Source organism: Pseudoalteromonas sp. A757 (genome assembly GCF_004103285.1).
In the GTDB taxonomy this organism is placed as follows: Bacteria; Pseudomonadota; Gammaproteobacteria; order Enterobacterales; family Alteromonadaceae; genus Pseudoalteromonas; species Pseudoalteromonas galatheae.
The window spans coordinates 1-56,947 of sequence record NZ_QNQN01000072.1 but is presented as its reverse complement, the minus strand read 5'-3'; the positions used below and the strand labels follow the sequence as shown (position 1 = coordinate 56,947).

Below are 56,947 nucleotides of genomic sequence, written 5' to 3'. Positions count from 1 at the left end.
GAGTGCAGGGGCAACAAAACAAGACAATGTGGCAGTAGTACAGGCGCCACCAATAAAACCTTGCCATGTTTTGTTGGGGCTCACTTTTGGGATGATTTTATGCTTACCAAACAGCTTTCCCCAAACGTATTGGCAAACGTCGTTAAATTGAGTAGTAAACAGTAAATACAATACCAGACCAATGGCACCCGCCTCACTGTTTTTGACCGGCAAAACTAACAAGTAGCCAAGGTGACTAATAGAGAAAACACACAACATGACGGCCCAGTTAAGGATCCCAGCTGACTTTATGAATCCTTTTGTATCACCGATGAGCACCATTCTAATAGGGATAAATAGAAAGATATAAACAGGAATAAAGATAATAAACATGCCATACCACTGAGTTGCAACCCAATAATATTGCAGTGGGATACTCAAATATAGCCAAAAAATAGCGCGCCTATCGGTTTGCCGTCCTGGCACTATGGACAAAAACTCTTTTAATGCGAGAAAACTTAAAAAGCCAATAAAAGCAAGTGCGAAATGTATGTTGGAGGCTAATACGACAAAAAAAGCGCCAATTATCCACCACCAAGATTGGATCCTGAGTTTTAATTCTTGATGATCCGTATCTCGTTGTATTCGGCTAATAACTAAATAAGCAAGCGTTGCGGTGATTAAGATGAGTCCTACCAACGCCATGGCATACAAAGAATGATCAGGGACGTTAAACATCGCGTTTGCCCTCAAGGTATTGATAGGCAAGGATAGCTCGTTTAAATAACGTGATGAATGAACCGACGCTAATGATAAGTAATGACGTATATAACACAGCCCCTTGTTGCCAGAATAGAGGCTCTATAGTTGTAAAAAGGCATGCAAATGTAAGTAAAGCCATTCGGTGTTGTTTCGCCATAGGCCCACAAAAATTGGCAGGAGCCCCTGTACTCGTTGCTAAGGTTCTGACGTAAGCGGTCATAATTGCAAGCGTTGCCGCACACCAAGCAATATCGATTGCGTAACTAAATTGAGGGACTGCATAGCCCACAGCAACAATGATGAAAGCATCAGCAAACCTGTCTGGCATATCGTTAAAAAGTTCACCAGATGCGGTACTTTTCCCACCTTCCACAGCGACCATACCATCGAACAAATTACACAGTAAGCGAAATTGAATGCATATGGCGGCAAGTAGAGGCAAAAGCCAAATGAGTAGTCCAGAAGACAGTGGTAACAAAACAAGAGAGATTGCTGAGCAGGCTGCAAACAGCACGCTGAGTAGTGAAATAGTGTTAGGAGTGATATTTTTATTGCTAAGCCATTTGGCGACGCGCTGAGCATATGTGCTTGAGCGTACCTTGAGTGGACGCCGACTTGATTTGTCTTCCATGATTTCCTTTTCCTTAGAATACGCATTCTTCAGCTCTTTTGAAGAAGGGATGATCTTTGTCGTTGTGCCGAGCCAGTATAAATGATCTGTGATAGGTCAACAAGGTACTACATATTGGGTTTAGCTTTAACACTTGAGATGATGTAAAGCGGAGAGACTGAAGAAGAATATTTACATTGTTTTATTAAATTCCACCGAAATAAATTGCTATTTGGCACTATCTTGGGTCACATTACTGATCGCAATTAAAATAATATAACATTTAGGATTGGAATATGCGTATTAAAGCTATCTCCGCGGCCATGGTGTTGGCCTTTTCTCAGTACGTTGCTGCCGATGAAGGCATGTGGCAACCACATCAACTACCTGAACTTGAATCTATTTTAAAGTCTAAAGGACTGGAAATTGATGCTAAGTCAATTTCTAAACTCACTGAATTCCCGATGAATGCGGTGATTAGCTTAGGTGGCTGTACGGCGTCATTTGTCTCTCCTAAAGGTTTAGTGGTGACAAATCATCACTGTGCATACGGCTCTATTCAATACAACTCAACAACAGATAATAATATTCTTGAGAATGGCTTTTTAGCAAAACAGCCAAGTGAAGATCTACCAGCGGCACCGGGCTCACGGGTTTATGTGACAAAAGAAGTGTCGAACGTAACGGATAAAGTTAATGCCGGTACTGATTCGCTTACCGGTAAAGCACGTTTTGATGCCATTGACAGTAAGCGCAAACAACTTGTTGCTGAATGTGAGCAAGATGAAAGCTATCGCTGTAATGTTTATACCTTTCATGGTGGATTGGAATATTACCTCATTAAATCTTTAGAGATAAAAGACGTCCGTCTGGCATATACACCAGCGATGGGCGTGGGCAAATATGGTGGCGATATAGATAACTGGATGTGGCCTCGTCACACCGGCGACTTTGCTTTTTACCGTGCATATGTGGGTAAAGATGGTAAGCCAGCTGAGTTTTCTAAGGATAACGTACCTTATAACCCTGAGTCGTTTTTGAGTGTGAGTGCAAAAGGCGTGCAAGAGGGCGACTTTGTGATGGTGACGGGTTATCCGGGTCGTACCAACCGCTATCGTATTGCTTCTGAAGTGGATTATGTATTTAACACGGTTTACCCCATGGTACGCAAACATAACTCTAAGTATGTGGAACTGATTGAAGAAAACGCACCGGAAGGTTCTCAAGCTCGTATTGCTTACGAAAGCACCATTGCGGGTTACAACAACTACATCAAAAACTTTGGCTCTATGATTGAGAGCTTCAAAAAAGGCAGTATGTATAGCCGCAAGCAGCAATTTGAGCGCGATCTTAGCACTTGGATTAATGCTGATGCAGACCGTAAAGCAAAGTATGGTGCTGTACTAAACGAATTGAGCGAGTTGGTTGCTCAATCTCAAGCTCATTATGAGCGTGATATGATGGTTGGCTATATCCATCGCTCACAAATGATGTCTACTGCGCGTAAGCTTTATCGCTTGGCGGTTGAAAAACAAAAGCCTGATGCTGAGCGTGAGAGTGGCTATCAAGAACGTGATATGCCAAAAATCAAAGCGGGGCTACAGCGTATGACGCGCCGTTATGATGAAACAGTTGATAAAGCGATTATGCTTTACTTCATGGAGCTTTATGCAGCCTTGCCAAAAGAAGCGCGTTTAGCTGAAGTAGATAAGCAGCTTCAACTTGAAAACGGCTTCAATAAAGCAAAGCACCAAGCGCTGCTAGATGAGATGTATGCTAACTCTAAGCTTGCTGATGAAAAAGCCCGTCTTTGGATGTTAGATTTAGAGCTTGAGCAGTTAAATCAGAGCTCTGATCCATTCATTCAATATGCAAAAGCGATTTTTGCAGTGATGAAGCAAATCGAAGATGAAGAAAAAGAATTGGCTGGTAAGCAGCAATCTGCACGTCCTGCTTTGATGGAAGCTATTATTGCTTACAACAAATCTCAAAATAAGCCAGTTTACGCGGATGCTAACAGCACACTCCGTGTCACTTACGGTACGGTAGGTGGCTATTCACCGCAAGATGGCTTAGTGGCAACGCCATTTACCTCGCTTGAAGGACTGTTGGCGAAAAATACTGATGTTGAACCATTTAACGCGCCTAAAAAGCAGCAGCAGTTGATCCGTGAAAAAGTATATGGTCAATATACAGGGGGCATGAATACCGTACCGGTGAATTTCCTTTCTAACGTAGATACCACAGGTGGTAACTCGGGCTCGCCAACCCTTAACGGAAAAGCGGAGTTAGTGGGTTTACTCTTTGATGGTGTATATGAAAGCATTATTGGTGATTGGGATTACGATAAGAACCTGAACCGCTCAATTCATGTTGATTCGCGTTACATGTTATGGGTAATGGATAAGGTTGATAATGCGCAAAACCTGTTAGATGAAATGAAGATAGTAAAGTAGGTCGACCTTTAGGTCGACAACCATCCTTACGTTTAAAGGGTAGCCTTTGGGTTTAAACGTTAGTCGGCCTAAAGGCCGACCTACGGGTGATATCAATTTGTCGAAAAACAATGCCGGCCATGAGGCCGGCATTATTATGTTACTTTGCCATTAACTGGCGGATATACTTCACCGGAGCACTACCAAAGCTTAAGAATTCTTCGTGGAATGTTTTTAAGTCAAATTCCTTTCCAAGCTTTTGTTTTTGTGTTTCGCGGAAGTCGTAAATTTCGCGATAACCAGAGTAATAGCTGGTTAATTGCACTTGGCTTAAGGTTGCACGACGCCATTTACCCTCTGCTTCTGCACGTTCTTGGAAGGCACCATTCATCAATAGATCTAATCCTTGCTCTTGGTTTATCCCTTTGACATGAATACCGTAATCTAGGATGGTGTTACAGATCACGCGTAGGTTCCACTTGTAATACATTAACCACATTTCAGGCTCAAAGTTGCCATAGCCTTCTTCTAGCATCATGCGTTCAGTGTAGACCGCCCAGCCCTCAACCATTGCGCCGTTACTTAAGATGCTTTTTATTAGCGATGGAGACTCATTTGAGTATACCAATTGCGTGTAATGGCCAGGCACGGCTTCGTGAATGTTTAAGATCTGCAGGATCCAACGGTTGTATTCGCGAAGGTATGATTCAGCTTGTTCATCGTTCATAGAGGTGAGTGGAGACACATTATAATAGGTGTTCTCATTTTTGTCGTATGGGCCTGGTGCACTGATTGAAGCACCAGCAAAGCCACGCATGTACTCAGGCGTTTCGCGAACAACCAGCGGTTTTTCAGGATCTAGAGTGATGAGATCTTTTTCCATGACAAATTTTTCTAGCTCTGGAATTTGCCCCTGTATTTCGCTTACAAAGTCTTCACGTTTTACATGTTGTAGCGAGAGGTGCTTAATAAGTGTGGCTATTGCATCAACGTTAGACTCTGGGCGTGGTTTATCTGCAAAGTACTTTGGCCACAGCTTATTGGTGATTTTAACCATTTCATTGGTAACACGGGCCTTGTCAGCCAGTGCTTTCTCATACATTTGCTTTGCGGTATAACCAGATTGAATATCAAAAGCAAACTTCTCTTCGTACAGCTTCTCACCAATTCTAAATGAACGTGCGTTACCACTTGCTTTTAGCTCTGCTTCGAGATTCGTAAGGAAAGAAACATATCCATTTATAGCTGATTTAGCCGCAGCAAAGCGTTGTTTAAAGAGCGCTTTTTCCTCTGCTGTTAGCAATGAAGTGGCAAGCTTATTAAGTAACTCATCGTTTAATACGCTAAAAGCGCCTTGGTTTTGTGCAATCGCCAGTTGAGTATATTCAAGGGTTGGATTGCTAATATTATGCTGTGCAGCTTCATAATAGGCTGGCACATTTTGTAGACGCGTGAGCACTAGTTTGAGCTTTTCGTCGTCGGTTTTAAAACGGCTGTTTAAGATAGTTGCAAAGCCATAGGAAACATTGTAGTTCGATGGATTCCATTGCCAGCTTTTGAAGGTTTCAATGTGCCAGATATCGCGCTTTAGACGATTTTCAATTAAGTAATAATCAATTTTTTGACTATTGCTCAAATTGGCAAGATCAAACCGGTATAACTTCGCTAACTGTGCTCTAGAGAAGGCAACACTTTCGTCACGGCTCGCTTGATTCGGTACCGTAATGATATCATCGTACTTGCCAAAACCTGCCCATAGTGAGGCTTCTGGGTACTGCTTCCATAAGTCATTGATAAATTGCTGAGAAAACTCAGCGAATTGTGCATCTTTTGCTACTGTCTGCTGTGAAATTAAAGGCGTCGTCTCGACAGACGAAGAAGAAAGTGAGCAGCCAGTCAGGCCCATTGCCATGGCTAGTGCCATGCACAAGGCAGTTTTTTTCATTATTGTGTCCTATTTAATGGTTTTCGCTATCATAACAAGATTTCGCTTTGTTTGCTTTGTCTGGCTCATCCAACCACACCGCACCGTTAGCCTCTTTGGCAACGATGTCATCTGGGTTGTAGATAGGACACGATTTCATCGATAAGCAGCCACAGCCAATGCAACCATTGACATAATTTCTTAGACGCTGCATGTAAGCAATTTTCTCATCCAACTTTGCTTGCCAGGCTTTAGATAGTTTGGCCCAGTCTTCTTTGGTTGGTGTTCTTGAATCGGGCAGGGTATCGAGGGTTTCTTTTATCTCGCCAAGGGTTATCCCCATCTTTTGGCCCGCTTTAATAATGGCAATACGGCGCAGTACATCCTTTTTATAACGGCGCTGGTTACCGTTATTACGCCAACTGCGAATAAGCCCTTTGTTCTCATAAAAATGCAGTGCAGACACCGTAACGTCAGCTCTTTGAGCAACTTTACCGACACTGAGATTTGGTTCGTCTCTTAATAATTTTTCAGTTTTCATAAATTAATGCTTTACCTTAACTTAAGGTGAGGTTTTAAGGTTGCACCCAATTTAATATTAATGCAACTGGAATTGAACCTTATGAAAACAGTCGTTATTTACTCAAGCTCAAACCCCAATGGAAATACCTACCAATCTGCAAAGGCACTAGCAGAAGAAAAAAGAGCGGAACTCATCTATTTAGACCGTTATAAAATTGGTGAGTATTGCTATAAACATTCTCACAGTGACGATGACTTTGTTAACCTGTTTAGATGGGTGCTCGGTTTTGAGCACATTATTTTTGCATCCCCTGTTTATTGGTATGCTGTAACACCAAGAATGAAGGCATTTATCGACAGAATAACCGACTTTATGGACATCGAAGCGCTAAAGCCTGAGCTCAGAGCGCTGCGCGACAAGCAGTTTTCGATTTTATCAACCTCATGCCAAGAGAGAGCACCGGCACCATTTACTGAGATGTTGGTGGGAACCTTTGAGTATTTGGGTATGAAATTACAAGAGCAACATCATGTTCATTACCCTTACGCCGATTAATAGCAGTGGATTTTGTTGGGTGGGGCTGTGTGACGATAGCTTTTAAAGATCGCTGCGTGAAGCAGCTCCTACTCTGGAGTAAAACCAGTCTGATATAAGGCGGTTTATCCACCGAGCAGTTTGTGACTGGTGTATATTTAGATGAGGGAAAGGGCTTTAAAGATCGCTGCGTGAAGCAGCTCCTACTCTGAAGTAAAACCAGTCTAGTCGGAGGAGGTTTACCCTCCGAGCGGTTTGTGGCCAGTGTATACTTGCAAAGTCCGAAAATATATAGAGTGTTATTAGTTTGAGTCTTAACTGTGGCAAATTGGCTCATTAATTAACGCAGCGTAAAACGTCAAGGAAGAAATATGAAGATCTCCAAGATACAAAAAGAAAGAACAATTATTTTACCAGAGAAATATTTAGCGTTTCTTGCAAATATAGACGCGGGCGAGGACTATTTCTTCAACGAGTTTCCTGAAGAGTACCCTGATTTCGAAGGCCGATGCTGGGCTTTTTATGATGAACCACTCTTAAGTGAAGAAGTTGAAATGATTGGTATCGGTAAGGCACCTGCACATCAGCAACTAGCGCTTTACTTAAAATGTTATCAACAAAGCCTAAAAAAGGCGAAATTCATTCGCCTGAAGGGCTGATTTCTATTAGTCGAGTCGCCAATGCTTTTGTTATTGCAGAAGATGACGGTGATTTTTTTATCTAGACCCTGAAGATAGTTTTTCGGTTTGGATATTTTATCACGATGGTTGTGATGTAAAGAAAGTATCAAATTCAATGGAAGAATGGTTGATGCGCGCTAAGGCTGCTTAATAGAGTGGGGCGTTAAAACCCCTTGCTACCCGACATTTCTCAGCGGAAGTACGCACTTCCGCCTATGCGAACAGGTGTAAATTCACACCTTGAATTCACTTACCATTTGTGAGAGTTGCTGTGACATTTCGCTTAATTGCTGGCTCGATGCTTTGGTGTGTTCAGCGCCAAGAGCGGTTTGGTTTGCCACTGTTGCGATGCCACTGATGTTGTCAGTCATGTCATTAAGATCTTCGGATTGCTTTTCACTCCAGGTAGCGATATTAACGTTAATATCATTCACGGTTGCAATGGAGAGGTTGATTTGCTCTAGTGCGTGCTTGCATTCTTGGCTCACTTTGAGGCTTTGCTCGGATGCTGCACGGCAGCTTTGCATTTCTTCAACGGTTGTGGCGACGCCATTGTGTAGTTTATCAATAATGGCTTGAATATCATCGGTAGATTGTTGTGTACGCTGAGCCAGCGTTCTTACCTCATCGGCCACCACGGCAAAACCTCGGCCTTGCTCTCCCGCTCTTGCAGCCTCGATAGCCGCATTCAATGCTAATAAATTAGTTTGTTCTGCCACTTTTTTAATGACATCAAGTACTGCACCAATCTCGGTTGATGAGCGTTGTAGTTCGAGCACGGCTTGTTGCGCTGAGTCAACACTACGAGAGGCGTGTGCTATGACTGCCACATTTTCGTCTACATGCGCCAGCCCTTGAGTCGTCAGTGTGGTTGTCTCTGCCACTTTATTAAGCGCACGCATTGACTCATTATTGACAGCTTGTGCCACTTGATTAAGCGACTGCATGCGTTTTTGCACCGATTCTGTTTCACTGTTTTGTTGTCCAATACCAGCTTGGATTTGCTCGGTAATACAGGATAACTCTTCTGCTTGAGAGGCCAAAGAGTGGGTGTTTTCGTTGATATCATGCAGTACATCACGAAAATGCGAGTTCATTTTATTAAATGCGATAGCCATTTGGGCAAGCTCGTCTTTACCGTGGCTTTTCAGTGCAATGGTGAGGTCTTTTTGCGCTGAAATGAGTCCCATCGTGCGGGTGAGCTTATCCAGTGGTTTGGTAATATTTTTGCTGATCAAGCTAGAGAGAAAAATAAGTAATATTGCGTAGCCGAGCGTTTCAGCAGTCATCGACATGAGCCGGTCATAAAACTGTTCTTCAACGTCTTGAAGGTAAATACCAGTACCAATTGCCCAGCTATAGTGCTCTAGGTTAGCGATATAAGAAAGCTTTCCCTCAAGCTCCTTTGTCCCCGGTTTTGGCCATTGATATTGGGCAAAACCTTGTTGATTTTGATTGGCAATGATGACGAACTGGCTGAATGCTTCGCGAATGAAGCGTTCATGATGGTTAGTCATTGAGGTGCCGTTGAGTAGCGGCTTAATGGGGTGCGTTACCATGTTCCCGCTTAAGTCAAATAAGAAGAAGTAGCCTGCGTCACCATAGCGTGCAGCATCAATGAGTTTTTTTATTTTTTCTTGTCTTTGTTGTGGGGTGAGCGAGCTGTCAGTGGCAACCATATTAAGTTGTGCAACTGTGGTTTCCATTAGGTTTTTTGCATTAATGCGCCGTTCGTGCGTTAAGCTGTCTCGTAAAACGAGTGCTGATGAGAGTTGCACGAGGGCAATGATCACGACAGACAAAAGCAGACTGAGTCTGAGTTTATTGGGTACTTTCATCAAACCTAAGAGTTTATTCAGCTGCTTCATGAGTTCCTCTAGCAATAAAGAATTAGTTGAAATGACAGCGATGTCAATTGGCGGGGATCATACTTAGAACGAACCAAAAATAAATAGCATGAACAAAAGATGAATAAGGCGTTAAGTCGTGCAGGTTGCTATCTAATTGATAGTTAATATAAATGTTAATATTTACGTTTTGTAAATGATTGTGAATGAGAATTATTGCTAATAAGTGCGCTTAAGAATTTTGTCTTATTAGGGAATGTTTAGGATAGGGATAGATTAAGAAAGTTTGATATAGATCATTGCAGATATCGCTTGAATCGAATAGTGACTTTGTTATACTCGCTGCGAACTTTCAGTTTAGACTGAAAGCTCTGAACTAATCAATTCTATCAAGATAAAAACATCAGGATAATCTGTGCCTCCGTTAAGCTATGCTCGACATACTGCTACCACTGACGACACGACCTATCAAGGTTGTGCGATGACGCGTGCGCAGTTATTCGGTCGTATTTTCAGTGTACTAAGCGCATTGATGATGTTTAACACGGCATTATTATTCACTGGCATGCTAGGTGATGTAGCTGAATTAGAAGCTCTTTTTGCAGATAATTCATTACCTGACTCTGTGTTGGTGATGCTCGGAGCGTTTTTGGCTCAACCTATCTTGTCATTGCAATTATTGATAGGTATTTATTGGCTAGTTTTCCATACTATTTTGCCTACACGCGCTGGTATCGTGCTGCGCAAAATGGCATTCGCCTCTACAGAGGCTATTCACCCTCAACCAGTGCCGAGCGCACATGGTTGTCGTGCTCCTCCTTTTTGATACCGCTGTCTGTTTGCGTAATTGCAATATTTTAATCCAATGTGTTTGATTTAAGCGATTTGGGTCAGCAGTCAGCAATTCAGTTTCAATTACATTAATCGGCTACTTACAGTCCTTTTAGGGCGAATTGTAAGCTTAGCAAATGTGATTGTCCGTTTACTGTGTCGATTATTTGGTAAATGGTTAGTGGCTGGTATCAAAGGAGTATTTCCCTTCACTAATGTATTTTCCCTGATGGATACAGTGCAATTCGAACTTGTGCAGCATAGCTTGCACAAATAGATACTCAGCGTGCTTGATAAATAAGCCGCAGCTTATCGTTGAAGGGTAATCAATTGAATAAACGTAGTGTCGTGAATTATGTGCTCGCTTCATTGGGGCTAATGCTCACCGGTTGTAATGGTGGCATTTTGGATCCCAAGGGGCAAATTGGCATGGATGAGAAGTCCTTGATCATCATTGCCACTGTACTGATGTTGCTCGTTGTAGTACCAGTAATTATTCTTACCTTATATTTTGCGTGGAAGTACCGAGATGGTCGTGACCACGAAATCTATGCACCTAAATGGGCTCACTCTAACAAAATAGAAGCCGTGGTTTGGACCATTCCGATTGTGATTATTATTGTACTTGGGGTGATCACCTGGCGTTCTACACAATCGCTTGATCCATACAAGCCGTTGGAGGGCAAAGGAGAACATCTCACCGTTCAAGTGGTATCGCTAAACTGGAAGTGGTTATTTATCTATCCAGATCAAGGCATTGCCAGCGTGAATGAACTGGTGTTTCCAGCGAATGTCCCGGTGGAGTACAAAATCACTTCCGAAAGCACCATGAACTCTTTCTTTATTCCGCAGCTCGGTAGTCAAATCTACTCGATGGCAGGGATGGAAACGCAGCTTCACCTGATTGCCAACGAGCCGGGGACGTTCAGAGGCTTTTCTGCTAACTACAGCGGAGCGGGCTTTACGGGTATGAAGTTCGATGCCATTGCGACCAAAGACAAAGCAAGTTTTGATAACTGGGTTGCCGATGTCAAAGCAAACGGCGAAGCCTTAACCGCAGGTCGTTACACGCAACTGGCTGAGCCTTCGGAATATCACCCCGTTGAATATTTTGGCTCGGTAGAGCAGGGCTTATTCCACACCATAGTTATGAAGTACATGCAGGGCCATGGCGAAATGAGTTATTACGCCAAACCAGAGCATGCTGCGCATCCACATCACGGCAAGGCTGAGGAGTAATTATGTCGTTGTTTGGTAAATTATCCATCGAGGCAATCCCTTATCACGAACCCATCATTATGGTGACGTTAGCTGTGGTGGCGATTGTTGGTCTAATTGTGGCTGCAATGGTCACAAAACACAAAAAATGGGGCGTGCTGTGGCACGATTGGATTACTTCAATCGATCATAAACGCCTAGGCGTGATGTACATTATCTTGGCATTAATTATGTTAATGCGTGGTTTTGCCGACGCCATCATGATGCGCACACAGCTGGCGATGGCCACAAGCGGCGCTGCCGGTTACTTACCTCCTGAGCACTATGACCAGATCTTCACTGCACACGGGGTGATCATGATCATCTTTATGGCGATGCCATTTATGATTGGTTTGATGAATATCATCTTGCCACTGCAAATTGGTGCTAGAGATGTTGCCTTTCCGTTTTTGAATAACCTCAGTTTTTGGTTGACGGCGGGCGGGGCAATTCTGATCAACTTATCCTTGGCATTTGGTGAGTTTGCAAAAACCGGTTGGGTTGCGTATCCGCCATTGTCGGAGTTGTCGTTTAGTCCCGGTGTCGGGGTTGATTACTATATTTGGGCACTGCAAATATCCGGACTTGGGACATTGCTCACCGCTGTGAATTTCTTGGTAACCGTATTTAAGATGCGTGCACCTGGCATGACGCTAATGAAAATGCCTATTTTTACTTGGACTTGTACTTGGGCAAATATCCTAGTTGCGGCGTCTTTCCCAATTCTTACTGCGGTGCTGGCGATGCTAACGCTTGACCGTTATATGGACTTCCACTTCTTCACCAATGAAGCCGGTGGTAATGCCATGATGTATATCAACCTGTTCTGGGCATGGGGTCACCCTGAAGTTTATATTTTGATCTTGCCTGCGTTTGGGATTTTCTCAGAAATTATTTCAACCTTTACAGGCAAACGCCTGTTTGGCTATAAGTCGATGGTGTACGCCAGCGGTGCGATTTCTATTTTGGGCTTTATTGTTTGGCTACATCACTTCTTTACTATGGGTTCAAGCGCTAATGTTAATGCTTTCTTTGGGGTCATGACGATGGTCATTGCGGTCCCGACGGGAGTAAAACTCTTTAACTGGTTATTTACCATGTATCGCGGTCGTTTGCGGATCACGGTGCCGGTCCTTTGGACGTTAGGGTTTATGGTGACCTTTACCGTTGGTGGGATGACTGGCGTACTGCTTGCGATTCCTGGCGCGGACTATGTGCTGCACAACAGTCTTTTCCTAATTGCACATTTCCATAACACCATTATCGGTGGGGCAGTGTTTGGTTATCTGGCGGGTTTTGCTTACTGGTTCCCTAAAGTGATGGGTTACAAGCTTGATGAGCGTTGGGGTAAAGCCTCATTCTGGTGCTGGTTAGTTGGCTTTTTTGTAGCCTTTATGCCGCTTTATGTGCTCGGCTTCTTAGGCATGACGCGTCGCCTTAATCATACCAACACGCCAGAGTGGAATATTTGGCTATACATCGCGTGTATTGGTGCCTTTATCATTATGTTTGGGATAGTTTTCCAAGTGGTACAGCTAGTGGTGAGCTACAAAAACCGCGAGCAATTGCAAGACACCACAGGCGATCCGTGGAACGGGCATACGCTGGAGTGGTCTACGGACTCTCCCCCGCAGTACTACAACTTCGCGACAACTCCTGTGGTTGACGATATTGACGCTTGGACAGAAATGAAAGAGCAGGGACAGGCATACCAAAAGCCTGCACACTATCAGCCTATTCACATGCCAAAAAATACCCCCGCAGGAGTGCTTATCAGTGCGTCATTGACCGCGTTTTGCTTTGCCATGATCTGGCATATTTGGTGGTTAGCGGCGGTGGGGTTAGTCAGTGCTATCTCGGTATTTATTAAGCGTTGTTACACCCGCGATGTTGATTATTATGTTCAGGTTGACGAGATTGAGCAGATTGAGTCTGCCCACCTTTCTCGTGCATTACAGGAGGGTTAATTCATGAGTGCTATTACTCCCGATACGCTGCATGCGTTAGAAGATGCTCACGAGCATGCAGATCATGACACAGGTTCAAATACCATATTTGGTTTTTGGCTATATCTGATGACGGATTGTTTGTTGTTTGCCTCTTTCTTTGCCACTTATGCTGTGTTGTACATGAACACAGCAGGTGGCGTGTCTGGCAAAGATATCTTTGAGCTGGGTTTTGTTGCGGTTGAAACCGCAGCCTTACTGTTAAGTAGTATTACTTTTGGTTTTGCCATGATTGCGGCAAACAAACAGAAAAAGTCGCAAACCTTATCTTGGCTTGCGGTGACATTTGCCTTTGGTGCGGTGTTCATTGGCATGGAAGTGTATGAATTTCATCACTTAATAGTACACGGTCATGGACCGCAAAATAGTGCTTTTTTGACTTCTTTCTTCTCATTAGTGGGTCTGCACGGTATGCATGTGACGGCAGGCTTGATTTGGATGACTGTGATGATGATTGAAGTGACACGTCGTGGTCTTAAGCCACAAACGGTAACGCGTTTGAGCTGCTTAAGCTTGTTTTGGCACTTTTTAGATATCGTGTGGATCTGTGTATTTACCGTTGTTTATTTAATGGGGGCAATGTAATGAGCCATAGTGGATCTCAAGCGTCAGCACAGATGGATGTTCATCAGCATGAACACGACAGCCACGGTAGTGTGAAGTCGTATCTAATTGGTTTTGTGCTATCCGTTATATTGACAGCCATTCCTTTTGCTGCCGTGATGAGTGGCAGCTTGTCATCTAGCACGACATTTTGGACGTTAGTGACAACGGCGTTAGTGCAAATTTGGGTGCACCTGAAGTACTTTTTACACCTGAACTTTGTTACGGAAGAAGGTAAGGCAAGCACGCTTTCCTTTATCTTTAGTGCGTTGATTATTGTGATGGTAGTGGGGCTGTCGGTCTGGATCATCTACGAATCGAACGCCATGATGATGTATTAACAGGAGAGTTGTCATGCTGCGTCGTTATTTTCAGGTGACAAAACCTGGGATCATTATGGGAAACTTGATTTCAGTCGCAGGAGGCTTTTTATTGGCCTCTCGAGGTGAAGTTGATTGGCTGCTATTTGCATTGACTCTGCTAGGGCTATCTTTAGTCGTTGCGTCAGGTTGTGTAGTTAACAATGTCATCGACAGGGATATCGATGCGGCAATGGCTCGCACTAAAACTCGCGTGACAGTAACTGGGGAAATTTCCTCAGTTGCTGCACTGTCACATAGTCTGGTACTCGGATTATCTGGCTTTGGGCTCTTAGCCTATTTCACCAATTGGATTGCGCTGGGTTTTGCCGCATTTGGGTTTTTTATTTATGTCGGTGTTTACAGCTTATACATGAAGCGAAACTCAGTGTATGGCACGGTGGTTGGTAGCCTGTCAGGGGCAGTGCCTCCTGTGGTTGGTTACTGCGCAGTAAGCGGGGTGTTTGACTCTGGCGCTGCCATTTTATTATTGATGTTTTGTCTTTGGCAAATGCCGCACTCTTACGCCATTGCGATTTTCCGTTTTGACGATTACCGAGCCGCGAATATTCCGGTGTTGCCAGTCGCGCAAGGTGTTGAAAAGGCCAAGCATCATATTGTTTTGTATATCGCCATTTATGCACTGGTGGTGATGTTACTACCGCTTAGCGGCTACACCGGTGTAGCATTTATGGCGGTGGCCTGTACAACCAGTTTTTGGTGGTTATTGATGGCGCTAAAAGGGTACCAAAGAGACTCAGATTTACATGGTTGGGCGAGGCAAGTATTTGCATTCTCAATAGTCAATATCACAGTCCTAAGTATCGCGATGGCGATTGATAATCACAGCACAGTTTCTGCGATGCTGTACTGATCGCAGATTATCCCAAAGTAACTAAAATCCAAAGGCCCTCAGGGCCTTTTTTCGTTCTTATCTTAGTTTATACCAATTTGACTTAATACTTGCTCAATTTGAAGGAGTAAATCTGACGCTAACAGCGTTAAAAATTTCTTATTTAGAACAACTAAATAGCAAAATTTTTGCCTTGCCTATATGGATGTAGGTACCTTAGCGAAAGCAGGACGCGGTAGCGGAGTTATCGACAAGATTTTCTCGCCTCAAAATAGACCACTTAATTAAGCAAGTTGGTATTATTTTACGTCGCTTGCTTTTTACCCATTTTATCTCCATATCAAGCTTATTGAATAGATGAGAAGATAATAATGGATATAGGGATCACAGAAGTATTGTTGTTATTTACGGCGATTTTTATCGCGTCCTTTTTACTTTTTAAGGTCGTGCTATGGGCCAAAAAAATGCCAAAAGGCGCTTATCTATTTTTGGCTTTGATGCCGCTCATTTCGCTTTTCCCTATTCCACCACCCGTTTTTAAAAATGTCGCGAAAGCCAAACAAGAACAACGTAAAAAAGCACCCAAATCAGAACCATAATCTCACAGGAAACTAGTTTAATGTCAGCTTCAATATTTATTGTTAATCTTACTTATATTACCGAAATTGAACAGGTAGAGCCGCTGCTCGCCCCTCACATTGCGTTTTTAGATCGCTTCTATGCCAATGGTACTTTTATCGCCTCTGGCAGAAAAATCCCACGAACTGGTGGGGTTATTTTGGCAAAGGCGAGTAGTGAAGCTGAGCTACTTGATATTGTGCGTCAAGATCCCTTTTATGTCGCCGAGGTGGCTCGGTATGACATTATCGAGTTTGTACCAAGCAAGTTTTCATCTTGCTTTACAGAAGTGGAGAAATACCTTAATTCTTGAGTGCCCGCTTGGCCACGCTAGTATCGTGACAGGTATACGCCGTTGAAATAATCCCTTCGCCCAATATGAACAGACGCTCGACAGCGGCATCATCAGCGTCGTTGAGCGATTGTTTGAGTAACGCTTTTACCGCAAGTTTGTGCCGCTGGCATAGTTGATTAATTGGGCTGCTAAGCTCACCAAATTCTGCCGCTGTGTTAATAAAGTAACAACCACGGAATTCGCCCAGTACCTCCACCTTATTATTAATCCACTGATCTAGTGCCAAGAACAGTTGCTTTTCGAGCATTTCACTCGTCTGGACATTTTCAAGGCAACGAGATAACCAAGATATAAATAGGTGATGCCGCAGCTCAAGTGTTGCAAGCACCAGCGCCTCTTTACTTTCAAAATGGTTGTATAGGGTTTTTTTAGCAATGCCAGATGACTTTAATACTTCGTTAATGCCAATGGCATGAATGCCATGTTGATAAAACAGCCCCATTGCGCAATCAATCAGTTGTTGTTTTTTTATACTCATCAGTCAGCCATGTTTATTACCGTGATTATAGGTTGACAGAAGTAGACCAACTTGTCTACCATTTGTGAGGTAGACAAGTTGGTCTGCTTTTTGGAAAGGGAAAGAATACAATGAGAGAAATACAACTTGCTTTAATTGCTGGAGCTGGGGCGTTTATCGCCATTGCAATATTGGCGTTTAGTCAAACGATAAGTGCTGAGCATATTTTTTTAATGGCACCTTTGGGCGCAACCGCTGTGCTGGTATTTGGTGTGCCTGAAAGCCCACTTGCGCAGCCTAAAAACGTCATCTTTGGACATATTATTACCGCTACAATCGGGATTATTTTTGCGCAGTATATTGGTGTTAACGAATTCACTTTGGCATTAGCAACGGGGCTTGGCGTATTTAGTATGTTAGTAACAAAAACTACCCACCCACCGGCTGGCGCGAATCCAATACTGATCATGTTGGCACTAGAGGGATGGAGCTTTTTATTTACGCCTGTGATTATTGGTGCCGTGGTGCTCGTACTGGTTGGTAAAGCAACGTTAGCGGCTAAAACAAAGCTAACTACAGTAACAGCTGCTTGATATGTTGATGTGCAGGCCTTATTCGCCTGCCTTCTTAAACATTAAGCCGCACAATCTGTTAGCTAGGTATTAGACTAAGACTAGTTCATTGAAATTAATAAAAAATAAATAGCGATGACAAAATTTCATTAAGCGCGTTTTTGGGTTTCGTGCTAGCATGGCGGCAACGGAATTACTTTGTCTGATTGACCAATTGATAGCATTACATCTCTTTAGTCGGCTGTTTTATGGGGTACGTGGTGGCAAATGTACGAAAGAAGGCCTCCACCTTAAGTCGAAATCTGCTGATAGTTTCATCCCCTTTAGCACTATGACAGTTCCGCCAGCACCTCAGCGTGGTTGGTTTGCTCAAAAAGTCCTGATCAAACAGGGTCACGAGACCTATGTGTTAAGTGTTAAAAATCAAGGTGCAGATGAGTTAGTGCAACAATTGCAACGATTGTGGATCTTACACCATGGCAAGCACTTGCAAGTTAAAGTTCGTAAAATTGAGCAGTTATTAACGCGTCGATATCTCAGCCATCATAATCAAAGTCTAGTGCGTCAGATTTGCAGTGCTTTATGGTCTAGTTGGCAGCACCTAGATGACAATGCCGTGCCAAGTTCGTTAAAGCCTCAAGTAGCAACTGTACGAGAAATTGCACTTTGGAATGAGCGTGATATTGCTGAGTTTCAGTCTGCTTTTGTTGAACACTACTTGGCAAAAGACGCTAACTATTTTGACAGCGTTGAATCAAATCCCCTTACAGCAGCTCAGCGTAAGGCTTGTGTGATCCAGGATGACAGGCAATTACTGCTCGCTGGCGCAGGCACGGGTAAGACAAGCGTTATCAAGGCCAAAGTTGGGTATCTCTTGCATCGTAAATTAGCTCAGGCGAATGAGCTGTTATTGCTTGCGTATGGTAATGATGCTGCGACGGAGATGCGTCAGCGTTGTCAGCCTCTCTGTGATACCTTAAATTGCTCTACCTTTCATTCACTTGGCATGCAGATCATCGAAGCGATTACCGGAGTAAAGCCGACAATTTCAAATCTAGCAACGGATAAAAAACTATTTAAACAATTTATTGCAGACACCGTGCAGTCGTTGCGACAAGAAAGCCACTTTGAGCGAGACTTTGCGCTGTTTTTGAAAAGTTCGAGCACACAGCAAGCGTCACAGGCGATAGACCTGATAAGTCAGGTATTACCATTGATAAAGCATGCTCAAATCATGGGAGAGGTTGAGCAACTGCTGACGCAATTTAGCAATCAAATGAGTGTGATCATGCCAGTTCTTGCGGAATATCAGCTGTATTTAAGCAATGAATCTAGCATTGATTTCGATGATATGCTGGAGCGGGCTATTTATTACGTAGAGTCTGGTCAGTTTATTTCACCGTGGAAGTTCATCTTGGTCGACGAATTTCAAGACATTTCCCGTGTGCGGGCAAAGCTCATTCAGGTGCTGCTAGATAAAAAAGCCGGATCGCAATTGTTCGCCGTTGGTGATGATTGGCAGGCTATTTATCGCTTTAGTGGTGGAGATATGCGCCTAACCACCGAATTTACTCGCTATTTTGGAAAGTCGACGACCACATACTTGGATAAAACATTCCGTTATCCTCAAACCATTTTAGACACGGCGAGTGAGTTTATTTGCCGCAATCCAGAACAAATAACCAAGCATATCACTTCTCATACCACAGGCGTGGCAGGACAGGGCGTAGTGAAAGTGATGGTTGATGATGAATTGTCGCAGGCGCAACAACTGCTCAATCATATTGAGCAGCGCAATGAGGGGAAAACTTCCGTTGCCTTACTGGCGAGAAATCATAAAGCATTACCTGATAAATCAAAAATTGCGCAGTGGCGGCAACTCTATCCAGAGCTTATTATTTCACATAACACCTTTCACGGTGCTAAAGGGACTGAAGCAGACTTTACGATAGTATTTGGTCTCAAGCATAGAAACTTTCCGTCACAGGTAAAAACGCCAGCATTTGTCGATGCGCTTTTACCTGCACAAGGGGCATTTCCTGACGCAGAAGAGCGGCGTTTATTCTATGTGGCATTAACCAGAGCGAAGAAACAATGCTTTTTATTAGCACCAAATGATGCGCCTTCCTACTTCTTAGAGGAAATCGCATAATTATTAATCCCAGTTAATTGACTTGATCTTTTGGCGCCATGCACTCATACAATTACTTGTTGAATTAAAAATAAGCGAGGAAAGGATGAGTATGGATCTACTAAAAGACGCGTTGAAAAGATTAAATCATATAGTCGAAAAGACAGGAATTAACGAGTCTACCTATCAAGCGTTAGCCCAGCCTCAAAGAACGCTGTCGAGCAATATCTCAATTCGTCGTGACAACGGTAAACTTGATTATTTTAAGGCGTATCGTTGTCAATACAATGATTTGCTAGGTCCAACAAAAGGCGGAATACGCTTCCATCAAGAATCTGATATGAGTGAGGTGCAAGCTTTAGCCCTTTGGATGACGCTAAAGTGTGCAGCGGTTGGTGTGCCATTTGGTGGCGGTAAAGGTGCCGTAACCGTTGATCCTAAATCACTAAGTCCCATGGAGCTTGAGCGCCTTGCTCGAGCATACATCAGAGCTAATGCTGATTTTATTGGACCCGATCAAGATATTCCTGCTCCGGATGTGTACACCAATGCTAGGATTATGGGCTGGATGATGGACGAATACGAGAAAATCGTCCGTAAAAAAAGTCCTGCCGTGATCACTGGTAAACCGCTTATTTTTGGTGGTAGTGAAGGACGAGAATCCGCCACAGGTCGCGGTGCATTCTTAATGATAGAGCGACTCAGTGAAAAGAATAATTGGAATAAAGCTGAACAAACGGTAGCTATTCAAGGCTTTGGTAATGGTGGTTATCACTGTGCAAGGCTGTTGCAGCAAGCGGGTTATAAAGTCGTTGCAGTAAGCGATTCAAAAGGTGGGATTTACTGTAAAGATGGCTTAGATATAGAAAGCATTTATCAAGAAAAGCAACGCAACAAAGCGCTTAAAGCCGTGTACTGTGACGATTCTGTATGTGAAAGCGTTGAACATAAGGTGCTGAGCAATGAAGAGTTACTCGCGCTGGAAGTAGACATTCTAGTACCCGCGGCTTTATCTGGCGCAATCACCCGAGATAACGCCAAAGCAGTATCGGCGAAGTATATTATAGAAATTGCCAACGGGCCCATTGAGGCAGACGCCGACGAAATCTTGCATCAGCAGGGCATTATAGTTGTTCCTGATATTTTAGCTAACGCAGGTGGAGTCATCGTAAGCTATTTTGAGTGGTGTCAGAATCGCCAAGGAGAAGCTTGGGATGAGCAAACTGTGCAAGATAAGTTGTCAAAATATTTATCGAATGCATTTGAAGAAGCGTGGCAGCTGCGAAGTGATGAAGGGCTTGAGATGAGAGATGCTGTATACAAGCTGGCATTACAGCGCATAGAAAGTGCTTTGGAGGCTCATGGAACACAATCTTACTTTGAAAATCGTGAGTAACTTTTTAGATTGTGTCGATAAATTTTTTTTGCTGTACTGTTTTTGAGTGAGTCCACATAATCGCGCTTTTGTTTAGGGGCCGGTGATACACGAACCTGCTTGGGTGTTTTCACTTAACGATTCGTGTCGACAGCGACCCTTTTATTCCGCTACTCAAGGGGCAATTCGTATGCGCGGTTGGATCATTTACAAAGACTCTGCCAGTTTGTTAAAACCTGAAATTTATGAAATAGATAGATTAATGGCGGTGGCAAAGGAAGAAGGTATTGATCTTCAAGTTTACTCACCAGATCAATTCGATCTATTAGTAACCAGGGAAGATGAAGAAAGTATTCTAATCGATGGTCAGCCCGTTGCGTTACCTGACTTTGTATTGCCACGTATGGGGGCAGGCACGACTTACTTTACGCTTGCGATCATCCGTCACCTTGAGCGTTTAGGCGTACATTGTTTTAACTCTTCGCAGTCTATCGAAACCGTCAAAGATAAGCTGTATGCTCAGCAGATCCTTGCAGAGCAAAACTTACCAACACCAAAAACCATGCTGGTTAAGTTTCCTGTAAATATTGAACTGGTGGAGAAGCAAATTGGTTTCCCTGTCGTGATTAAAACGCTATCAGGCTCGCAGGGCAGCGGCGTATTTTTGTCAAAATCACGCGGTGAATTTGATGATTTGATGCAACTCATTGAAGCAACAAATCCAAAAGCAAATATCATTTTGCAGCGTTTTGTTAAGTCGAGTCACGGTCGAGACCTACGTGTATTAACCATTGGTGGCCGTGCTGTCGCTTGTATGGAGCGCAACTCTGGTGGTAAGAACTTTAAGGCCAATGTAAGTTTAGGTGCAAAAGGTAGCCCACACCCGATCACCCCTGAAATCGAATGGCTAGCAACACAAACCGCTAATATCCTGAATCTAGATGTCGCTGGCATCGATTTATTATTTGATGAAGAGCATTTTAAAATTTGTGAAGCAAACTCAAGTCCAGGATTTGAGGGACTTGAACAAGCTGTAGACATCGATGTGGCGAGAGAGATTTTACACTTTATTCGTATTCGCTTAGGGATCTTTAACCGCACTGGTCAATCAAAGAAGAGCAGTAACGGCACTAAAGCGAGTAAAGAGAAAGTAGTGGAGTAATACTGCTACGTCATAACACGAAAGGAGCTAGGTCAAGCTCCTTTTTTATTGCGTGAAGGGCTCAAGCGCGCCTCTTAGTGCGTCAAGCTGAATTGGCTTAGACAGAAAGTTATCCATCCCAGCTTCATAACAGGCTGCCTTGTCGGACTCTGAAGTATTAGCGGTCAACGCAATAATATGCGGCCCTTTGCGTTTATCTTTTGAAAGCCTACGAATGCTGCGAGTGGCTTCGAAGCCATCCATTATCGGCATGACGCAATCCATAAACACAATATTAAAGGTTTTGTTTTGGCATGATTTTACGGCTTGCTCGCCGTTATAAACTTTGTCGATGTGCGTTGCACCAAACTGATTCAGTAACTTTTCCATCACCAGTACGTTGATTTGGTTATCATCTACAAGCAGGATTTTACATTCTGATAGGGAGATGGGCTGTTCTTCAGTCTTTTGCTCTCGTACGTCGTCTGCCTCGTCTGCAAATTCTATTGGGAAGGTAACGATAAAGGTACTTCCTTTACCCAACTCACTTTCAACCTTTACTCCGCCTTGCAACAAGTTACAGAGCTCAAATACGATGGAAAGGCCAAGACCAGTCCCACCAAAATGCCGACTTACACTGGCATCGCCTTGGCTAAATGGTTGAAAAAGGTGTGATTGATTGGACTTTGCAATACCGATGCCTGTATCTGAGACACTTAATTGTAGAACCGGTGAAGTGTCACTTTCAAGTACATCGGCATAAATATCGACACTACCCGTTGGCGTAAATTTGATGGCGTTGCTCACAAGGTTAGCAATAATTTGCTTAACTCGGGTTGGATCTGAATAGAGCCAACCTGTCCCTTTTTTGTTTACATGGAAGTTGATTGAAAGTCCTTTTTCGCGACAGGCTGGACTGTACAGGCCTACAACTTGCTCGACTAGCTGATGAAGATCAAACGGAGTATTGTCTAGCTTCAGGTTATTACTATTTAGCTTACTGAAGTCCAAAACGTCATTTATTAAGGTGATCAACATGTCTGCACTGTTGACCGCAACGCTCAAGTTGCTTTTGATTTCTTTTATGTCGGTTTCTTTTTTGCATGCTTGAAGCATGCCTACTAAACCATTTAGCGGGGTTCTTAATTCATGGCTGATTTTGGCGATAAATTCACTCCGCGTCTTGAGAAGTTGCTCCGCCTCTTCACGTTTTTGCTCTAATGCAATACGCATTTTAACTTGTTCATCAATATCTTGAATGGCACCAAAAACTCGGACGCATTCACCATTTTCATATTCACCTTGACCGTGAGAGGCGACCCACTTTTCGTTGCCGTTGGCATCAATGATAATGGATTCGATATCCCATTTGGTTTTTGAGGTGATAGCGTCGTCTATGGCTTGTTTAATATTACTTTGGTGGGCGCCAGATTTGTAAAAGCTGATAGCATTGTCGAGTGTTGGTATAAAGTTATCATCAACGCCGTGAATGAGTCGCGTTTGTTGGCTCCAATACACTTTGTTCTTTTTAAAATCGACTTCCCATGAGCCAATATCAGCAAGACGGCTCATCGCTGCTAATGCTTGTGAGCGATGTTGTATCTTCTTTAACGCCTTTTGCCGAGAAATTTCAACACCAATCCATTGACCTAGTAAACTCACGTAATCTAAGTGTTCTTGACTGAACGCCTGTGCTTTGGCACTGGATGCGGAAAAGTTGACGGTACCATAGCGTTTACCATCAACAATGATCGGCGCGCCAATGTAGCTCTCTAGGCCAAAGTTTGCGTAGCAAGGGTGAGTGGCAATTTCGCTAGTACCTGCGTGATGAAAAGACAGTGCGCTGTCTGCTTGTAAAGTATGCCAGCAATAGGTGTTTGCCAGTTCAAAGTCCGTACCTGCCAACAAAGAATTATCTGGAGTGATCGCATGCCTTACAGTGTATACGTCAGCTTGAATTTCACTGACGATTGCAATATCAAGCTCAAATACATCGAGGCCAAGCGTAAGCAGCGCCGTCACTTTTTCTTCAAATGTGGTGTCTTGGTTTGTGGTGATGAGGTGTAATCGTTTTAAAATACTCACAAATTTCACGTTGACAGTACAAAGCGGCTAATCATTTAACTTTAACCGCTCTTTGCCAACTTGCCAACATTAAATCGTTTGAATCTGTCGAGATAATTTCCGTTTTTCAAAGGATTATGAATAAAATAGAGCTCGCGGGATTTATCACAAATTTTTAAGGCAAGTCTATGAAATACGTAGGTCTATTTTTTTTATTAATGACAACGGCAGTAAGTGCACAAACACTTCGTGTTGCTACCTTTAATGTCAGTATGGAAGCAACGAACTACCAAGAAAAAGGGCAAGCAATTGACTCACAGAAGTTGAGTCAATTGCTACAAAATGGTCAGCACCAACAAATAAGAAATATTGCAGAAATTATTCAGCGTGTTCGCCCAGATGTGATTTTGCTCAATGAATTTGATTACATCGCTGAGCCAAATAAAGGTGTGCAGGCATTTGTAAATAACTATCTAGCGCAACCTCAAGCGGACCAGCAGCCGATATCTTACCCTTACTTTTATATTGCGCCAGTCAATACTGGATTACCAACACCGTATGATTTAGATAATGACGGCAAGCAATCTAACTATGGCGGTGATGCCCAAGGGTTTGGGTTATATGAAGGTCAATATGGAATGGTTGTACTATCAAAGTATCCGATTAAAAAAGAGCAAGCCCGAACCTTGCAGACATTTCTTTGGAAAGATATGCCAGACCACAGGGTGACAATAGATCCGACGACGAAGCAACCTTGGTATAGTGAGCAAGAGTGGAAAAACTTGAGGCTAAGCTCAAAGTCTCACTGGGACTTGCCTATTGAAGTGAACGGCAAACTATTTCACCTACTGGCGATGCACCCAACTCCCCCTGTGTTTGATGGTGAAGAGGATAGAAATGGCAACAGAAATCACGATGAGATCCGCTTAATGGCTGATTATATCGATCCCAAACGTAGCCAATACATTTATGATGATAATGGCGTCAAAGGTGGCCTTAAAAACGATGCACGATTTGTCATTGTCGGTGATTTAAATGCTGCTGATACAGGGGATAAACATAGACCGGGTGTGATAGAGCAGCTATTAGATAACCCTAAGGTATTCTCGAACTTTACGCCACAGAGCGAAGGGGGAAGTGAACATAGCGAGGAAAGTGCGAGTCGCAGTTATACCGCACATTGGGGTGCACGCGTAGATTATGTTCTGCCTTCAAAATTCGGCTTTCAACTGGTTAACAGCGGGGTCTTTTGGCCTAGTAAAGAAGACCAATTATTCCGTTTAGTGGAAAGTCGCCATGCAAGTTCCGATCATCGCTTAGTTTGGATAGACGTGGAAGTTAAGTGACTTCAGCGGTTGGTCAATGGTATTGCTATTACAAATTTAAACAATGACTAACGGAACTAAACCGTAATAACCTCTAAGCTTGCACTGAATGGAACAGGAGAGTGTGATGAAAAGAATTCTATTAACTGTAGGTTTAGCGGTTTGGTTATCTGGGTGTGCTCATCATGATGATGTGCGCCCTTCTTCTGACGGTGTGCATACTATAATGTTATTTGCCGATAGCCGCGATGCTGGCAGTAAAGAAGCACTAAGGCAGGCAAAGCACTATTGTAAACAGACCGAACAGGTTGCGTATGTTGTAAATCTAGATATTATTTACAACAGCGATACGCCTGAGAGTACTTATGTCACTCAGAATGGGCTGGCTAATGCTGTTGATGCAATGGGTATCGCTATGTGGATTTTTGGTAAAAACAGTGTAGACGACGCCGGTGCTGCCTTGACCCTCAGCGGAGGAATAGCTGATGGTGCGCTCGGGAAACCTTATGATGTGCGATTAAATTTCAAATGCAGATGAGTGAGTAAACTGCATACCTAACATTGCAGTATGCTTCAGTCTCCACCTTCTTTCGGTTTATTGTTTTTGGGTGTTACCTTATCTTTGTCAAAAGGCGCCGTCTGCTCGTCGATTTTCTTTTTCATTTCAAATTTGGCGGAATATTTTAACAACGCAATGTTGCTCCAGATCACCCCTAACACGCCAACAATGATCAAAATCACTTGCCATGTCTCTAATTGATTATTCATTCTACCCCCTAAAAGTTATCTATTTTTAAATTTGTCCTGAAATAGGTGGGCATTTTAGCGCGACTGTTGATATTATTCACCACCTAGTCATTTCGCGATAATTATGCTGCATATATTTACATTCTGAGGATAATAGCGCATTCATGGAACAAGTGTTAATTTGGCCTGCCCAGTATCCCATGCTGTTAAAGGGGTTAATCGAACAAAACGGTGCTTATATTCTAGATGCCATAGAGGCATGGCCGAATTGCCAACAAATTAAAGATGAGCAGGGTGTAACGACCACTGTTCTACCTCCTTTATTCTACCTTGCTTGGTTACGCCCGCTAGAGCCGTTCGAAGCCTGTTACTTTCAACATATTGATGACTATGACGACAAGCAGCGTCAATACGTTAATAGTGTGATTCAACACATTGAAGACAATGAGACCGATCAGGATGAGCTAATAAAAACACTTATTCAGCGCCTTGGTCAGTATTCAAATATTCAAGTCCAAGTACAGGATCAACACTTATCTTTTGTAGAATTGCTTTGTGACAAGCAATATGAAAAAACTTTAATTTGGTTATTAGAAATAGGAGTGAAATTTAGTGCGAAAGAAATTGTGTCTCTATGGTGCAATAGTTCGCAAGAAATTCACACCGCTTTGCTAACCCATCTTGACACTTGTATGCTCGACCGGGCTGCCACCGCGAAGTTAGCTACGGATAGTCTGTTGGATGGGCAGCTGACGTTCGAACTGCTATGTGCCATGTGTGATGAAGATGAGGTGAGCGGCCTTTTGGAGCAAGCATTATTGTTTCAATTAACCCAGCAACAGGTGAAACAGTCTGCAATTATTACGCTGGTTACACAGGGAGCAAAAGGAACCGCAAGAGATAGCAGTGGGCGTTCTGCTATTATGCTGGCTGTTGAAAATGGTTTTGTGAGTGCGGTTGAAACCATGTTGCCACACCATAATGTTAATGAGTTAGATGAATCGGGCCGCAATTTAATGCATTATGCGGCGGCATCTAACTCGGCAGCAATGATAGAAATGATTTTTGAACATGGTGATGACCCAACACTCGCGGATATTCATGGTGACACCCCTTACCGTGTGGCGATGAAAAATCAGGCGCTTACTTCTAAGCAAACATTTGAACAGCACGGTATAATCGAGCTTTCTAATGAAGCAAAGTATCAAAAAATAAAAACCGTCCATATTCTTTATGCCTTTGCTGCTATTTTATTACCACTTCAGTTATTTTTATTTTTTACTGATGAAGTGGATGAAAAAACCATAGCAACACTTGTCACTACGGCTGCTTCTATCGCAATTTTTGTTTTTGCGAGGCGTAAACGCAGCAACCCTCTATATCCAAACAGCTCAACGCCTTGGTCACTCATCGGTGTAAATGCGTTAGCATGGCTTAGTATTGGTGTGCAGGTATTGTTTTCAGTATTGGTGTTGATAGCCGTACTATCATTGCAGTAGTTTACTGTAACGAACTAAGCTGATAGATTGATGCTAAAAAGCGCAGTTGCTTAATTGAAGACTGCGCTTTTTTAATGTGGTTACACAAGCGAGATTATGACTCTTTATGTTCGTGAGCTGCCTTTTCGTCAGCGAGGTCTTCTTTTAACTTGCGGATCTTCAATCCTAACTCTTGACCTCTGTGCCTTGCATAGTAGGTACAACCAATAAACATGGATGTTGCAAAGCCAATCTCAAGCAGGACTAACAGAAGCTCGTCTGGAGATGTCCACAAAAGGGTAAAGCCATGGATAAAATAAAACATCACGATAAAGTTAGCCCAAGCATAAGTATAAGGCTTATCCTGTAGAATCCCTTTAAGCGGGAGTAATAAAGGTAAAACGTACACCACAAAGACAAAGCCCAAGCTGTAACCTTCTCTTGGTGCAAGCACAAAGAGCCAAAGTGGCATCAATATTAAAAGGCCAAAATACCCAACTAGCGCAAAGAGTTGAAAGCGCCTAGTGATAGGTTTTTTTGCAATTTCATTCATGTTAACTTTTCCGCGATACGTAGCAGTCGACTAGCGGCTGCACGGCAAATTTTGATTTCGGTTTGAGTGAGCGAGACATTGTTTTGGCTGCCAGCGACGTGTGTAGCACCGTAAGGCGTTCCGCCCATTTCGGTCGCCAAAAGTTCTGGCACATCATAGGGAATGCCTAACAACATCATGCCGTGGTGTAATAACGGTAAAGAGAGGTTGAGTAGGGTTGCCTCGTTGCCACCGTGCATACTGCTTGAAGACGAAAATACGCAGGCCGGTTTATCGATAAGCGCGCCTTTAAGCCATAAGTCGCTGGTGGTTTCCCAAAACGCTTTGGCTTGGGCTGCCATCATACCAAAACGTGTTGGCGTACCGAACGCCAGACCGTCACACGATATTAAGTCTTGCTTTGTTACTACCACATCATGATCTTGGCGTTTCTCGAATACGCGGATCATAGCTTCCCCGCCTTGTGCCACTATGGTATCTGCAAATTCGTGCGCCATATTCGCCACAGAGCCATGACTGGAGTGGTATAAAATAAGAATTTTACTCATTACAGGATATCAAGCACTGACTCTGGGGGTCTACCAATCGCTGCCTTGTCATCGTTGACAACGATAGGACGCTCAATTAGTTTTGGATTTTCGAGCATTGCTGTGCGCAGTGTCGTTTCGTCTGAGTCTTTCGATAGTCCAAGCTCTTTGTAGAGCGTTTCTTTGCTACGGATGAGTTGGTGAGCTGAGCTAAACCCAAGTTTAGAAAGTAAATTAGCTAAAGTGTCACTATCGATTGGCGTCTTTAGATATTCAATAACGATAGGATTAACGCCATTGGACTCCAGTAAAGCTAGGGTTTCACGTGATTTTGAACAGCGCGGGTTGTGATAGATTTCTACTGACATTATTTTGCTCTAATTCGTAATGTAAACGGATCATAGCTTAATGTCGAGGTGACGAAAAGCGATGCGCAAGAAATTTGGCTTAAATACGTTTTTACTATTGCTGTAAGCAATCGCTAAGCCTACAGCTTAGCGATTTCTTTTTGCATATTACGATATTGGCTAAGTAGCGCTTTCAGCCTAGTACGTTTGATATCTTCGTTATCTTCGACGTGATTAAGTGCACGTTGTACTTCATCCGCAGCTTTTGTGAATGCGCCGTATTGCGCGTAAACGCCAGCTTTTGATTCATGGTACGCGGCCTTGTTTTCTTGTGCTTCATAGGTTTGTGTGAGCAAATCACGAGCGAGAATATGATCCGGTTTCTCAAGCAAGAAGATCTTGAGTAGCTGCTCAGCAACTTCATACTGTTTTGCTTTTATTGCGGCATTGGCGTAATTCAGCGTGATAACTTGGTTATTGGGTCTAAGTTGATGTTGGGCTTGAAGCATCTCAACTGCTTTAGCAGATCTGTCCGTTGCAATTAAATAATCGGTATACACATCAAGGTAGAAGAGGTTATTCGGATCTTTTGCTAGTAACTCATCTAATAGTTTGCCAGCTTCCTCGTATTTTTTCTGGTCGAGTAAGGTGATTGCTAATCCGTACTGTAGTGCGCGTTTGTCGAGATCTGCAGAGCGATTTAAGGAGTTTCTAAAAAAGGCTTCTCCAGCATCTTCTGCATAATAGTATCGAGCAAGTACACGACTTTTAGCCAATGCATAGGAGAGGCTTGAAGGATAATGCTTTTTCTCGAATTGTTGTGCCCTAAGCCTAACATCTGATACTCGACTGTCGGGTAATGGGTGTGTAAGCAAAAAGGCGGGGGGTTTATTTTTAAAGCGAATTTGATCCGAGAGTTTAGTTAAAAATTCACTGGCTGCATAGGGGTCAAAACCTGCTTTATGTAATGTATTCATACCAAACCGATCGGCTTCCTGCTCTGCTTTTCGGCTATGCGTTAACTGGTTTAATGAAGACTGGGTCTGGCTTGCGGATAAGATAGCGATACCCGCATCTGGGGCAACAACGGTTGCCAAAATACCAGTAATAAGCCCCGCGATGGTTAAGGCGCTGTTGTCTTTTGCGTTTTGTACTCGGCGTGCTAAATGTCGCTGAGTTACGTGTGCAATTTCGTGGCCAATAACGGATGCTAATTGGCTCTCGTTATCAGATTGTGCAATGAGTCCGGTATGTACTCCTACATGACCCCCATAAAAAGCAAAAGCATTAATATCTTTATTATTTATCCAAAAAAAGGTAAATGGAAAGCGCACGTCATTAGCGTTGGCGACGAGGCGATTGCCCAGACTGGTTAAATACTCTTCAAGAACGGGATCGCCAACCACAGGAGAGCGGGAGCGCAGCTGCATCATCATGACTTCGCCAATCGCTTGCTCTTTTTCAATAGGTAGTACTTGGAGAGCCGAAGTTCCTAAGTCTGGTAACTTCAGCTCCGTTTGTGCAATAGCGCTACTGGATGTCGCGAGCGCAAACGTTAAAACGATTGAATTTAATAGGGGTTTTAACCGCATTTTAATCCCTTTTAAGATCTTCTCCGAGCATGATCCTAGCTAAGTCGACCTCATCATTGCATGCTCGAGCATCTTTTTCACAAAGTTGGTAAAAATCTTTTATTGAGACACCACCAACGCTGGTGATGTTCAATTCTTTTTGCAAAAACGTCACTGTCATATGCAGCACTTTATGCGCATGAAGTATTAAGGCTTTGTCAGCTATATCACCACGTTCAAAGTAAAACGCAATGAACTTATGGAGCTGGTTAATACGCAGTAAGTTTTTCATCGTGTGCGGATCCCACACTCGGAATTCTAAAAAACGATTATCTTTAACATAGGCATCAATCTTGGTACCTTTGGCTATTGGGTAAGCCCACAGCTCAAAGCCTCTTTCAGTAAATGCTTGGTGTAATGCTATTTGAGGTTTATTGTCACAGTGGATTATGCCACTGTCGTCTTCATAACCACCTAATAGGTCGATATTCCAGTTTCGCTTATCTAGCAAACGTTTGACTGCGTTATCAAAGCCGTGATGGAGCAGACCTTCACATTCACTCACTGCTGAGGCAACAAGGTGATAAAATGGTGGTAGTTCACCCCAATTAATTTGCTTTTTGTACCAATTTATTTCTTTTAATGTTGGATTGGCTGGCAATCGGGCCTTATTATTAACGCCTGGCATTAAGATTCCCAAGAAGTAGAGTATGCTATTAAGAATAAACCATCAACGCCTTGAGGGCTACTGCATTGAGTGATTTGTGTGGCGCCAAAACAACCAAAGTTGTACATGATTTGCGAGAATTTACCTGTCCTGCATTATTTGTTCAGTTTAAGTGGCGGTTAAAGCGACATGACTATACTCTAGGCAAACTTAAACTGCTGATGAGTCAGGAACAAAGCTTGTTAGATATCAAAAAGTATTTGGATGGTAACGCAATCAGTTACCAAATTATTGAACTAAAGGGTGAAGAAGTGTGTTTGGAGATCATGGATGTTTGAATTAGTCAAAGCGTGGTATATCAAGAAGTTTTCAGATCCGCATTCAGTCACGCTATTGCTGATGCTAGTTGCTTCGGTTGCGTTACTGTACTTTTTTGGCAGCTATGTCATGCCGGTGCTGGTGGCAATCGTGATAGCCTACTTGTTAGAGTGGCCAGTGAATAAGCTAACTCGGGTGACTGGCAGCAGGGTGTTATCAGCTGTCGTCGTGATGGCTGTATTTGTCGGTATTACCTTGGGTTTGGTATTTGGTATCGTTCCTGTTTTGTGGCAACAATTGAGCAATTTACTCCAAGAAAGCCCAACTATGGTTGAAGAAGGAAAAGATTTCCTCTTACATTTACCCGAATACTATCCGACTTTGATCTCTACCACTCAGGTTCAAGCAATTGTTACCTCGGTAGAAAATAAATTACTAGAGCTTGGTGAAGTCATTGTCTCAGCCTCGCTTACTTCATTAAGAGATGTGGTTGCATGGATGATTTATTTGGTGCTAGTGCCACTACTCGCTTTTTTCATGTTGAAAGACAAGTCAGAGCTGACGTCCGGAATCTCAAAAATAATACCTAAAGACAGAAAGCTCATTTCGCAAGTGTGGCATGAAATGGACCAGCAGATCATGAATTATATTCGGGGTAAGGTTTTCGAGATTGTTATCGTGGGTTTGGTGAGCTTTGTGACCTTTTCTATATTGGAGTTGCGCTATGCTGCATTATTAGGCACTTTGGTAGGGCTTTCTGTACTTATTCCATTTGTCGGTGCTGCACTGGTTACATTGCCTGTTGCTGCTGTTGCGCTATTTCAATTTGGTCTTGCGCCAGAGTTTTGGACTATCGTTATTGCGTACAGCATAATTCAAGCGTTAGACGGCAATGTTTTGGTACCGTTACTGTTTTCTGAAGCCGTGGATCTCAACCCTGTTTATATTATTGTCGCAGTGTTGTTCTTTGGCGGCCTTTGGGGTTTTTGGGGGGTGTTCTTTGCCATTCCATTGGCATCCCTTGTCAAAGCACTGATAAACGCATGGTCGAGTAAGAGTGAAGAATTGCTGGCCAAATAACCTCGTTCAGCCTATTGATAGTGTAACTTGTTGATAGGCTGAAAAAATGTTTTGCGCTTCGGGTTTGCCTTTGGCAACTCGTGCATAATGCTCCAGCGTTTTCTCTAAATAGCGTTTGGAAAGCGTACCTTGTTGCCAAATCGCTTTGCCTAATGGAGTTATGGCAGCGCCAGTCTTACCTGAAGTGAGATAGAGTACTTCGTAAATACGTCGATTTTCCTCAACCAGTGATTCATGGATCAGCTTAAGTGGCAAAGATTGTAAGGTTTGCCTCAGGGTATAATGATGATGAACTGGGCAAAGCAAGAAATCGACCTCGTCAGGTAATTTGTGGCAAAGGCTTGTCATCAGTTCTGCGGTTAAGTCGCCGCCAACACCTGCGATGATCACTAACTGCCTGCCTGAGTGCTGTGCAAGAGGGAGCTTCGCAACGTCTTGGGTGTAAAGGCTATAGCGCGCTTCAGCTTCTGGAAAGAAGCGTGCGAGATCTAGTTTCACTTTCGCGATAAGCGCTGGGACTACATCAACAAAGTGTATGTGCGCTTGGCTCGAGTCTAAAAATTGTGCACCAAGCTGGCCATGATCGCAGCAGCAGTCCCAAATATGTTGATAGTCTTCAGTAACAACGTCATGTAAAGTCTGTAAGCGTTTTCCAAGCTTCAAGTGGACTCCTTTTATTCAGGCGTAGGTGTGGTGCCGCGTTGCGCTAAAGTGATTAAGTAAGCGATGAATAAGGTAAATTGCACAGAGACTTACCGTAATTGCAACGCTCACTGAACTGAAGCGATATAGTGCGCTGTAGATTAAATCTTGATTTGGTGCGAGAGACTGCCCAAACAAGATCCCAAAAGTGGTAATAATACCAAAGCCAATCCCTGGAGCACCACCACTTAGCAAGTGATAGCGACTAAAAATGAAGACTAAGATCCATAAAATCAAAATTGGAAAAAGTAAAATCTGGCTATAGGTTTGCAGTAGGATTTGCGCTGCTAACGCTAAGTTACAGCCTATCAGCGTGCCGACTGCGCGTTGCCAGCCAGCAGTGCCCGCCGCCTTCCAACTCAGTGGAAAGAGAATTAATATTGATGCCGCTTGAGCGGAAACGGAATCTTGTAAATCTAGGATTTGGAATACCATAAATGAGAGTGTGGCTACGGTGGCGCATAGTAAGACTTCATGGCGAATACTTGCCGCATCTTTTGCTGGCCGTGGTGGTAATTGACGCACGGTAACGTCCGGAAATAACCAATGCATTACATATGCAGTTGCGATACTAATGATAATAGCCAGAGAGTTACTGGCTATGAGTGAATATAAGCCACCACTGGTTGAAGTATAACTGGCAAAATGAAGTTGGATTGATAGTCCCACCACACTCATTGCGCCAAATAAGAAGTTAACGCCTTTGCTCATTTGCAAAAACAAAAAGGCAAATAAGGCAAAAGTGAGTAAGGACATTAACGCAGGGTGGAAGCCAAATAGCCCTTGTAGCACCAATACCGAAAAGGCACAGAGCAACCCACTTAAGATAAACTGGCACACTATGTGTGCATTTAACATTGGTACTAATCCAAGCAGCAGCATGGGATATACGGTAAAAAAGATACCGTACGGCCAGTTGAGCAGTTTGCTTAGTGCAAAACCTAGCGTACTGCCAGTTGCAATACGCAGCATCTGTCTCAGGTCATTGGCGTTCAGTGCAACTTTCATATCAATAAACGTAGTGAAGTAGACTGACGAATTTGATTTGCGCTTGTGCAAGCGTTGCAAGCAAAGTGCTTTCAGGTAGGACTTGAACTGTCGCTCTTGCACCACTTGCTAGTAAAGGTAATGGCTCATCAAATGCTAAATAAACGCGTTGACGCTGCGCATCTCGCACCCAGCGGTTGGAAGTCTCAACGGCAGCCAATTGGCCGTCGGCATTAAGCTGTCCATCACTGACGCCGGCAGAAAACTCATGGATCACTGCAGGATAGACTTTGCCCGGTAACGCATCAAAGCTCACTAATGCTTGTTCGCCAATTTTGACGTGGTAAAGCGATTTTTCTCTGAAATCCGCAGCTAAGTCAATATTGTCCGAAACCAAACTGGTTAGACTCACACCCGTGCGAGCATAGGTACCCGTAGTGATCTGTAAGTTACTAATGATGCCATCATGAGGCGCGCGGACTTCGGTATAACTGAGCTGCAATTTAGCCTGCTCTACAGCATTTTGTGCTTGCTGTAGTGCAATATTATGTTCGTCGGCTGCACCACGCTTTACTTCAAGCGCATGCAGATTAGCTCTAAGTGCCCTAAGCTGTGACTTAGCCGTCGCAAAATTTGCTTGAATTTGATCTGATTCCTGCGTTGAAATTGCGTGTTGTGACAGCAAAGATTGGCTGCGCTTATACAGTCGTTGTTGCTCATCATACTTAGCTACAGCAGCCTCTATTTGCGCTTGCTGGGCAACTATTTGTGCATCTAATTGTTTGTTCTGTTGATTAACCTCTGCCAAAGCGAGCTCAGCCTTAGCTAATGCTAACCGATACGGCGCTTCATCGATAGTAAGCAGTAATTGCCCTTGCTGAACTCTTTGGTTATTGCTGACATTCACTGTAAGCACTTCACCACTGATTTTAGGCGTCACTTTGGTTACTTGATGATACACACGCGCCTGAGGCGTCATTGGTATGTAGAGATCAGCAAAGATAAAATAACTAAAGCAGAGTGCGAAAACGGCGATTGAAACCTTTACGTAGCGGGAAAATTGCTGATCTGGACTAAGTTTACTCACTGGTACTCCCATTTTCAGAAATATTGTCACAACATTGCTGAGCATTGTTCTCAAGTTTGACCAAAGCATGTGCAATAGCATTGAGCTCGTCATCGCTAAGCCCATGATATAAATGTGCCTTCACTTCACTGATCCGCATCTTTAGCTGCGCTAACTGGGCTTGCCCGTGCGCGGTGAAGTAGATTTTACGACAGCGTTTGTCTTGCTTATCAATGCGGCGCTCAATTACATTATTCTCTTCTAACTGTTTCATCGTGCGAGTCAGGCTCGGCATTTCGATATCTAAACTGCTCGCTAATTGGTGTTGTGTGCAGCCCTCACCTAAATGATGAATATGCATCATGGCAGTCCAGCGTGGCTGGGTAAAACCGAGTGGCTCTACAGCTTGGGTTACAGCTTGACGGCAAATTCTATGGACTCGGCCTAACTTGCCACAGAGACTAAGATCGAGCGTTTCATGAAATGGAAGTGACGACATGACTTAAGGTATATTTACTTAGCATGCTAAGCATTTTAAGTTAGTTAGCATGCTAAGTAAATGGTGCGCGTTTAGGTTATTGCAATATTAGCTTTAACTCTATGAATTGGCGGTGCTTATTTTTAGTAAGAATCGCGCATAGTGAACACAAACGTGGCTAATTACAGCGATCGCAACAACAAGTTCAAGCCAAACTAGGTATTGCAACAAGCTTAGCCAGCCTGAGTTTAAGTGCTCGCTGCTGAGCCAAGTGACGACCTTACTAATGGCGGTGACGCCGATGACTAAGGGAAAGGTATATGCCGCGAAAGCAGGACTAAATGGCAACCGCAGAAGCTGAATAAAAGCAAGATATATCGCTAGGGTCATAACAATAGCAATGCTCAGTAAAGCAAACACCACGCCAGCCGCTGGCATTGGGTGGACACTCAAATATCCTGCTAAACATAGACTCGCAGGCGCTGCCATAACTGCAATTGTGGGCTGGGTTTGCTGTGGTATGGCACTGCCTCTACATAAACGGTAAATCATGAATGGTAGCAGTAGCAGGTAAAATATAACCCCCAAGTACCAAAGTCCCATTGCCAAGGGTTGCAACGCTAACATGCCGTTAAAGGTGACATCGGCAACGACAAACCCAACAGGGGGAATAAACCAACTTGGCACTAGCTGGTTAAGCTCAAAATTGCGGCTGCGAAAATACACAAAGCTGGTTAGCAACCCTAAGTGAAGTGCAATGGCGAGCAGCCAAACCACAGTTGCGATAAGATGAGAATAGGCCGAGATGCTATGAGAAATCACCATGATGGTCATGGCGCTGGTTGGTAATACACTCCCAATCACTGGATCTGCGAGATCTGCTCTTAATTGAGCTGGTTGATGAATAAACTTAAGCACTAACAGCAATAAAATAAAGCCAGCCAGAAGTGCACTTGAAGGTTTTAATACAAAGAGTGCGGGAAAGAGATTACTGATACACCAGCCTAAACTAGCCAGCCCAAGAGCAAGACCAGACATCGGGGTGGGGATATTGGCGGTGAGCTTTTTACTATAAGAATGAAGAGTAGCCATGCGTAATTTCACAACAATTGTTCGGTGAAGGGATAATACGCTTGCGCTTTAATTAAGAATATCTGAATATATTTAAATTGGTGTTCAGTAATTCTTAACGAAGATGGTAACCCTCAAACAACTCAATGTATTTACGGTAATCGTGCAAGAGCGTTCGATCACGGCCGCAGCGGAAAAGCTATGTTTAACTAAGGCAGCTGTTAGCATGGCACTAGCGGAGTTAGAGCGCCATCTCGAGCAACCGTTATTCGATCGTGTAAATAATCGATTAATGATAAACTCTGCCGGAGAGCTATTACTACCGCATGCGCATCAAGTGCTTGATAGGTGTCGCTTCTTAGATTCCCTATTTAAAGAAAGCGAGAGGCTATATGGCGAAATTAAAATTGGTGCCAGCGATACCTTAGGCAATCATTTATTGCCTCCCATGTTAGCCGCTTTTCAGCAGCAAACTGGACACACGCAACAGCAGTTGTTTATCACCAATACGGCGAAGGTGTGCGCCATGCTTCGTGATTATGAATTAGATATTGGTTTTGTTGAAGGTCGAGTGATAGGCGAAGATTTAGACATCATGCCTTGGTTTGAAGATGAAATGTGTATCGTGAGTGCAATGGACTTCGTGGCAACTGACTTTCAAACTCTTTTGCAAAATCAATCTCGTTGGCTGTTGCGGGAACAAGGCTCCGGCAGTCGAGAGTTTTTCTTAGCGAATATTGCAACGCAGCTTACGTCGTGGCGAACCGCATTTGAGTTAAATTCTACCGAGGCGATTATAAATGGTGTGGCGGCAGGGCTCGGTGTAGCGTGTATCTCAAAATACTCCGCTGAACATGCCATAGCACAGCAACGAATTAAGGCGCTTTCAGGTTTAAAAGCCGCACCGAGGCAGTTTTGGCTGGTGACGCGTAAAGATAAATTTCAAAGCCCAATATTAACGCAACTCATTGCCTTTGCGACGCACTGGCGTCAAGAATCACGACAGAATTAGGGCCTGTCTAGCTACTCAATCCATCTTGTAGTTGGTATTAATTCCACAGACGCTGAATGAACTTTCTCATACCTCGGGTCTTTTAGACAATAGCAGATTAAGAGGTTACATATGTCGTTCAGAACTATCGACTATTCTATTTCAGGCCTGTTAGCAGTGAGCTTATTACTGCTTGGCATTTCATTTTTGTTTGGCGCTGGGCCAAATAGTATTTCAGGCACCTTTAGCTTTTACGGCTTAACGGAGTGGGTGCCTGTTGCCACACTTGGTATTGTATTTGGCTTTGCGTTAATGGTTGCCGCGGGTCTAGTCATTTTACAGCAATGTAAGATTGTTCCTACGGCGTGGCCGCTTGCCTTAATCGCCATCATTAGTTTATTTACCTTGTTGACGTTATTTGCCGAAAATCGTTGGATCGCAGCCCATGGTGGCTTTCCGGTTATTGGTTCTGGACAAGGGGTCATCAAATATTTTGCGTTAATACCCATCGCCTTATTTCTCTACTGCCGTCATCATATCAACGCGCGAGCGCTAGTGTGGGCGAACTATTTTCCTGTGGCATTGGTTTTAGCCTGGATCGGTGGGATGAAATTTCTCGAACTCGAAGCTAAGGCAATAGTGCCGCTAGTAGAAACTTCACCGTTTATGTCTTGGATGTATGAGCTGTTTACTGTGCAAGAAGCCTCAAACGTGATAGGTGCTTATGACCTATTGATGGCAGGCTTGCTTGGCATTGGCATTTGGTTCAAACAGCGAGTCTTGATTGGGGTTGCAAGCCTTGGATGTCTCGCGGTATTTGTTATGACGCAAAGCTTTCTGTTTACCGCCTCGGGTGCGTTTAGCGACATGAGCTTACTAGGCGGCTTGGGACAATTTGTGATTAAAGACTTGTGGTTTATCGCCAATATCATAGTGATGGCATTTTTGACATTGGAGTCCAGCCCGTCTGAGTCTCTAGAGTCTGCAGTCGCGTAAATTTCATTGTGATGCAGCCCCGCTGCCAAAAGAGCGTGACCTGAGTTGCGCTCTTTTTATTTTCATCATATGTGCCAGATGTGCCAAGTGAAGTTTTTTCTGAAAATAGTCCTATCGGCAGTGAAAATTAAATGTGAATAAGCTAAGGTCATAAAAAGTTGATATCAGTGGTCTAAGCTAGATTATCAAACGTATACAGCAAGATGCCATTGGCATTAAGTGGCAAAGTGAGCAAAGTTTAAAAGCTGCATGCATTGAAATGGTGTATGTATCGAAGTAGCAAGTTTAAAGAAGATAATTGTATGGAAAGACCAAATACATTAAAGCCAATCTGGCTTTCAGGTGGCGACGTAGAGAAAAAGCGCGCTGAGATCAAAGCATACTTCAACAACAGCTGGCAGCAGTACGAATCATTATTTAGCAATATCAACAATGACGATGCCTATTTTGTGAAGGCTGAGCGGTTACGGCATCCACTCATTTTCTATTTCGGTCATACCGCTTGTTTTTACGTTAACAAGTTGATGTTAGGGAAATACATCACTCAACGCGTTAATCCTCATATTGAATCTACCTGCGCTGTCGGTGTAGATGAAATGTCTTGGGACGACCTTGATAGCAATAATTACGATTGGCCAACGGTGTCTGAAGTGCGTGCTTATCGCCAACAAGTGAATGCGCTTATTAACGGGTTAATAGACAAGATGGATATTACCCTTCCAATTACCCAAGATAGCCTTGCGTGGGTTGTCCTAATGGGTATTGAACATGAGCGCATCCATTTGGAAACTTCTTCGGTGATCATACGAATGCTGCCGCTGGCTGACTTGACTTTACAACCCGGTTGGGAAGCGTGTGATGAGTACGGTGACGCACCTGACAACAGCCTAGTTTCAGTAAGTGGTTGTGATGTTCGGCTTGGTAAACCTGAGTCAAATCAAACCTACGGTTGGGATAATGAATATGGTGTGCAAGACGTCAATGTGTCGCCATTCAAGGCCAGTAAGTATGTGGTTTCAAACCAAGAGTTTTTAACCTTTGTCGAAGCTGGTGGCTACAATCAGCCTGAGTTTTGGACGGCTGAAGGTCAAGCTTGGTTGGCTTCAACTAAATCAACCATGCCGCGCTTTTGGATAAAGAAAGACACAGGCTTATGGCAGCGAAACTTAGCTGAGGAGATCCCGTTACCACTCAACTGGCCAGTTGAGGTTAATTACCTTGAAGCAAAGGCTTTTTGTAATTGGAAATCCGAGCAAAGTGAGCACTTCGTACGCTTACCAACAGAAGCTGAGTGGCAAGTACTACGTGATAAGCTTGATGTTGATCTGCCGACATGGAATGAAGCGCCAGGGAACATCAACCTTGAAGTATGTGCTTCAAGCTGCCCGGTTAATCGTTTTGAAACTGAAGGCTTATTCGACATCATCGGCAATGTTTGGCAATGGACGGAGAGTCCAATCGACGCATACAGCGGCTTTAAAGTGCACCCTTTATACGATGATTTCTCGACACCTACTTTTGACGGTAAACATAATCTGATCAAAGGCGGTTCTTGGATTTCTACAGGCAACGAAGCCGTGCGAGATTCACGTTATGCCTTTAGACGCCACTTCTTCCAACATGCCGGATTTAGATATATCGAAAGTGAGGAACCACAGGTGCCAGTGCAAAAGGTCAACTTGTGTGAAATGGATGCTGACGTTGCTAATGCGCTACATAGTCACTACGGCAAGCCTGTCATGCATTTTGGTAATCCATTGCAAAGTGTTGTTTCAAAGCTAATGACGCATTATCAAGGTAATACAGATAAAGCGCTGGACTTGGGATGCTCGGTCGGTCGCGCAAGCTTTGAATTAGCCAAACACTTTACACAAGTCGACGGTATCGATTTTACTGCGCGCAATATTCAGCACGCGTTGGCCTTAAAAGAAGGCTCACCGGTACGTTTTGCCACCGAGATTGAAGGTGAAATTGTGAATTTCCACGAAGTGTCGACTTCGCAATTGGGTTTTGATGAACTCAGTGATCGTATTCATTTCTGCCAAGGGGATGGTCATAACCTTAAACCACAATTCGCAGAGTATGACTTAATCTTATGTCATCGCGTTGTAGAGTACTTATATTCACCAAAAACTTTTTTAAACCAAATTAAATCGCGTTTGAACGCTGGAGGGATCCTTGCGATAAGTTCTGCCTATCAGTGGGACAAAGCGCTGACCCAAGCACAAAACTGGTTGGGCGGTTATAAGGTCAGTGGTGAAAATGTCACAGGCCGCGATGGTTTAGAAATTTTACTGGGACAAGACTTTGAGTTGCTCGCTGCAGACGAAGTGATGTCCGCCATAAGCAAAAACGCACGTAAAGTTGAACTAGAGGAGTGTCAACTTACGTTATGGCGTCTTAAATAGTCTTTGATACATATGCCAGCAAAAATGCTGGCATGATTTTTTAGGTTAAAGAATGGAATTAGTATTACCTGAACACATTAAGTTTAGTCAAAGCTTGGCTGCTCCAATCGACGTCAACTTGAGTGATTCCTGCGCTCAAGGCGTCACGCTCGGTGAACTTATTGAGCTTAGTGGCGGCAAAATGCCAGACATTGAACTGGGTTACAATCCGATTGCGGGCAGTGAAGGGCTAAAAGCGGCGATTAAAGCTTATCATCTGCCGACGACTGTGTGTGTAGATCTTAATCAAATCGTGACGTTTAACGGTGCTCAAGAAGCTATTTTCACGACGATGGCGCAGTTACTAGAGCCACAAGATGAGGTGGTGGTCTGCACACCAAGTTACCCATCGCTTGCAACACTCCCCAAACAGTTTGGCGCTATCGTCAACACCGTGCCATTGCGAGAAGAGAACAACTGGCAGTTTGATATAGAAAGACTCAAAAACGCAGTGACGACAAACACCAAACTCATTATCGTCAACGCTCCTCATAATCCAACGGGCACAGGTTTGACTGACAATGAAGTTGGACAAATACAACAGCTGGCAGAGCAGTGTGGTGCTTACATTTTAAGTGATGAGGTATCAGCACAGAGCCATGGCGATGACCGCGCAGTAAGTGGACGGTTTTCGGCTTATCCGCGGTCGATTACGTTAGGCGTATTATCCAAAAGTATGGGCTTGCCTGGGATCCGAGTAGGGTGGGCAATTTGCGGTTCGAAAGCACTAGCAAATGCGCTGCTGGCCGGTAAAAGCTACTTAAGCATTTGTGGCAGTAAAGTGGACGATTTATTGGCGACGACCGCATTACTGCATAGTGAAACTATTTTAGCGCATAATGCGAGCATCATTGCAAATAACGTTCAATTGATACGTGAATTTGTCAGTTTATACTCGCAAAAAGTAACTTGGGTTGAGCCACATGGCGGGGTGTTGTCATTGCTGAAGATTAATTCAGTAAGAGATTCTGAAAAGTGGTCACGTCAATTTGCAGAGACCTCGAACACGCTATTGTTACCCGCAAAGTTATTTCTATTGGAGAGTGAGTGCCATTTCCGTTTAGGTACGGGTAAGCGCAACTTTGCCGCTGGTTTGGTAAGGCTTGAAACATACCTCAGTGACTAGATTAATCCAGCATTCAAACTAAGCGTCTATGATAGGTCGTGTTATTTTAATTTAATGCAGGAAAGGAAAAACCTATGGTAAACGTTAAACATTTAATGGCTGGCTTTTTGGCCGTCATGCTTAGTGCATGTGCTTCAATGGGTGATGGTGACAAGGTTGAAAAGCAACGTGCCATCCTAGATATGAAAAACGATGTACTTACTCAGCTTTACAGCAAAAAGCCGGATACACGCTCGCAACTAGCGGCAGCTCCGGGCTATGCTGTTTTTTCTAATGCCAATATTAATCTGTTATTTGTTGCTGCTGGAACAGGTTACGGTGTCGTACACGATAATACAGTGGGAAGTAACACTTATATGAATATGGCTGAAGGTGGTGTCGGCCTTGGTCTAGGTGTAAAAGATTATCGTATTGTGATGGTATTCCATACTCCTGAAGCAATGAATAAGTTTGTTACGTCAGGTTGGACGTTTGGTGGAAATGCAGATGCTGCAGCTAAAGCCGCTAAAAAGGGCGGGTCGGTAGAAGGCGAAGCCTATTATGGCGATGTTACTGTGTACACCTTTACTGAAAGTGGTTTAGCACTGCAAGCAACAGTAAAAGGCACTAAATTTTGGAAAGATAAAGAACTAAATTAAGATGATGTAATAATGACTTTAGAGAAAAGCCCCGTAAATCGGGGCTTTTCTTTGATTACTTGCTTACCTCTTCGGCGCTGAGGCTTTTCTCAAAGCGCCTGTTTAGCAACTGGCAGACGATGTTCAGCACAATGGCAGCGAACATAAAGCTCGAGAACGGCATAGGTGACTCAGGAACCGCGAGCGCAAGTAAAGGGCCGACCAAAGCGCCACTACCAAATCGTAGCGTGCCTATCACCGCGGTAGCGGTACCGGTTTGATGTTCAAAACTCAGTAATATCAGCGCATCAGCGTTGCTGGCAATGATCCCCAAACTCATCATCAAAGGTGCAATGGCAGAAGCTAACACCCAAACCGAGACGGATTGGCTACTGAGTATGACCAAGAGTGTGGAACAGACAACACCAATCGCAAGACCGATATTGAGCATTTTTCTAGAACCAAGCCTTGGTACTAAACGCGTGTTGGCAAAGTTACCAAGCATCAATGCAATCACATTCATGGCGAATAACACTCCAAAAAGCTGTTCCGACACACCATAATACTCAAGATAAATAAATGAAACTGAGGTTAAAAAGCAAAAGAATGCAAATGATGCCAGCATTGAAGAAAGAATATCGTAGCGGGCCTTCTTTTGTGTTAACACAATGCGGTAATTTTTTAAGAAAAACGATAAGCTAAGCGGTACATCGGCGTTGGTTGGAATTGCAATACAGAAAAACTGTAATGCGATGATAACCAATACTGCATAAACCGCTAAAAACCAAAAAATGGCGTGCCAATCAAAGTACAACAAGATCAACGCACCAAGTGAGGGGGCAATAAGTGGCGCGATCATCATGATCATCGACACATAAGACATCCCTTTGGCTGTATGCTCTTTGTAATAATAGCGGATCACGCCTGGTACAACAACAGTCGCTGCGGCACCACAAAATGCTTGAACGACCCGCAAGAAGCAAAACATATCAATGTCATTTGTTAGTGCAAGCCCAATTGATGATGCGGTAAACCCGACTAAACCCCAAATAGCTAACGTCTGCCTTGAGAATCTATCTGCAAGGGGGCCGAACACCATCATGCCGACAGCATAGCCTGCCAAATAACTACTAAGAGAAACCTGCACTTGCTCGAGCGGGCTATTCAAGCTGTCTGCAATCGCGAGCATCGCAGGTAGGTACAAGTCGATGGCTAATGGTGTTATCGCAACAATACTAGCCAGTAATGGCAACAGTATTGCGGGGAGTGTTGATGACTTCATATGTTGGTATTGTTACCTTGTTAATGTTAAGCAGAATAAATACACCAATCAGAGACGCTTTATATGGAGATGGTACTCGATGCACTGGAGTAGAGCAGCGAAAAGACGGCGTTGTGATCAGCAGAAGTTCATGAAAAATTTTTTATATTGTACTAAGTTAGTCTCGTTAAGTGACGAAATTGCGGTAAACTTAGAGAAACTTAAGTTGTAAAAAAGAAAAGGAACAAGTTATGAAAAAACTGGTTCTCGCGATAGCCGTAGCGGCAACGCTTGCCGGTTGTAAAACATCGCCTACCGGACGCACTCAGTTAGCGCTCTATTCAGAGCAGCAAATGGACCAAATGGGTGTTGCGAGCTTTGAACAAATGAAGCAAGAGCAAAAAGTCGATACTGATGCTAAAACCAATCGCTACGTTAAGTGTATTGCAAATGCCTTAATAGCACAACTTCCAGCAAACTACGCAAACCAGCAATGGGAAGTCGTAGTATTTGAAGATGACTCTGCCAATGCATTTGCGCTACCCGGCGGTAAAATCGGAGTTCACACGGGGATTCTCAAAGTTGCAGAAAACCAAGATCAACTTGCGGCGGTTATGGGTCACGAAGTAGGGCATGTTATTGCCGAACACGCTAATGAACGTGTTTCGCAAAACAGTGTGTTGCAGTTTGGTCTGCAAGCAGGTGCAGCGGTACTTGAAATGAATAATGTCGAATATCGCAATGCCATTATGCAGGGATTAGGTCTTGGTGCACAGTACGGTGTAGCACTGCCATTTAGCCGCTCTCATGAAAGCGAAGCGGATGTTATCGGCTTAGATCTAATGGCTAAGGCAGGCTTTAATCCTGAAGGCTCTGTTGCACTTTGGCAAAATATGGCGAAAATGAGCGAACAGCGTCCACCAGAATTTATGTCGACGCACCCTGCGCCAGAAAACCGAATTAAGCAATTACAAGCCAACATGACAACAGCCCAAACAACCGCTAACAAAGCGCGTGCGGGTGGATTTACACCAAGCTGCAAACGCTAATTTCTCAAAACACCAATTACACTTAAGTTAAGTGTAATTGGTGTTTCCTTCTGTCTCACACAACAGCATAAATAGCCGTAATTCTAGCTCAAGTTGATGATAGTTGGGCTCCATGTGCTGACAAAGCTTGTAAAACGCTTTGTTATGGTCTTTCTCTTTAAAGTGCGCTAGCTCGTGTACAACCAATGCTCGTAACACCGCCTCGGGAGCGTGTTTTAACTGCGCTGCGATGTGTATTTGGTGCGACGTTTTTTGTTTTTGCCCGTGCCGTGTGGTTTTGAACGTATGTGTTCCTAACGCATTCAATACCATATTGTTGCGCTTCTCAAACTTGGCCTGCGATACCCGTGGGGTATTTTTTAAGTACTGTTGTCTTAATCCTTCTACATATTCGTAAAGTAGCTTATCGCTTTTTATCTGATGCGGTTCAGGATAGCGGCTTTTGAAAAACACACTGAGTCGTTTGCTCTCTATTAACTGAGTGACTTGAGTTTGGACTTGTTCGGAGTAGTTTAAAAAATAGGGATGGGACATTAAAACAGCGCCTCTTGCTTTGCTTCTTTTTCAGCGGGGAATGGATTGCTTACTTGATGATGTATCTCTAAATCAGCAATAAATTGTCTTGCTAAAAATGGCGCATCAAAATTGTCTGCGGTATGGAAAAACACATAAGGTGATTTACCTTCACTGAGCCATTGATTGAGTTTAGTTAACCAAGGCTGGTAAAAGTCTCTATTAGACTCCAGCTGAGAGCAACCAACAAATCGCAGAATTGGGCTGTCTCCTGTAGCAATAGCATGTACAGGCAATCGCGGCTTTTTTTGTTGTGCATCTACTATCGCAGGGGTACTGGCAGGCTCGCTAAAGAGTGCGCGAGTATCCATCACGATGCGATTGTAGTTATTTTCGATTAAATATTGGTTGTATCTGCGCTCAGCATCACCTTTACGATAAAAGTCCCAATGTCGTACTTCAACACCAACAGTTAGTGATTTGGGCAACCAAGATAAAAATTGTCGCATTTTATTTATATGTTCAGGCGCAAACTGCGCAGGTAATTGCAGCATTAACACGCCCAATTTAGGGAACAACGGTGCCATGTTTTTACACCAAGTCAATAATTCATCTTGGCAGTGGCTAAGTGCCATTTCATGACTAAAACGCTTAGGAATTTTAAACGTAAAGCGAAAGTCATCAGGCACTTGTTCTAGCCATTTTAATACGGTCTGCGGATTTGGATCGGCATAAAAAGTCGTATTACCTTCAACGCTATTAAAAATTTGGCCATACTCTTTGAGCATATTTGTGGCGCTACAATGGCTGGAAAATACTCGACCTTTCCAGTGTGCGCTACTCCATTGTGGGCAACCCAGATACAACATAGTGATCAAAACAACGATTAAATGTGTGAATAGTGTATCAGATCCTTAGATTGAGGATGACAATGCAGCGTATTTTTATATAATTGGCGGTTATTGAAAATGAGTCTTAGCGACTGGCTTACCAATACTGTGAATTCATATTGTGTGGTGAGAAGTGATTAGTCGTAAGAGCAAACTGGACTGACAGGAATTTTATGCGCTCTATATACTGCGGAAAACTAAATAAGAGCCATGTAGATCAGGAAGTTGAACTATGTGGTTGGATCAATAAACGTCGTGACCTTGGCGGCCTAATCTTTGTCGATTTAAGAGATAGAGAAGGGCTTGTGCAAGTGGTATTCGATCCTGAAGTGGAAGGCTTAATGGATAAAGCGAATACGTTGCGCCAAGAGTTCTGTGTTCAGATCAAAGGTGTTGTCCGTGCGCGTCCTGAAAGCCAAGTAAACAAAGACATGGCAACCGGTGAAGTTGAGATCTTAGGCACTGGCTTAACCATTATCAACCGTTCAGAACCATTACCGCTTGACTTCAATCAGCAAAACTCTGAAGAGCGTCGTCTTAAGTACCGTTATTTAGACCTACGCCGTCTAGAAATGAGCGATCGCATTAAGATGCGTGCTAAAGCGAGTAGCTTTGTGCGTCGTTTCTTGGATGAAAATGCATTCTTAGACATTGAAACGCCAGTACTAACGAAAGCGACACCTGAAGGTGCACGCGACTATCTAGTACCAAGTCGTGTTCACAAAGGCAGTTTCTATGCGCTACCGCAGTCGCCGCAGCTATTTAAGCAGCTACTAATGATGTCTGGTTTTGACCGCTACTATCAAATCGTAAAGTGTTTCCGTGATGAAGACTTACGTGCCGATCGCCAGCCAGAGTTCACTCAGATAGATATCGAAACGTCATTTATGAGCTCAGATCAAGTTCGTAGTGTGACAGAAAAAATGATCCGCGAAATGTGGCAGTCTTTCCTAGACGTTGATTTGGGTGAGTTCCCAGTGATGCCGTACAGCGAAGCGATGAGCAAATATGGTTCGGACAAACCAGACCTACGTAACCCGCTTGAGCTTATCGACGTTGCAGACATCGTAAAAGACGTTGAATTTAAAGTACTGAGCGGCCCTGCGAACGACGAAAAAGGTCGTGTTGCAGTACTGTCAGTGCCTGGTGGCGCACAACTTTCACGTAAGCAAATCGATGAATACACTAAGTTTGTAGGTATTTATGGTGCGAAAGGCCTGGCATGGATGAAAGTAAACGACCGTGATGCTGGTATCGAAGGCGTACAGTCGCCAATTGCTAAGTTCTTGAACGAAGAAGTGATCAATGCACTGCTTGAGCGCACAGGCGCAAACACAGGTGATATTATTCTATTCGGTGCAGACAAGCGCAATACCGTAAATGAAGCGATGGGCGCGCTACGTCTGAAGATTGGTCTTGATTTAGAAATTACTGATCTTAATAAGTGGGCACCACTTTGGGTAGTTGACTTCCCGATGTTCGAAGAAGACGACGAAGGCAACCTACACGCGGTACACCACCCGTTTACTGCACCTAAGGGCGTAAGTGCTTCGGAACTTGAAGCAAACCCAGCAGGTACACTTTCTGATGCATACGATATGGTACTTAACGGCTACGAAGTAGGTGGCGGTTCGGTTCGTATTCACAACAACGAAATGCAGCAGGCAGCGTTCAGGATCCTTGGCATTGAAGAGTCTGAGCAGCAAGAGAAGTTTGGTTTCTTACTCGATGCTCTGAAGTATGGCACGCCTCCACACGCAGGTTTGGCATTCGGTCTTGACCGTTTGGTGATGCTACTGTGTGGCACTGACAACATCCGTGACGTTATTGCGTTCCCGAAAACAACGCAAGCGTCGTGCTTGATGACGGATGCACCAAGCCCTGCAAATCCAGATGCGCTAAAAGAGCTTGCTATCTCAATAGAAAAGCAGTTGGTAGAGCAAGGTGAGGGCGAGTAAGTTCGTCAACCTGATGTAAAAGAGGCGGCTTAGGTCGCCTTTTTTGATCTTATATACTAGCTTATAACTGGTAATCTATACAGTATTTTGGCATTATAACCAAAAAATCAAGAGACGATGCGTTTGGCTGTCATTTTAGGAATTGATCCGGGGTCAAGATTTACAGGCTATGGTGTGATTGCTCACCAGGGTGCAAAGTTCCAATATTTAGGGAGCGGTTGCATTAAAGTTGGTGAACATGACTTTCCCACTCGATTAAAAATGATCTATCAAGGGATCACACAGCTCATAGAGCAGTTTTCACCGAGCGACTTTGCGATTGAGCAAGTGTTTGTTGCGCATAATCCAAGTTCAGCCTTAAAACTTGGTCAAGCGCGAGGTGCGGCCATTGTTGCGGCGACCATGCAGTCAGTGGTCGTGAGTGAATATTCGGCAAGACAAGTTAAACAAGCCGTTGCGGGTACCGGTGGTGCAGACAAAGCCCAAGTACAGGAAATGGTAAAGCGCATATTAAAATTGCCTGGCACACCCCAAGCTGACGCAGCAGATGCGTTGGCTGTGGCGATTTGTCACGCGCACTCAAGGCAAAACTTAATAAAAATGGCAGGCGCAGCGCGTAAAACCGTAAGAGGAAGGTTGAGATAACCATGATAGGAAAATTAAGCGGAACACTGTTAGAAAAGCAGCCACCAGAAATATTAATTGATGTTGCAGGTGTAGGTTATGAAGTACAAATGCCTATGACTTGTTTTTATGAATTACCAAGCGTGGGCGAGCCGGTTTCAGTATTTACCCACTTTGTGGTGCGTGAAGATGCGCAGTTACTGTTTGGTTTTAATACCAAGATCGCACGTGCATTGTTTAGAACGTTAATTAAAGCAAACGGAGTCGGTCCTAAGCTCGGTCTTGCAATTTTGTCGGGTATGTCTGCAGAGCAATTTGTTAGCTGCGTGAATCATGGCGATGCAACTACTTTGGTTAAGATCCCTGGAGTTGGTAAAAAAACCGCTGAGCGTTTAGTACTTGAAATGAAAGATAAGTTAAAAGACTTTGGCAATGACTTACTCACACCGTTTAGCGATGCCGCTGTACTTGCGCCGCAAGAGCATCCGACGGTAAGTGATACCCCAGCAGATGAAGCGATTGCAGCCTTAATGGCATTAGGGTATAAACAAGTTCAAGCACAAAAAGCGGTAAAAGCCGTAAACAGAGAAGGCATGACGACCGAGAGTATCATTAAAGATGCTCTTAAATCGATGATGTAACTATGATTGAAGCAGATAGATTAATTGAACCTGAGATCCAAGGTAATGAAGATTTAGTTGACAGGGCGATTAGACCTAAACTACTGAACGATTATACCGGTCAGCCGCATGTTAAAAAGCAAATGGAAATCTTTATTGCGGCGGCGCGTTCAAGGCAAGAAGCCTTAGACCACTTGCTGATTTTTGGTCCCCCTGGTTTAGGTAAAACTACGCTTGCGAACATTGTTGCAAACGAGCTTGAGGTGAATATTAAAACCACCTCGGGACCTGTGCTTGAAAAAGCGGGAGATTTGGCCGCATTGCTCACTAACCTTGAAGAGGGGGATGTGTTATTTATTGACGAGATCCATCGTTTAAGTCCTCAGGTAGAAGAAATTCTCTATCCTGCAATGGAAGACTACCAATTGGATATCATGATAGGCGAAGGTCCTGCTGCACGTTCAATTAAACTGGATTTACCGCCTTTTACTTTGGTTGGCGCAACGACACGTGCCGGTTCGTTAACCTCACCATTGAGAGACCGTTTTGGTATTGTGCAGCGCTTGGAGTTTTACTCGATTGCGGACTTGTCTGCGATTGTTACTCGCTCAGCGTATCACTTAAACTTGGAGATCAGCGAGTCGGGCGCAACTGAAGTAGCGCGTCGAGCACGCGGTACACCACGAATAGCAAATCGTTTACTACGCAGGGTAAGAGACTTTGCTGAAGTGAAGGGCGATGGCTCTATCACTGAAGAGATTGCGCACTTAGCGCTGGATATGGTCGATGTTGATAAATGTGGCTTCGATTATATGGACCGCAAATATCTGCTAGCAATCATTGAAAAGTTTACCGGTGGCCCGGTTGGTCTGGATAACCTCGCTGCGGCAATTGGAGAAGAAAAAGAAACCATCGAAGATGTGATAGAGCCATTTTTAATCCAACAAGGTTTTATTCAACGCACGCCAAGAGGACGTATTGTCTCTGACAAAGCCTACATGCATTTTGAGCTAAGCAAGCCAGAATGATCTAAGTTGGGTAATAAACACCTTTATTCTTCATAATAGCCGAGTATTAACTCGGCTATTTCATTTCTACACTCACTTATTGCAAATCGCGTTTGCACAAATCCATTATTTTGTGTCAGCTAAATTCAAGCAAGATCCATCATTGCTGAGGTAACTTACCTGTGTGGGTTATATGTTGCTTAAACAATTTGTAGATTGCCTCGTCTTTTAAGCCAAACACTAAATAAAAACCGCAAAATGACCGAGTGTTAAAGAAAGCGTGGAGCGTAATGTTGAGCTTGTGCCAAATTTCGGGCAAAAAAAAGCCCGCAAATAATGCGGGCAAAACAACAAGTTGAAGGAAGTAATCCAGGGAACAAGATGAGTTACTTTGGGTTTTATCCACAAAATGCGTCATCTAAGCAATACGAAAAATCAGAATCCTATTGCAAGTAACTGTGCTTGCTGAAACTTCAGCTGCTCGCTCAGTACAGGGTGTATATTAAAGAGGTTTTGGCTTTTCATCAAACTAGAAAAATTCTTTTTTCGGATAGAAAAAACTAATATCAAATTTTTTTTCAAGCTCAAAAAGTGAGCTTAAATGTGTCAGTGTATTTGTATAAGCTTATGTAAAATATAGGTTTGTATGTTAAATGCGCAAATTGTAAATATTAGATAATCTGTTGTTAATTGGTAAGACCAATCTATTTTGTGGGGTTTTATTCTCTATTTGTGCATAAAACTCCTATTTTATGCAGTTTTCAGTCATATTTAGAGGCTGTGATGGAGATTGTTGGATTTGCTTAAGTTTGGGTAAAGCAAAGGGAGTTAAACTGTCCTGGTCTATTTATCGTCAAATACAATGAATTCGCAGTATTGAGATTGTAAGGTATTTGTAGTGTGGTTAAACTAGCTGAACCTTTTGGTAGTAAATCTAGTCTATCTCTAGATATTGCTCGGTAGAGCGTAAAAATATAAATGGCTACCATTGCCGAAACACTTTTGGGAGTATAATAACGTGGAATCGGGACTAAATTTTGTCGATCTAATTTTAAAAGCCAGTTTTTTGGTACAACTTGTTATGTTGACCCTGGTGGGATTGTCTATTGCTTCTTGGGCAATTATTTTTCAACGTAAAACTGTCATTTCTCAAGCCCAAAGCCAATCAAAGAATTTCGAGCAAAAATTTTGGTCCGGTATGGATCTTAGCAAACTCTATAATGAAATAGCTGCAAGGGCTGGTAGTGCAACAGGATTAGAAGCGTTATTTGTATCCGGCTTTAAAGAATTTGCAAAGCATAAAAAAGGCAATATCCAATCTCCTTCGATTGTTGTTGAAGGAACTCACCGTTCAATGCGTGTCGCGCTTTCTCGTGAAATTGAAAAGTTAGAATCAAGCCTCTCTTTCTTAGCGACAGTTGGCTCTATTAGTCCTTATATCGGTCTATTTGGTACGGTTTGGGGTATTATGAATGCGTTCATCGCGCTCGGTGAAGTGAAACAAGCGACACTGCAAATGGTTGCTCCAGGTATTGCTGAAGCGTTGATTGCGACAGCCATGGGTCTGTTTGCGGCAATTCCAGCGGTTATGGCCTATAACCGATTTGCCAAAAATGTAGAAAAGCTCGAAACTCAGTACATTAACTTTATGGAAGAGTTCGCTAATATTCTTTATCGTCAGGCTGCAACACAAGTAGAGGCAAAACAAAATGTATCAGCGTAAGAGACGTCGTCCCGTCGCGGAGATCAACGTCGTTCCTTATATTGATGTTATGTTGGTGTTGTTAATCATCTTTATGGCAACGGCTCCACTTATCCAGCACGGCGTAAAAGTAGACCTACCTCAGATGGAAGAGTCTGAATTGGTTGAAACCAAAGACTCGCCACCGATTATTGCCACCATTGATGCTGAAGGTCGCTATTTTGTGACTGTTGGTACAGACCCTGAAGCGCCAATGGATGCAGTAGAAGTAGCCGCAGTGATTAAACTTAAGTTAGAACAAAATCCAGATACTCCTGTAATGATTAAAGGTTCAGGCAGAGTGTCGTATCAAGAAGTCCTTTATTTAATGGATTTCTTGAAAAAAGCGGGTGTTCCTTCTGTTGGCCTAATGACTAAATCATTTGAGGATGAGTAATGAGTTCATTATCTAGCAGTGTAGTTAAGTCAGTATTGCTTCATGGTGCGATTGGCGGTCTGCTATTTGCTACGGCAAATTTTCAAGTTGAAACACCTACTGTGATGGAAGTCACCTTAAATCCACAGCAAAAAGATCAAAAGCCTGAAAGGGCGGTTTCTGCGGTGTCGGTTGATCAGCAAGCGGTTGAGAAAAAGATTGCTGATTTAAAAAAGCGTGAAGAGGAAAAGCAAGCAGCTGAAGATCGCCGTATTCGAGATCTTGAGCGACGTGCACAGCAAGCCAGAAAAGACCGTGAAGCCGAAGCTAGGCGCATTAAAAAGCTGGAGCAAGAGCGTCAAGCTAAGTTGGAAGAGACTCGCCAAGCTGAGGCGCAAGCTAAACGCGCTCGCGAAATTGAGAAAAAGCAACGTGAGCAGGCTGATAAAGCGAGAGCTGAAAAAGCCGCAGCGGAAGAAGCTGCTAAAAAGGCAGCAGCCCAGCGTCAAGCTGAGGAAGATCGCTTAAGAAAGGCCGAAGAGGCGAGGAAACGTCGCGAAGCTGAGGAAAAACGAAAAGCGGAAGAAGCGGAGCGTCAACGTCAAAAGGCACTTGAAGAACAAATGCTGCGTGATCAGCTTGCTAAGGAGCAGGCAGCAAGAGCGAAGATCCGTCAACAGCAAGTCTTGAGCGAAGTGGATAAGTTTAAAGCGCTTATCATGCAACGCATTCAAGCAAACTTACTTATTGACGAAACAATGAAAGGTAAACAATGCCGAGTAAACATCCGTCTAGCCTTTAACGGCCTTGTGACGCATGTAGAGTCATTGGGCGGCGACAAACTAGTTTGTGAAGCTGCTATCCGTGCTGTGAAAATGGCAGATACTTTACCTGTTTCTAAAGATAAAGACGTGTTTGAGCAGCTTAAGAATATCAATCTAACAATTAAACCAAATTTTTAAAGGACGAACATGCTAAAGAAGTTCACAACCTTATTGCTGGTTTTTACTCTGGGCGTATCACAGTTTGCGCAAGCCGCACTTGAAATTGTGATAACAGAAGGGGTAGACAGTGCTAGACCCATCGCGATTGTGCCATTTAAGTATAATGGCACTGGTGAAATGCCGTCGAGTTTAAGTGACGTTATTTCTGCGGACCTGATGCGCAGCGGTAAATTTAAGCCCGTTGCTGAGGCTGACATGCCTCAATTACCTACAACTGACTCGGAGATTGACTACGCTGCATGGGTAGATGCGGGGGTTGAAGCGGTAGTAGTAGGCACCGTGACTCAGCAATCTGCTGGACGCTACTTGGTAAAGTATGAATTGATTGATGTGATCAGGGCACAGCTTACTGGTGGCGAAACTCGCATTATGTCAAATGGTCGCTTAATGCAAAGTGACGATCATGTACTTGAAGGACGCCAAAGTATTGTCAGCAGCACAGGCTTTAGAAACTATGCGCACCAAATTAGCGATGTTGTATACGAAGCTTTAACAGGTGAAAGAGGCGCATTTAGAACTAAGATCGCCTACGTCATTGTACGTGACGGCCAAGATAAGCCATACCAGTTAGTTGTTGCCGATTATGACGGTTACAACGAACAGGTGTTATTGCGCTCCAAAGAGCCGTTAATGTCGCCTGCATGGTCGCCGGATGCAAACAAACTTGCTTATGTGACTTTTGAAAATCGCCAATCGCAAATCTATATTCAAGATATTTACACTGGAAAACGCGAACTCGTCACGAGTCACCCCGGTATTAATGGCGCACCACAGTTTTCTCCTGATGGAACTAAATTACTAGCGGTGCTCTCTAAGGACTCAGGTGGTGCGACAGAAGTCTATCTAATTGACCTAAAAACCCGTCAAGAAACACGCTTGACTCGTCACCGTAGTATAGATACTGAGCCTTCTTGGCATCCAAACGGTCAAGAAATTGTGTATACATCTGAAAGGGGTGGTAATGCTCAGATTTATAAGTTAAATTTAAAAACTGGTAGGTCTAAGCGAGTGACGTTCGACGGCGACATGAACTTAGCAGGTTCGATCACCCCAGATGGTAAACGTCTGATTATGGTTAATCGTACGCTGGGCCGTTACCACATTGCGAAAAAAGAATTAGATTCCGGGCTGTTTCAAGTGCTAACTCGTACCAGACTAGATGAGTCTCCGAGCATTGCACCAAATGGTTCGATGATAATATACAGCACCTTGCACAATAATAAGCAGGTATTGGCATTGGTGTCTATGGATGGTCGTTTCAAGGCAAGATTACCTGTCTTGGACGGCCAAGTTAAGGCACCAGCCTGGTCGCCGTTTTTACAGTAATTTTGCTGGTTAGATTTATAAAGATATAGGAATATACTCGATGCAACTTAACAAAACTCTAAAAGCCTTAATGGTCGCGTTGCCAGTGATGACACTTGCAGCATGTAGCTCATCCTCAAGTGTTGATGAGGGCGCGGCGAGCGAAAGCAATCAAGCGGCAACCAATCAAGATAACAACACTGTTGACGTAAACACTATTTCTCGTGAGAAATCTGCAGAAGAAAAACTACGCGAGAAATATGAAGCACTTCGTCAAGAACAGATCGTTTACTTCGATTTTGATAAATCTACTATTCAAAGTAAATATGCTGAATTACTTCAAGCGCACGCTGATTTCCTAGTGAAAAATCCAAGTGTAAAAGTACTGGTAGAAGGTCACGCTGATGAGCGTGGTACGCCTGAGTACAACATTGCACTAGGTGAGAGCCGCGGTAAATCAGTAGCTAAATACCTTCAAAGCCTTGGTGTTTCTGACAGCCAGATCTCTGTAGTGAGCTATGGTGAAGAAAAGCCAATGATTAAGTCACGCACAGAAGAAGCGTTCGCTAAGAACCGTCGCGCGGTATTAGTGTACTAAGAAAGAGTTATTATGAAGCCGAATACTATTTTGGCAGCATTCTTACTCATGAGCGGGAGCGCCCAAGTTTGGGCTGCTCCCGCTCCTGTTTCAGAAGCTGCAAATTCAAGTCAAACACTAGAAGAACGTGTCTCTCAACTGGAGAGCATGATGAGAACCCGCAATTTACTGCAAGCCGAGCTTCAGCAACAGCTTAATCTTTTACAAGAAGAAGTAAGCCAAGTACGCGGTGTGACAGAAGAGCAGAGCTATAAGCTTGAAAAAGTGTTGCAACGCCAACGTGAGTTGTATCAAGAGATTGAAAATCGCGTTAGCCAAGCTTACGACCAGTCAAAGTCAACCGCTGCTGTAACGCCAGATGTTACACCTGAACAAGCGTTCAGCAGTAACCTGTCTGAGAATGAGGCGTACGACCGCACAGTAAACATGATAATGAAGGATAAGCGCTACGATGCAGCGATCCCTGAGTTTCAAAGTTTTTTACAGCAGTATCCAAACTCAGTATATGTACCAAACGCACATTACTGGCTAGGTCAGCTATTCTTAATAAAATCTGACGATGGTAAAGCTAAGTCTCACTTCGCAACCGTTGTGGATAATTTCCCTGAATCGAATAAACGTCCAGAAGCAATGTTAAAGCTGGGTACTATTTTACATAAACAGGGACAAACAGCTGAAGCGAAGACACTCCTTAATAAACTGATTAAAGAGTATCCAAGTACGACTCCTGCAAAATTGGCAACAGAGCGTTTAGCGAAGATGTAATTATCACTTTTTGAGCTGAGTGCCTTAAAATTAGGCGCTTAGTCATAAAAAGTGAAAAAAACTAGCTATTTCAGTTGCACTCAAAATTTAAATAAGTATTATAAGCGCCCGCAGCAGGCGATTGGTAACAAAAAACTGCTGCGTTAAGTGGGTCATTAGCTCAGTTGGTAGAGCAGTGGACTTTTAATCCATTGGTCGATGGTTCGAGTCCATCATGACCCACCAC

Annotated in this window: 58 protein-coding genes and 1 tRNA gene (1 of these 59 cut by a window edge); 38 read left to right on the top strand and 21 right to left on the bottom strand. The window is 43.5% G+C overall.

Annotated features, from left to right (window positions below):
* Together DRB05_RS15895 and DRB05_RS15890 are read right to left on the bottom strand one after the other, a co-directional pair.
* On the bottom strand, positions 1-717 hold the 5' portion of the coding sequence (locus DRB05_RS15895; RefSeq protein ID WP_128727800.1) for a phosphatidate cytidylyltransferase. The gene continues 216 nt to the left of window position 1, outside the view; the window shows 717 of its 933 coding nt (coding positions 1-717); its start codon is at positions 715-717; the stop codon falls past the left edge of the window.
* Positions 710-1,372, bottom strand: a complete 663-nt coding sequence (locus DRB05_RS15890; protein ID WP_128727799.1) for a CDP-alcohol phosphatidyltransferase family protein — start codon at positions 1,370-1,372, stop codon at positions 710-712. Before DRB05_RS15890 ends, DRB05_RS15895 begins: the two co-directional genes overlap by 8 nt.
* 275 nt (positions 1,373-1,647) lie before the next feature.
* Between DRB05_RS15890 and DRB05_RS15885 the strand changes: the two genes are divergently transcribed.
* Positions 1,648-3,807 carry a S46 family peptidase gene (locus tag DRB05_RS15885; protein WP_128727798.1) on the top strand — a complete coding sequence of 720 codons (2,160 nt, stop codon included), beginning with the start codon at positions 1,648-1,650 and terminating at the stop codon, positions 3,805-3,807.
* A gap of 139 nt (positions 3,808-3,946) precedes the next feature.
* On the opposite strand, the gene DRB05_RS15880 is transcribed toward DRB05_RS15885, so the two are convergent.
* Positions 3,947-5,731 carry a DUF885 domain-containing protein gene (locus tag DRB05_RS15880; protein ID WP_128727797.1) on the bottom strand — a complete coding sequence of 595 codons (1,785 nt, stop codon included), beginning with the start codon at positions 5,729-5,731 and terminating at the stop codon, positions 3,947-3,949.
* Between the two features lie 13 nt (positions 5,732-5,744).
* The gene (soxR, locus tag DRB05_RS15875; protein ID WP_128727796.1) at positions 5,745-6,251 is read right to left on the bottom strand and encodes a redox-sensitive transcriptional activator SoxR; all 507 of its coding nucleotides are present in this window, start codon (positions 6,249-6,251) and stop codon (positions 5,745-5,747) included.
* Between the two features lie 81 nt (positions 6,252-6,332).
* Between soxR and DRB05_RS15870 the strand changes: the two genes are divergently transcribed.
* Both DRB05_RS15870 and DRB05_RS23045 read left to right on the top strand, forming a co-directional pair.
* Positions 6,333-6,788: an NAD(P)H-dependent oxidoreductase gene (locus tag DRB05_RS15870; RefSeq protein WP_128727795.1), complete on the top strand. Its 456-nt coding sequence runs from the start codon at positions 6,333-6,335 to the stop codon at positions 6,786-6,788.
* Between the two features lie 350 nt (positions 6,789-7,138).
* Complete coding sequence (locus DRB05_RS23045) at positions 7,139-7,426, top strand: hypothetical protein (protein ID WP_240036260.1); 288 nt, start codon at positions 7,139-7,141, stop codon at positions 7,424-7,426.
* A gap of 254 nt (positions 7,427-7,680) precedes the next feature.
* On the opposite strand, the gene DRB05_RS15860 is transcribed toward DRB05_RS23045, so the two are convergent.
* The gene (locus DRB05_RS15860; RefSeq protein ID WP_128727794.1) at positions 7,681-9,315 is read right to left on the bottom strand and encodes a methyl-accepting chemotaxis protein; all 1,635 of its coding nucleotides are present in this window, start codon (positions 9,313-9,315) and stop codon (positions 7,681-7,683) included.
* A gap of 394 nt (positions 9,316-9,709) precedes the next feature.
* Here DRB05_RS15860 and DRB05_RS15855 point away from each other — a divergent pair, with 394 nt between their 5' ends.
* From DRB05_RS15855 to DRB05_RS15820, 8 genes are all read left to right on the top strand, one after another.
* Entirely contained in the window at positions 9,710-10,120 is a 411-nt protein-coding gene (locus DRB05_RS15855) for a hypothetical protein (RefSeq protein ID WP_128727793.1), read from the top strand.
* 335 nt (positions 10,121-10,455) lie between these two features.
* On the top strand, positions 10,456-11,364 hold the full coding sequence (cyoA, locus tag DRB05_RS15850) for a ubiquinol oxidase subunit II (RefSeq protein ID WP_128727792.1): 909 nt from the start codon (positions 10,456-10,458) through the stop codon (positions 11,362-11,364).
* 2 nt (positions 11,365-11,366) lie between these two features.
* A complete protein-coding gene (gene cyoB / locus DRB05_RS15845) occupies positions 11,367-13,349 on the top strand; it encodes a cytochrome o ubiquinol oxidase subunit I (protein WP_128727791.1) in 1,983 nt (660 codons plus the stop codon).
* Between the two features lie 3 nt (positions 13,350-13,352).
* Positions 13,353-13,973, top strand: a complete 621-nt coding sequence (cyoC, locus tag DRB05_RS15840; RefSeq protein ID WP_125253822.1) for a cytochrome o ubiquinol oxidase subunit III — start codon at positions 13,353-13,355, stop codon at positions 13,971-13,973.
* The gene (gene cyoD / locus DRB05_RS15835) at positions 13,973-14,332 is read left to right on the top strand and encodes a cytochrome o ubiquinol oxidase subunit IV (protein ID WP_128727790.1); all 360 of its coding nucleotides are present in this window, start codon (positions 13,973-13,975) and stop codon (positions 14,330-14,332) included. Before cyoC ends, cyoD begins: the two co-directional genes overlap by 1 nt.
* Positions 14,333-14,345: 13 nt before the next feature.
* Positions 14,346-15,224 (top strand): heme o synthase, encoded by an 879-nt coding sequence (gene cyoE, locus DRB05_RS15830; RefSeq protein ID WP_125253824.1) that lies wholly within the window; start codon positions 14,346-14,348, stop codon positions 15,222-15,224.
* Positions 15,225-15,574: 350 nt separating this feature from the next.
* A complete protein-coding gene (locus DRB05_RS15825; protein WP_017218863.1) occupies positions 15,575-15,802 on the top strand; it encodes a hypothetical protein in 228 nt (75 codons plus the stop codon).
* Positions 15,803-15,822: 20 nt separating this feature from the next.
* Positions 15,823-16,134 (top strand): YciI family protein, encoded by a 312-nt coding sequence (locus DRB05_RS15820; protein WP_128727789.1) that lies wholly within the window; start codon positions 15,823-15,825, stop codon positions 16,132-16,134.
* Here the strand turns inward: DRB05_RS15820 and DRB05_RS15815 are convergent.
* The gene (locus DRB05_RS15815; RefSeq protein ID WP_128727788.1) at positions 16,124-16,654 is read right to left on the bottom strand and encodes a TetR/AcrR family transcriptional regulator; all 531 of its coding nucleotides are present in this window, start codon (positions 16,652-16,654) and stop codon (positions 16,124-16,126) included. The two genes, DRB05_RS15820 and DRB05_RS15815, sit on opposite strands and share 11 nt — an antisense overlap.
* Positions 16,655-16,764: 110 nt before the next feature.
* Here DRB05_RS15815 and DRB05_RS15810 point away from each other — a divergent pair, with 110 nt between their 5' ends.
* From DRB05_RS15810 to DRB05_RS15795, 4 genes are all read left to right on the top strand, one after another.
* Entirely contained in the window at positions 16,765-17,226 is a 462-nt protein-coding gene (locus DRB05_RS15810) for an HPP family protein (protein ID WP_088530930.1), read from the top strand.
* A 157-nt stretch (positions 17,227-17,383) separates the two neighbouring features.
* Complete coding sequence (locus DRB05_RS15805) at positions 17,384-19,357, top strand: UvrD-helicase domain-containing protein (RefSeq protein ID WP_128727787.1); 1,974 nt, start codon at positions 17,384-17,386, stop codon at positions 19,355-19,357.
* 91 nt (positions 19,358-19,448) lie between these two features.
* Positions 19,449-20,732: a Glu/Leu/Phe/Val dehydrogenase gene (locus DRB05_RS15800; RefSeq protein WP_240036259.1), complete on the top strand. Its 1,284-nt coding sequence runs from the start codon at positions 19,449-19,451 to the stop codon at positions 20,730-20,732.
* A gap of 169 nt (positions 20,733-20,901) precedes the next feature.
* Positions 20,902-21,873, top strand: coding sequence for a RimK family alpha-L-glutamate ligase (locus tag DRB05_RS15795; protein WP_128727785.1), 972 nt, complete (start codon positions 20,902-20,904; stop codon positions 21,871-21,873).
* Positions 21,874-21,918: 45 nt separating this feature from the next.
* Here DRB05_RS15795 and DRB05_RS15790 read toward each other — a convergent pair whose 3' ends face one another.
* A complete protein-coding gene (locus DRB05_RS15790) occupies positions 21,919-23,937 on the bottom strand; it encodes an ATP-binding protein (protein ID WP_128727784.1) in 2,019 nt (672 codons plus the stop codon).
* 167 nt (positions 23,938-24,104) lie between these two features.
* On the opposite strand from DRB05_RS15790, the gene DRB05_RS15785 reads away from it, so the two are divergent.
* Positions 24,105-25,262 carry an endonuclease/exonuclease/phosphatase family protein gene (locus DRB05_RS15785; RefSeq protein WP_128727783.1) on the top strand — a complete coding sequence of 386 codons (1,158 nt, stop codon included), beginning with the start codon at positions 24,105-24,107 and terminating at the stop codon, positions 25,260-25,262.
* Positions 25,263-25,368: 106 nt separating this feature from the next.
* Positions 25,369-25,779, top strand: a complete 411-nt coding sequence (locus tag DRB05_RS15780) for a hypothetical protein (protein ID WP_128727782.1) — start codon at positions 25,369-25,371, stop codon at positions 25,777-25,779.
* A gap of 35 nt (positions 25,780-25,814) precedes the next feature.
* On the opposite strand, the gene DRB05_RS15775 is transcribed toward DRB05_RS15780, so the two are convergent.
* On the bottom strand, positions 25,815-26,009 hold the full coding sequence (locus DRB05_RS15775; protein WP_128727781.1) for a DUF2897 family protein: 195 nt from the start codon (positions 26,007-26,009) through the stop codon (positions 25,815-25,817).
* Positions 26,010-26,152: 143 nt separating this feature from the next.
* On the opposite strand from DRB05_RS15775, the gene DRB05_RS15770 reads away from it, so the two are divergent.
* Positions 26,153-27,487, top strand: a complete 1,335-nt coding sequence (locus tag DRB05_RS15770) for an ankyrin repeat domain-containing protein (RefSeq protein ID WP_128727780.1) — start codon at positions 26,153-26,155, stop codon at positions 27,485-27,487.
* A 94-nt stretch (positions 27,488-27,581) separates the two neighbouring features.
* Here DRB05_RS15770 and DRB05_RS15765 read toward each other — a convergent pair whose 3' ends face one another.
* From DRB05_RS15765 to DRB05_RS15745, 5 genes are all read right to left on the bottom strand, one after another.
* Positions 27,582-28,019 (bottom strand): DUF2069 domain-containing protein, encoded by a 438-nt coding sequence (locus tag DRB05_RS15765; RefSeq protein ID WP_128727779.1) that lies wholly within the window; start codon positions 28,017-28,019, stop codon positions 27,582-27,584.
* Complete coding sequence (wrbA, locus tag DRB05_RS15760) at positions 28,016-28,567, bottom strand: NAD(P)H:quinone oxidoreductase (protein ID WP_128727778.1); 552 nt, start codon at positions 28,565-28,567, stop codon at positions 28,016-28,018. Before wrbA ends, DRB05_RS15765 begins: the two co-directional genes overlap by 4 nt.
* On the bottom strand, positions 28,567-28,914 hold the full coding sequence (arsC, locus tag DRB05_RS15755; RefSeq protein WP_128727777.1) for an arsenate reductase (glutaredoxin): 348 nt from the start codon (positions 28,912-28,914) through the stop codon (positions 28,567-28,569). The genes wrbA and arsC overlap by 1 nt, the downstream gene beginning before the upstream one ends.
* A 119-nt stretch (positions 28,915-29,033) precedes the next feature.
* On the bottom strand, positions 29,034-30,485 hold the full coding sequence (locus DRB05_RS15750; protein WP_128727776.1) for a M48 family metalloprotease: 1,452 nt from the start codon (positions 30,483-30,485) through the stop codon (positions 29,034-29,036).
* 1 nt (position 30,486) lies between these two features.
* Entirely contained in the window at positions 30,487-31,152 is a 666-nt protein-coding gene (locus DRB05_RS15745; protein WP_128727775.1) for a hypothetical protein, read from the bottom strand.
* Positions 31,153-31,217: 65 nt separating this feature from the next.
* On the opposite strand from DRB05_RS15745, the gene DRB05_RS15740 reads away from it, so the two are divergent.
* Entirely contained in the window at positions 31,218-31,469 is a 252-nt protein-coding gene (locus DRB05_RS15740) for a hypothetical protein (RefSeq protein ID WP_128727774.1), read from the top strand.
* Entirely contained in the window at positions 31,462-32,529 is a 1,068-nt protein-coding gene (locus tag DRB05_RS15735; protein ID WP_128727773.1) for an AI-2E family transporter, read from the top strand. The genes DRB05_RS15740 and DRB05_RS15735 overlap by 8 nt, the downstream gene beginning before the upstream one ends.
* A 6-nt stretch (positions 32,530-32,535) precedes the next feature.
* On the opposite strand, the gene DRB05_RS15730 is transcribed toward DRB05_RS15735, so the two are convergent.
* The 5 genes from DRB05_RS15730 to DRB05_RS15710 form a co-directional block, all read right to left on the bottom strand.
* Entirely contained in the window at positions 32,536-33,192 is a 657-nt protein-coding gene (locus DRB05_RS15730) for a tRNA (adenine(22)-N(1))-methyltransferase TrmK (RefSeq protein ID WP_128727772.1), read from the bottom strand.
* A gap of 15 nt (positions 33,193-33,207) precedes the next feature.
* The gene (locus tag DRB05_RS15725) at positions 33,208-34,239 is read right to left on the bottom strand and encodes a DUF2955 domain-containing protein (protein WP_128727771.1); all 1,032 of its coding nucleotides are present in this window, start codon (positions 34,237-34,239) and stop codon (positions 33,208-33,210) included.
* Position 34,240: 1 nt separating this feature from the next.
* A complete protein-coding gene (locus DRB05_RS15720; RefSeq protein WP_128727770.1) occupies positions 34,241-35,305 on the bottom strand; it encodes an HlyD family secretion protein in 1,065 nt (354 codons plus the stop codon).
* On the bottom strand, positions 35,298-35,783 hold the full coding sequence (locus DRB05_RS15715) for a MarR family transcriptional regulator (protein WP_128727769.1): 486 nt from the start codon (positions 35,781-35,783) through the stop codon (positions 35,298-35,300). Before DRB05_RS15715 ends, DRB05_RS15720 begins: the two co-directional genes overlap by 8 nt.
* Before the next feature lie 99 nt (positions 35,784-35,882).
* Complete coding sequence (locus DRB05_RS15710; protein ID WP_193554579.1) at positions 35,883-36,854, bottom strand: TDT family transporter; 972 nt, start codon at positions 36,852-36,854, stop codon at positions 35,883-35,885.
* Between the two features lie 103 nt (positions 36,855-36,957).
* Between DRB05_RS15710 and DRB05_RS15705 the strand changes: the two genes are divergently transcribed.
* The 5 genes from DRB05_RS15705 to DRB05_RS15685 all read left to right on the top strand — a co-directional run bounded on the left by DRB05_RS15705 (position 36,958) and on the right by DRB05_RS15685 (position 43,031).
* The gene (locus DRB05_RS15705) at positions 36,958-37,845 is read left to right on the top strand and encodes a LysR family transcriptional regulator (RefSeq protein ID WP_128727768.1); all 888 of its coding nucleotides are present in this window, start codon (positions 36,958-36,960) and stop codon (positions 37,843-37,845) included.
* 111 nt (positions 37,846-37,956) lie between these two features.
* Positions 37,957-38,820 (top strand): DUF417 family protein, encoded by an 864-nt coding sequence (locus DRB05_RS15700; protein ID WP_128727767.1) that lies wholly within the window; start codon positions 37,957-37,959, stop codon positions 38,818-38,820.
* Positions 38,821-39,122: 302 nt separating this feature from the next.
* Positions 39,123-41,228, top strand: a complete 2,106-nt coding sequence (gene ovoA / locus DRB05_RS15695; protein WP_128727766.1) for a 5-histidylcysteine sulfoxide synthase — start codon at positions 39,123-39,125, stop codon at positions 41,226-41,228.
* Between the two features lie 52 nt (positions 41,229-41,280).
* Positions 41,281-42,393 (top strand): aminotransferase class I/II-fold pyridoxal phosphate-dependent enzyme, encoded by a 1,113-nt coding sequence (locus DRB05_RS15690; RefSeq protein ID WP_128727765.1) that lies wholly within the window; start codon positions 41,281-41,283, stop codon positions 42,391-42,393.
* A gap of 74 nt (positions 42,394-42,467) precedes the next feature.
* Positions 42,468-43,031 carry a YSC84-related protein gene (locus DRB05_RS15685; protein WP_128727764.1) on the top strand — a complete coding sequence of 188 codons (564 nt, stop codon included), beginning with the start codon at positions 42,468-42,470 and terminating at the stop codon, positions 43,029-43,031.
* A 55-nt stretch (positions 43,032-43,086) separates the two neighbouring features.
* Here DRB05_RS15685 and DRB05_RS15680 read toward each other — a convergent pair whose 3' ends face one another.
* Positions 43,087-44,292 carry a Bcr/CflA family multidrug efflux MFS transporter gene (locus tag DRB05_RS15680; protein ID WP_128727763.1) on the bottom strand — a complete coding sequence of 402 codons (1,206 nt, stop codon included), beginning with the start codon at positions 44,290-44,292 and terminating at the stop codon, positions 43,087-43,089.
* Here DRB05_RS15680 and DRB05_RS22665 point away from each other — a divergent pair.
* Both DRB05_RS22665 and DRB05_RS15675 read left to right on the top strand, forming a co-directional pair.
* On the top strand, positions 44,283-44,426 hold the full coding sequence (locus DRB05_RS22665; protein WP_161568697.1) for a hypothetical protein: 144 nt from the start codon (positions 44,283-44,285) through the stop codon (positions 44,424-44,426). The genes DRB05_RS15680 and DRB05_RS22665 overlap by 10 nt on opposite strands.
* A gap of 96 nt (positions 44,427-44,522) precedes the next feature.
* Positions 44,523-45,320: a M48 family metallopeptidase gene (locus DRB05_RS15675; RefSeq protein WP_128727762.1), complete on the top strand. Its 798-nt coding sequence runs from the start codon at positions 44,523-44,525 to the stop codon at positions 45,318-45,320.
* A 27-nt stretch (positions 45,321-45,347) separates the two neighbouring features.
* Here the strand turns inward: DRB05_RS15675 and DRB05_RS15670 are convergent, their stop codons facing one another.
* The gene (locus tag DRB05_RS15670; RefSeq protein ID WP_128727761.1) at positions 45,348-45,854 is read right to left on the bottom strand and encodes a YgjP-like metallopeptidase domain-containing protein; all 507 of its coding nucleotides are present in this window, start codon (positions 45,852-45,854) and stop codon (positions 45,348-45,350) included.
* Positions 45,854-46,702, bottom strand: coding sequence for a DUF72 domain-containing protein (locus tag DRB05_RS15665; protein WP_161568696.1), 849 nt, complete (start codon positions 46,700-46,702; stop codon positions 45,854-45,856). Before DRB05_RS15665 ends, DRB05_RS15670 begins: the two co-directional genes overlap by 1 nt.
* 194 nt (positions 46,703-46,896) lie before the next feature.
* On the opposite strand from DRB05_RS15665, the gene aspS reads away from it, so the two are divergent.
* The 11 genes from aspS (at position 46,897) to DRB05_RS15605 (ending at position 56,946) form a co-directional block, all read left to right on the top strand.
* On the top strand, positions 46,897-48,681 hold the full coding sequence (gene aspS / locus DRB05_RS15660) for an aspartate--tRNA ligase (protein WP_128727759.1): 1,785 nt from the start codon (positions 46,897-46,899) through the stop codon (positions 48,679-48,681).
* A 123-nt stretch (positions 48,682-48,804) separates the two neighbouring features.
* On the top strand, positions 48,805-49,326 hold the full coding sequence (ruvC, locus tag DRB05_RS15655; RefSeq protein ID WP_010605128.1) for a crossover junction endodeoxyribonuclease RuvC: 522 nt from the start codon (positions 48,805-48,807) through the stop codon (positions 49,324-49,326).
* 2 nt (positions 49,327-49,328) lie between these two features.
* Positions 49,329-49,946, top strand: coding sequence for a Holliday junction branch migration protein RuvA (gene ruvA / locus DRB05_RS15650; protein WP_010377584.1), 618 nt, complete (start codon positions 49,329-49,331; stop codon positions 49,944-49,946).
* 2 nt (positions 49,947-49,948) lie between these two features.
* Positions 49,949-50,953 (top strand): Holliday junction branch migration DNA helicase RuvB, encoded by a 1,005-nt coding sequence (ruvB, locus tag DRB05_RS15645; RefSeq protein WP_128727758.1) that lies wholly within the window; start codon positions 49,949-49,951, stop codon positions 50,951-50,953.
* A 997-nt stretch (positions 50,954-51,950) separates the two neighbouring features.
* Positions 51,951-52,655: a protein TolQ gene (gene tolQ / locus DRB05_RS15635; protein ID WP_010605125.1), complete on the top strand. Its 705-nt coding sequence runs from the start codon at positions 51,951-51,953 to the stop codon at positions 52,653-52,655.
* Positions 52,642-53,070, top strand: a complete 429-nt coding sequence (gene tolR, locus DRB05_RS15630; protein WP_010377593.1) for a protein TolR — start codon at positions 52,642-52,644, stop codon at positions 53,068-53,070. Before tolQ ends, tolR begins: the two co-directional genes overlap by 14 nt.
* Entirely contained in the window at positions 53,070-54,011 is a 942-nt protein-coding gene (gene tolA, locus DRB05_RS15625; RefSeq protein WP_128727757.1) for a cell envelope integrity protein TolA, read from the top strand. Before tolR ends, tolA begins: the two co-directional genes overlap by 1 nt.
* A 9-nt stretch (positions 54,012-54,020) precedes the next feature.
* Complete coding sequence (tolB, locus tag DRB05_RS15620; protein ID WP_128727756.1) at positions 54,021-55,379, top strand: Tol-Pal system beta propeller repeat protein TolB; 1,359 nt, start codon at positions 54,021-54,023, stop codon at positions 55,377-55,379.
* 40 nt (positions 55,380-55,419) lie between these two features.
* Positions 55,420-55,956, top strand: a complete 537-nt coding sequence (gene pal, locus DRB05_RS15615) for a peptidoglycan-associated lipoprotein Pal (protein ID WP_128727755.1) — start codon at positions 55,420-55,422, stop codon at positions 55,954-55,956.
* 12 nt (positions 55,957-55,968) lie between these two features.
* Complete coding sequence (ybgF, locus tag DRB05_RS15610; protein ID WP_128727754.1) at positions 55,969-56,721, top strand: tol-pal system protein YbgF; 753 nt, start codon at positions 55,969-55,971, stop codon at positions 56,719-56,721.
* 149 nt (positions 56,722-56,870) lie between these two features.
* A tRNA-Lys gene (locus tag DRB05_RS15605) sits at positions 56,871-56,946 on the top strand.
* The last annotated feature ends 1 nt before the right edge of the window (position 56,947 follow it).

What these genes read in the sequence shown, in the direction of transcription:
- DRB05_RS15785 (WP_128727783.1), top strand. Translation starts at nt 24,105, where the DNA reads ATGAAATACGTAGGTCTATTTTTTTTATTAATGACAACGGCAGTAAGT.
- cyoC (WP_125253822.1), top strand. Translation starts at nt 13,353, where the DNA reads ATGAGTGCTATTACTCCCGATACGCTGCATGCGTTAGAAGATGCTCAC.
- DRB05_RS15690 (WP_128727765.1), top strand. Translation starts at nt 41,281, where the DNA reads ATGGAATTAGTATTACCTGAACACATTAAGTTTAGTCAAAGCTTGGCT.
- DRB05_RS22665 (WP_161568697.1), top strand. Translation starts at nt 44,283, where the DNA reads ATGACTTCATATGTTGGTATTGTTACCTTGTTAATGTTAAGCAGAATA.
- DRB05_RS15825 (WP_017218863.1), top strand. Translation starts at nt 15,575, where the DNA reads ATGGATATAGGGATCACAGAAGTATTGTTGTTATTTACGGCGATTTTT.
- ruvB (WP_128727758.1), top strand. Translation starts at nt 49,949, where the DNA reads ATGATTGAAGCAGATAGATTAATTGAACCTGAGATCCAAGGTAATGAA.
- pal (WP_128727755.1), top strand. Translation starts at nt 55,420, where the DNA reads ATGCAACTTAACAAAACTCTAAAAGCCTTAATGGTCGCGTTGCCAGTG.
- aspS (WP_128727759.1), top strand. Translation starts at nt 46,897, where the DNA reads ATGCGCTCTATATACTGCGGAAAACTAAATAAGAGCCATGTAGATCAG.
- DRB05_RS15890 (WP_128727799.1), bottom strand. Translation starts at nt 1,372, where the DNA reads ATGGAAGACAAATCAAGTCGGCGTCCACTCAAGGTACGCTCAAGCACA.
- DRB05_RS15810 (WP_088530930.1), top strand. Translation starts at nt 16,765, where the DNA reads ATGAGAGAAATACAACTTGCTTTAATTGCTGGAGCTGGGGCGTTTATC.
- DRB05_RS15880 (WP_128727797.1), bottom strand. Translation starts at nt 5,731, where the DNA reads ATGAAAAAAACTGCCTTGTGCATGGCACTAGCCATGGCAATGGGCCTG.
- wrbA (WP_128727778.1), bottom strand. Translation starts at nt 28,567, where the DNA reads ATGAGTAAAATTCTTATTTTATACCACTCCAGTCATGGCTCTGTGGCG.
- DRB05_RS15870 (WP_128727795.1), top strand. Translation starts at nt 6,333, where the DNA reads ATGAAAACAGTCGTTATTTACTCAAGCTCAAACCCCAATGGAAATACC.
- DRB05_RS15735 (WP_128727773.1), top strand. Translation starts at nt 31,462, where the DNA reads ATGTTTGAATTAGTCAAAGCGTGGTATATCAAGAAGTTTTCAGATCCG.
- cyoD (WP_128727790.1), top strand. Translation starts at nt 13,973, where the DNA reads ATGAGCCATAGTGGATCTCAAGCGTCAGCACAGATGGATGTTCATCAG.
- ybgF (WP_128727754.1), top strand. Translation starts at nt 55,969, where the DNA reads ATGAAGCCGAATACTATTTTGGCAGCATTCTTACTCATGAGCGGGAGC.
- DRB05_RS15800 (WP_240036259.1), top strand. Translation starts at nt 19,449, where the DNA reads ATGGATCTACTAAAAGACGCGTTGAAAAGATTAAATCATATAGTCGAA.
- tolR (WP_010377593.1), top strand. Translation starts at nt 52,642, where the DNA reads ATGTATCAGCGTAAGAGACGTCGTCCCGTCGCGGAGATCAACGTCGTT.
- DRB05_RS15770 (WP_128727780.1), top strand. Translation starts at nt 26,153, where the DNA reads ATGGAACAAGTGTTAATTTGGCCTGCCCAGTATCCCATGCTGTTAAAG.
- ruvA (WP_010377584.1), top strand. Translation starts at nt 49,329, where the DNA reads ATGATAGGAAAATTAAGCGGAACACTGTTAGAAAAGCAGCCACCAGAA.
- DRB05_RS15815 (WP_128727788.1), bottom strand. Translation starts at nt 16,654, where the DNA reads ATGAGTATAAAAAAACAACAACTGATTGATTGCGCAATGGGGCTGTTT.
- DRB05_RS15820 (WP_128727789.1), top strand. Translation starts at nt 15,823, where the DNA reads ATGTCAGCTTCAATATTTATTGTTAATCTTACTTATATTACCGAAATT.
- DRB05_RS15885 (WP_128727798.1), top strand. Translation starts at nt 1,648, where the DNA reads ATGCGTATTAAAGCTATCTCCGCGGCCATGGTGTTGGCCTTTTCTCAG.
- tolB (WP_128727756.1), top strand. Translation starts at nt 54,021, where the DNA reads ATGCTAAAGAAGTTCACAACCTTATTGCTGGTTTTTACTCTGGGCGTA.
- DRB05_RS15680 (WP_128727763.1), bottom strand. Translation starts at nt 44,292, where the DNA reads ATGAAGTCATCAACACTCCCCGCAATACTGTTGCCATTACTGGCTAGT.
- DRB05_RS15860 (WP_128727794.1), bottom strand. Translation starts at nt 9,315, where the DNA reads ATGAAGCAGCTGAATAAACTCTTAGGTTTGATGAAAGTACCCAATAAA.
- DRB05_RS15745 (WP_128727775.1), bottom strand. Translation starts at nt 31,152, where the DNA reads ATGCCAGGCGTTAATAATAAGGCCCGATTGCCAGCCAATCCAACATTA.
- DRB05_RS15710 (WP_193554579.1), bottom strand. Translation starts at nt 36,854, where the DNA reads ATGGCTACTCTTCATTCTTATAGTAAAAAGCTCACCGCCAATATCCCC.
- DRB05_RS15750 (WP_128727776.1), bottom strand. Translation starts at nt 30,485, where the DNA reads ATGCGGTTAAAACCCCTATTAAATTCAATCGTTTTAACGTTTGCGCTC.
- DRB05_RS15685 (WP_128727764.1), top strand. Translation starts at nt 42,468, where the DNA reads ATGGTAAACGTTAAACATTTAATGGCTGGCTTTTTGGCCGTCATGCTT.
- DRB05_RS15780 (WP_128727782.1), top strand. Translation starts at nt 25,369, where the DNA reads ATGAAAAGAATTCTATTAACTGTAGGTTTAGCGGTTTGGTTATCTGGG.
- cyoB (WP_128727791.1), top strand. Translation starts at nt 11,367, where the DNA reads ATGTCGTTGTTTGGTAAATTATCCATCGAGGCAATCCCTTATCACGAA.
- DRB05_RS15805 (WP_128727787.1), top strand. Translation starts at nt 17,384, where the DNA reads ATGGCGGCAACGGAATTACTTTGTCTGATTGACCAATTGATAGCATTA.
- DRB05_RS15705 (WP_128727768.1), top strand. Translation starts at nt 36,958, where the DNA reads ATGGTAACCCTCAAACAACTCAATGTATTTACGGTAATCGTGCAAGAG.
- DRB05_RS15700 (WP_128727767.1), top strand. Translation starts at nt 37,957, where the DNA reads ATGTCGTTCAGAACTATCGACTATTCTATTTCAGGCCTGTTAGCAGTG.
- arsC (WP_128727777.1), bottom strand. Translation starts at nt 28,914, where the DNA reads ATGTCAGTAGAAATCTATCACAACCCGCGCTGTTCAAAATCACGTGAA.
- DRB05_RS15795 (WP_128727785.1), top strand. Translation starts at nt 20,902, where the DNA reads ATGCGCGGTTGGATCATTTACAAAGACTCTGCCAGTTTGTTAAAACCT.
- soxR (WP_128727796.1), bottom strand. Translation starts at nt 6,251, where the DNA reads ATGAAAACTGAAAAATTATTAAGAGACGAACCAAATCTCAGTGTCGGT.
- DRB05_RS23045 (WP_240036260.1), top strand. Translation starts at nt 7,139, where the DNA reads ATGAAGATCTCCAAGATACAAAAAGAAAGAACAATTATTTTACCAGAG.
- DRB05_RS15675 (WP_128727762.1), top strand. Translation starts at nt 44,523, where the DNA reads ATGAAAAAACTGGTTCTCGCGATAGCCGTAGCGGCAACGCTTGCCGGT.
- DRB05_RS15775 (WP_128727781.1), bottom strand. Translation starts at nt 26,009, where the DNA reads ATGAATAATCAATTAGAGACATGGCAAGTGATTTTGATCATTGTTGGC.
- DRB05_RS15725 (WP_128727771.1), bottom strand. Translation starts at nt 34,239, where the DNA reads ATGAAAGTTGCACTGAACGCCAATGACCTGAGACAGATGCTGCGTATT.
- ovoA (WP_128727766.1), top strand. Translation starts at nt 39,123, where the DNA reads ATGGAAAGACCAAATACATTAAAGCCAATCTGGCTTTCAGGTGGCGAC.
- DRB05_RS15665 (WP_161568696.1), bottom strand. Translation starts at nt 46,702, where the DNA reads ATGTTGTATCTGGGTTGCCCACAATGGAGTAGCGCACACTGGAAAGGT.
- tolA (WP_128727757.1), top strand. Translation starts at nt 53,070, where the DNA reads ATGAGTTCATTATCTAGCAGTGTAGTTAAGTCAGTATTGCTTCATGGT.
- DRB05_RS15715 (WP_128727769.1), bottom strand. Translation starts at nt 35,783, where the DNA reads ATGTCGTCACTTCCATTTCATGAAACGCTCGATCTTAGTCTCTGTGGC.
- DRB05_RS15670 (WP_128727761.1), bottom strand. Translation starts at nt 45,854, where the DNA reads ATGTCCCATCCCTATTTTTTAAACTACTCCGAACAAGTCCAAACTCAA.
- cyoE (WP_125253824.1), top strand. Translation starts at nt 14,346, where the DNA reads ATGCTGCGTCGTTATTTTCAGGTGACAAAACCTGGGATCATTATGGGA.
- DRB05_RS15765 (WP_128727779.1), bottom strand. Translation starts at nt 28,019, where the DNA reads ATGAATGAAATTGCAAAAAAACCTATCACTAGGCGCTTTCAACTCTTT.